The organism is Hafnia paralvei, from assembly GCF_020150375.1.
Taxonomy (GTDB): domain Bacteria; phylum Pseudomonadota; class Gammaproteobacteria; order Enterobacterales; family Enterobacteriaceae; genus Hafnia; species Hafnia paralvei.
The window spans coordinates 115,343-173,013 of the sequence record NZ_CP083738.1 but is presented as its reverse complement, the minus strand read 5'-3'; the positions used below and the strand labels follow the sequence as shown (position 1 = coordinate 173,013).

Genomic DNA, 57,671 nt, shown 5'->3' with positions numbered 1-57,671 from the left:
ATGGTTTATGAGCCATAAAATTACAGGAACGCCGATCAATACACTGAATACGAGACCTATGAGCCACAAGCTCTCATCTTCTTTATATCTTGTGTCTTGCACCATTTCTGTACGCCACCTTTGAATTATTCCGAATAATACGTATTATACGTAATTACTTTCATTGCACAACATCAGGACTAACATGAAAATTGCAACTCTTTGGATTGCTGAAAAGCCGAGTATGGCTGTAGCTTTCGCACAAGCGCTTGGAATTATTGACTTTAAGGACGCTTCAAAAGGAGCTTATATTTCCCCAGATGGGGGGACTTGTGTCACCTGGCTATTTGGACACATTCTGCGAGACTTGAACCCTGACGAATACAACCCTGATTTGAAAAAGTGGTCTCTAGATCCCCTTCCGTTTGTGCCGCCTAGCTGGAAAAAATGCCCTCGCGAAGCTGTAAAGACACATTTTTTCCGCGTAAAAGACCTCATCAAGAACACCGGACATATTGTTCTTGCAACTGATTTTGATCGAGAAGGTGAAGTCATCGGTCGAGAACTACTCGATGAATGTTCCTTTAAAGGAAAGGTCGAACGTGTAAACATCACGGCAACTGATACAAACTCTATAAAAAAATGTATTGCATCACGTTTTGATGGTGAGATTGGTCTCCCCTTGTATTATGCGGGTCTTGGACGTGCGCAAGCAGATTGGTTATTTGGTCTTAATTTAACAAGAGCACTGACTCTAATTGGTCAGAGTAAGGGGCTGGATGGTGTATTGACTGCTGGGCGTGTACAAAGCGCAGCGCTCAATATCATTGTTTGCCGTGAAGCTGAGATTGCATCGTTTACAAGCAAAAATTATTACGAAGTTCAGTTTACTATGAGCTCGCAGCAAGGTTGTTTTAAAGGCAACTGGCTGCCACCTTCTGATTTACTGGATGAAGATAACAAGCTTCTTGACCATGATGCTGCGTTAAATAAGCAAGCTGAACTCAATGGGCTAAGCTGCTCAGTAAATCGGTCTTCTGCAAATGATAGTAAGAAAGCCGCGCCATTACCATTTAGTCTTTCCGCTGCTCAGATCGAGTGTGCAAACAAGTACAGTTTTCCGGTGGAGAAAACATTAGAGATCCTTCAATCACTTTATGAAGCTCATTTAACATCATACCCGCGTACATCTTGTCGTTACTTGCCAACAGCTTTACTTGAAGAGTTAGATGATATCTTGGATTCAATTGTTGCTATGGACCCAAGCGTCGCACATATCGCGGAAAAACTCGATAAATCGCTAAGATCCGACGCTTGGGATGACGATAATGTTGAAGCTCACTATGGGCTTGTACCAACAACTCATCGTGCTGACCTTTCAAAATTAAATGCAGATCAAGTAAAGGTATATAAGCTAGTTAGGGATAATTTCATTTCACAATTTATGCCACCTGCAGTGTATAGAAACGTTAACCTAGAACTAATATGTGGTAACGATAAGATCGTATCTCATAGCTCTAAGCTCATTAATCCAGGTTGGCGTTCATACATTATGCCCGTTGATGATGATTGTGAATCTCAGGAAGAAGATAACAATTTCCACGTACCTGAACTTGAAGTCGGTACTGAAGTTAATATTCAATCGGCAGAAGTATTATCAAAGAACACAACTCCTCCAAAGTTTTTTACTGACGCAACTTTATTAGCAGTAATGAATAACTGTGCCTATTTAGTAAAAGACCCTGTGTTGAAAAAGATTCTTAAAAGTACTTGTGGTATTGGTACTGAAGCAACTAGAGCTAATATTATAAAGTCGTTATTCGATAGAAACTACATTCAAAAGAAAGGTAAACAAATAAGAGCAACTAAACTTGGTAATGCTGTTGTATCTATTTTGCCACATGAAATTAAAAGCGTCGAAAGAACAGCATATTGGGAGCAACAACTTGAAGCTATATCAAGTCGAAAGCTATCATTAGACACATTTATCAAAGAAGTTATTGATATGCTTAAACAAATATTTGCAAATGGTTTCGCTGAACTTAACTTAGAGGAGGTTATTGTACGTTGCCCTACATGTGAGAAACCATTAATTAGGAGGAAATCCAAAAATGGATTTTTCTGGGGTTGTTCGGGATATCCTAATTGCACTATTACGTTCAATGATAAACGAGGTAAGCCCGACTTCAATAAAACTAAAAGTAAAACCAAAGGAAAATGATGAAAAACAATATTACCATTTTTTTATTAAAAACTGATCTTTCAGAAATCAAAATCCCATTCATTTCAGCACCATGTGCATATGATGGCTCAAATGCCATTATCATGCCTATTGTTGAAGATACAGTTGAAAGTTATCAACAGCAGAATAATAAATCTATTGATGACACATTTGTCGTTTCACTACGTCGTCATTTTTCGGCTAGAGAGATCAGGCATTTCATATCTCTTTATTTTAGGCATCACAAGACGTTTTTATTATTTTCTTGCGACTCTATTCAACGCTCTGATCTTGTAATGAATACGATTAAAAGTATTTACGGTCAAGAGAATATAAGCAGAGTTGAAAATTGATGCCTACCTAAATGATTGATATGTAAGTAAAATAAAAAAATTTTGTGAGGGAGCACAAAAAAACTGTGTAGTTCGCCTTGTCGTGTGTGTAGTTCGTGTGTAGTATGTACCTCAACAGCTACACACGAACTACACAGACATGAGACATACCGCCAAGTACCACTCATGTCCAACCCACTGAAGGAGAATTCAATGAATCTTGCAAACATCTTAGCATTTTCTCGCACGAATAGAAGTCGTTCTTGGATTCCGGCTATGACCAATATGCAGCTGAGCGCAGTTTTTGGTGAAAAACCAAGCCGCAATGAGGTATTGGCCCGAATGAATAACCGCCAACGCACTGGCTCTTCGGCTTCAATTTAACCCTCTATTTCTTTTCGGCATTTGGCCTAATTTTTCGTATACGAAAATTCAGGCCAAAACAGCTTTAACTACAGGATATTGCTTTTCCACTGTAGTTCGCAAATTTCACGAAGGACATGACCATGATTTCAGCACAAGAGCAAGCTTTACGTAATTTCAAACTCGCCACCGGCTCAACATGGAGCAGCGCAGCTAAAGCCTTGGGCATTACTGAGCGAGCTATTATGAGTTATGTAGCTAGCCCGTCTTCAAAGGGATATCGGGAAATGCCGACAGAAGTTTGGCAAAAGCTTGAAAACCTCACTGGTCATGAGCTAATTCGGAATGGTGAAGGCTTATATTTTCCAAGAAAGAAAATAATTTCTATCAGTTCACAAAAGGGTGGCGTGGGTAAAACAACAATTGCTGCAATTATTGCATCTATCCTTGCCCACATGGGCTATAAGACACTTGTGATCGATATGGACCCGCAAGGAAACCTTACTGAACAGTATTATCTTGAGGATGATGAGTTCCCACACGAAATACTTGCAGATCCAGATGGTGATGACTTCAAACCAGGTCCGGCTCACGTATGGAACATGTTCAGAAATGATGCGGAAATCTGCCCCCTGCAACTTCAAGATAACCTTTATCTGATCGGTTCAAGTCTAGATCTAGCAGATATTCAGCTAGGCAGTTCTGATACTGTAATCAACAATTTCTATAATAATATTAAATCGTTAGAGTCGCAGTTCGATATCATTATTCTCGACACATTACCTAGTTTTGGGAATGCACTTGCGTCTGCGCATCGATCAGCCGATTGGCTTGTTATACCTTCTGAGTTAGCTAGATTTTCTAAAAAAGGTATCAGCTATCAGTTACGTACTGCTATGAATACTAAGCGGCTTTATGAAACTGACCTGACGTTGCTTGGGATAGTTATCAATAAAATTGTTTATACCAGTCGTAAAGAGGATTCCCTTGTCCGTATACAAGAGAACTATCGTGAATTACTGACTTCGCAATACGGTGATTCAATCCTTTTACCTGCGTTAAAAACTGCAACGCAAATCGTTGAGTCACAAGCAGTAGCTGTTCCTTTAATAGAGTATGCGCCTAAATCTGAAACTTCATTGCAGTTCACTGCATTAACGCAAGAGATACTCCGTCGAATTAAAGTTGAGGAAGAGGCTTCTCATGGCTAAAAAAGATTTCAGAAAAGCAATCGGTGGAGCAAAGTCTCAAGAAAATATCATAAGCTCTCTTATCCGCGGCACCGCCAAGAAAGAAGACTTAGAGCTAGTATGGCTCCCTCACGACAAAGTTTATAGCGTCGTTCAAGTACGTACTAAATTTAAGGAGCTCGAGGGCTTAGCCGCATCGATGAAAGGCAAAACTCAGCATGAAGCTATTCGGGTTTTTCCTGCCAATAAAGATGGAATGCATCGCATTCACATGGGAGAACGTCGTTGGCGCGCTGCGGTCATCAATGATGAACCAGTGTTGGCCATCATTGATCAACGGCTAAATCCTGAGACTTATAATGCTAAGAATATACTTGGGCAAATCGCTGAAAATGATCAACGAGAACCACTAACACCTATTGAACTTGCAAGGGCATTTGCTCTATTACGTGACAATTTTGGGCTAAAAACCGGAGAGATTGCAGAAGGATTGGGGCGTAAACCTGCATATGTATCAAAGCATTTAAAACTTTTAGACATGCCTGAGCCGGTTCAAGAACTGATGAGTGATGGCATAGTCACTTATCTCGAAACGCTGAATATTTTAACTAACATTTTTGCCGCCTCAGCAGAAGATGGGCTTAAATTTGTAGAAGAAATTAGGGCTAAAGGTGAGGTTTCTCGAGACGAAGCTCAAACAAAACTTAATATCCTTAAAGGTAAGGCTGTAGCTATATCTGCTGAGCAGGTTAATCCTGATAGCCATATAGAAACAATATCGGATTGTCAGGATGTGAAAGATCATGTTGAAAGCATTGATACAAATAATAGCCTTCCAGTACCTGATGAGCGGTCCTTACCTACTCAAGATACTTCCGAGACTTCCGAGGCCTCTGATGTGACTGAGAATGTTCAGTCCATAGCGCCACAGCCAACGACCGAACAGATTGAACATACACCAAACAGCGGTCGTGATAACAACACTGACAACGGGCTTACTAATAGCTTTTTACCAAGCGAACCCGATGAAGAGATCATTGGTCAGAACAACGCAGAATTAGCTAGAAGCGACGTTTTAAATCAAATCGCGGCTTCTCGAGCAACAGTATATGTGCTTATTGACGGTGTTGAGCATATTCTGCTTGATAAACCAAGCTATACAGAAAATGGCGAAGAATATGTCTCATGTCAGGTTCCTGGTTCACTTGTTATCGAAGTTCCTGTTTCTGAATGCGTATTGAGCCGAGTTACATTGACTAAATAATTGCATTACCTCATGATTATTCCGATTTATACGCATTAATCGGAATAATCAAAGAGGTTACTATGCCCAATAAAAATGAGGAAACTATCAATGATAATTGGAAACGAGGATCACATGACAACAGCGGCTCGTATCTTGAAAAAAGAAACGATAGCCCAGCTGATGAACGACAAAAACGTGAAGAGTCAGGGATACAAAATATTAGCTCGGTGGGCCCTGAACCAGCCGACCTCATTACTCAAGTTGGAACAGAAAGGATTTCTGGTTCTTTACACAACGTTAGTGAACCAGCAAGAAGAAGAGATGGAAGCATTGCTGACGAATCGGGACGCATCGATGAGCGAGCAGGAATTATTGGAACTTCAGGGGATCAACACAAGTCTTCTAATTTCCGACTAAACGCAGTTACTGATCTTGGTGCTGGCGGTGCTAAAACCAAGTTCAAAGATAACATCGCTTCCCTTGAGCTTCTCAAAGACCTTGAAAGTAATAAGCGGCAGGCATCGCCTGATGAACAAGCCATTTTGGCCCGTTATGTTGGATGGGGAGGCATACCTCAGGCGTTTGATGAAACCAATTCTGATTGGGAAAAGGAGTACACACGTCTCCGTGATCTCTTGTCTCCAGATGAGTACGATTCAGCGAGGGCCTCTACATTAAATGCCCACTATACGTCCTCAGATGTAATCACCGGCATCTATAGTGGTTTGCAGAAAATCGGGGTAGGTGATGGTGTTCGTATTCTGGAACCGGCATCTGGTATTGGGCATTTCGCTGGTATGCTCCCTTTTCAGGCCGACATGACCCTCAATGAACTGGATTCAATTTCCTCAAGAATTTCACGCCAGCTTTATCCTGAATTCACAACTATCCATCAGGGATTTGAAAAATTCCGCGCCCCCCGCGACTACTTTGATGTTGCAATTGGTAACCCGCCTTTTGGCGACTTCAGAGTGAATGATCCACAAAATCCTCAGATAAGTCGATTTTCAATTCATAACTTCTTTATTGCCAAAAGTCTGGACTCATTACGTGCCGGTGGTGTAACGGCGATGGTTGTGAGCCGTTTCTTCATGGACTCAAAGAATTCTGAGCATAGAGAATATATAGCCGAGCGGGCCCATTTCCTTGGCGCAATCCGTTTACCCAATAGCGCCTTTAAGCAAAATGCTCTAACGACCGTCACTACTGACATTGTTTTTTTTCAGAAGGCTCAACTAGGTGAAGAAACTGAACGTGGCTGGATAGATACCGATTTTGTCCGCTGTGCCACCACAAATGAACCTATCGCGGTCAACGCATGGTTTGTTAATCATCCGGAGCAGATGATCGGGCAAATGCAACTCGAGAGCAGAGCATTCGGTAACTCACCACAATGTGTTGCCGCTCAAGACTTAAATCTGAATACTGAAATAACCAGCCGCCTTTCACCCTTGCCTAAAAATTGTTTCATCACTAAGCAACGTAATGATGAACTAAATACCGTATCGTCAAAAGTTTCCGTTAACTTTACAGATACAGGGGTCAAAGTTGATAGCTTCTTCATCACACCTGACAACCGAATTGCGGTACGTAAACCCGATTTATTGGGGAATGGTGATTACGTATATTACGACACCCGTTCTGCTGTTGAAGATGAGCGTATCCGCAGTGCAATTCAAATCAGAGACACTCTGACGCATCTTATTGCGTTAGAAACTAATGATGATACCAGCCAGAGCATCATGGATGAGGTACGGCAGTCGCTTAATCTTCTCTATGATAAGCATGTTAAAAAGTACGATTTTCTGTCCAGTCGCTCGAATAAAAACGTTCTCAAGTATGACCCACTTTATCCACTTCTGCAGTCGCTGGAAGTAGAGTACGACAAGGGCGTTACTAAAACGATGGCTGAAAAAGAAGGGAGTACTCAGCGCAAACCGTCCGCCCGAAAGGCTGCGATATTTACAAGGCGTGTAAATCGCCCCAGCAGCATTGCCAGTAGTGCTGATTCAGCAAAAGATGGTTTAGTCATTTCGCTTAATGAAACCGGCCGTGTTGATATAGACCGTATCTCTACTCTAACGGGAATACCTCCAGAAGCTGTCACACGAGAACTTCATGGTCTGATCTACAGAAATCCTGAAAGTCTTGAGTATGTTACCGCTGACTCTTTCTTGTCCGGTAACGTTAAGAAAAAATTGGACAAAGCACGTAGGTTACATGGCGCTATTCCTTCAGTAACGGCAGACGAATTAGACAAATTTACCCACCAATATTTCACTCCTGAAGCAGCTGCCAGATTCAAATCCATTAATACAGAAATATTACTCGAAGAGCTACAGAGCAGCATCAAAGCCCTAGAGGAAAGCCAACCTCAAGATATAGATGCAATTGATATATCAGTACAACTGATCAGCACTTGGTTGCCTCAACAAGATATTCAGGCCTTCATTCGCGAGCACCTTGGCATTGCAGACCAGGAGTGCAAAGCCATATATGTACAGCCGGTTGGTAAATGGATAACAAAATTTAGAGGGGGCAATAAGGATTTGCTCGAGAATACGTGGGGGACTGCACGTATGAATGCTCTCGAAATCCTCGATCGTCTTTACAACAATACTTCTGTTCAGGTGCGCGATGTAACAGGTTTTAAAGACGATGGGTCTCCAATCTATACAGTAAACCAAGAGGAGACTCTAGCAGCTCAAGGAAAGGCCGAGCAGATAGCAAACGAATTTACTGACTGGATTTGGCGTGATGCAGAACGACGGGAGCGTCTGGCCAAACGCTACAACGACCGTTTTAATACACACGTTCCGGCGTCTTATGATGGTTCACACTTAGTTTTGCCTCAAGCTAGCGGTGATATCAAGCTACGTGGTACGCAAAAGAATGCGATCTGGAGAGGAATTCAGGAGGGTGGAGGCTTAGGTGATCATGTTGTAGGGGCCGGTAAAACACTGACCGCGATTGCAACAATTATGGAACAGCGGCGCATGGGGCTAGTCAATAAGCCCATGGTTGTGGTCCCCAACCATCTACTCGGACAATGGAAGGATGAATTCTATAAATTATATCCAGGTGCGAATGTTCTCGTTGCTGAGCAGGCTGATTTTGAGAAAGACAACCGCAAACGCTTATTCGCTTCTGTCGCTACAGGGGATTTTGATGCTGTAATCATTGGGCACTCTTCATTCAAATTCCTTTCTTTGGCACCGGAAGATGAGATGTCCTTTCTAGCTGAGCAGGTAAGCGACATCAGTGCTTCTCTGGACGAATACAAGCAGTCTCTTGGTAGACGCGACCCATCAGTAAAAGAAATGGAGAAGCAGAAAAAGAGGCTTGAAGAAAGAATTGCGAAAATTTCTGACTCTGGACAAAAGGATGATTTGCTTACTTTTGATCAGTTGGGTATCGACGCTCTATTCATTGATGAAGCAGATGAATTCAAAAATCTGGCCATAGTGACTTCACAGAGCCGCATTGCAGGACTGGGTAATTTACAAGGCTCAGAAAAAGCGATGGACCTGTTTCTTAAATGCCGCTGGTTGCAGAAGAAACGCAATGGCAAAGGCGTTTACTTTTACACAGGTACTCCGATCAGTAACTCTCTTGCTGAACTCTATACTTTGCAGCGCTACATGCAATATGACGAGCTTAAAGAAAAAGGAATAGCTGCATTCGACAGTTGGTCTTCAACTTTTGGTCAAGTAGTAAACGGTTGGGAACTCGACGCTACAGGCGTGAATTATCGACTCAATGCACGCTTTGCAAAGTTTACAAATGTTCCAGAGCTGATGCGTATGTACCGGTCATTTGCTGATGTTGTGACACAAAAAGATTTGGCGATACAGGCGCGTGCAGATGGCACAGGACGGCTAGTACCAAAACTTAAAGGTGGCAAACCAACCACAGTAGTTGTTCCGCGCTCAAAATTACAAGCGGCGTTTATGGGTGAGATGGAAACTGTCATTGATCCCTTAACGAATAGACCTGCTATCGATAACGTTGGTCGAGAAGTTAAAGAGTGGACACCTGGTTCTATCATCTATCGTATGGAGAACATGCCGAAGGACCCTCGAATTGATAATGCGCTTAAAGTCACACACGATGCGCGAATTGCGGCTCTCGATTTTCGGCTTGTTGAACCACATGCTCCGGATGACGAAGGTAGCAAAGTTAACGAAGCTGTACGACGCATACATTTCATCTGGCATGCTAATACATACCGCAAAGGCACTCAGCTTGTATTTTGTGATCTCTCTACCCCTAAAGGCAAATTCACAGCGAATACACCCGTTGTCGACGAATCAGCAAACGGTGACAGTTTCTCAATGGCGGAAATCCTTGGAGAAAGCATTGATCCTGATAAGTTTTCTGTTTATGCCGATATTAAGCAAAAGCTAATTGATAAAGGTGTACCGGCCAACGAAATTAAATTCATACACGATGCGACTAACGACCAGAAACGTCAGGAGCTCTTCAGAGCGGTAAACAGCGGTGATGTTCGTATATTGATCGGTTCTACATCAAAAATGGGTGCCGGTACAAACGTACAGCGTCGTCTTGTTGCCTTGCACGATTTGGACTGCCCGTGGCGACCGCGTGATCTTGAACAAAGACATGGTCGCGGTATACGACAGGGCAACATGTTCTTTGAGCAAGATAAAGAAAATTTCGAACTGGAGATCTGCTGCTACGCTACAGAACGTACCTACGATGCCCGAATGTGGCAAACAATAGAGGTCAAAGCACGTGGAATTGAGCAGTTCCGGAATGGTTCGCTGACTGATCGAGTTATTGAAGATATTGCAGGTGATGCAGCAAATGCCGCAGAAATGAAAGCAAGCGCTACAGGCAATCAGCTAATTTTCCAGCAAGTCAAGATTGATTCAGAAAAGCGCAAACAAGAAACACTGTACCGGAATTGGCAACGAAGTCGGCATTCGCTTGAAACACGATTAGCACAGATACCCCGGGATATTCTTCAACTGACAGAATTAGTGCCTCACATCCGCGATGATTTAGCGTACATAGCCCAAAATGCAGATAGCGTAGGACTACAGACCCATGCAACAACTTTCATCTGGAAGAAAACAGAAAGCGTTAAAGCAGATATCGAAAAGCTAGAAATTTATCTCAAGGACAAAATGAGAAAAGCAGTCGACAACATGACAATTGACGACCGAGAGCCAGTTCTTGTTGGTAACTACAGAGGCATGACTGTCAGCGTAAAAGCAGGAAACAACGCAAGAGGGCTATTTACCAATTTCATGTTAAGTCGCGCAGATGGCCAACTGACTCATATGGACAATATGAACATATTTTACAGCAGCGGTGACTCATTTAGTCCAACCGGCTTATTTGTTCGTATAGACAACATATTGAGTACAGCAGCAAATGAAGTGACACAGTGCGAAAAAAATATTGAGCGACTACAGAGAGACCTAGAAATTGCGAAACAATCTCTTGAGGGTGACTATCCACAGAAAGAATACCTTGACGCATTGCGGCAGGATGCCATCGATGTAATGGTCGAGTTGAAGAAAATGCAGGACGATGACGACTATGTATCAACATGGAAGTCCATGAGCGAAGAAATTGCTCCGGGCACCCAGATTAAAATCAGCAATAGCGAAAATGCCCCCCTTGAAGAATTGACCGTTGAAAAGGAGAGCAATACAGAAGCCCCTGTCAGCACCGCAGCATCGACGCCTGACCTAAGTAGTCAGAATGTCCAGAAATCCATCTCAACTGCTCCTGAAAAGGTCCTGCCGCGGGAAGATAGTTCACCAGAACATACTTCGCTACTGAGAAATAACACTGATACACCTGATACACCTGATACTAATCTTACTGGCCAGCGCCAAAACTCAACCAACCTAGTGGTGCCTTTCAAATTCGGTGAAGTAATTTACAACACTGAAATAGAAAGACTGCAGATCAAGTTTTCTGACAAACCGGAGAAAGGCAGTGAAGCGCACCGGCTAATGCGTATGCTTTCAGAACGTGGCCGCTTCTCCTACGCGCCGACACAGAACAAATGCTGGGTTAGGAGGTTAAACGATAAATCCGTAATTGCAGCGGCGAACATCCTGCAGGTCGAGTTGCCTCTGATATCACGTCTGGAAACCGAGCCAACATCACATGAGATAGAAATGCCGGCAGCGGTCGAGTCAGTAAGACTTACCAGTGAAGAGTTAGCTTCAATGGAACTCACAGCTAACGAACTCTTTTCCCGATACAACGAAGGGGACTGTAGCGCCGTCAGAATATTCACCACGACCCGCGAGCTGGCGGAAGCTGGCAGTGCAGAAGGTATGTATCTTCTGTCATTTTGCTACTTTGACGGCATAGGAACTGAAGCCGACACATCTAAAGCGGTTGAACTTCTGCATCAGGCCGCAGGTACCGGCCATCAAGAATCATGCCATCGCGTAGCTGAGTTATACGAAACTGGTGATTATGAGCATGTAATAGATCTAAAACAGGCTCTATATTTTTATGGGAAGTCGGAACCTGATTTAAGTAATCACGCTATTGAGAGAGTGACTCGTAAAATATCTCAAAAATCTCTATCACAAAGCAATGGATTCCAACTGTTGCTCGATAAGCATAGAGATCATCCCGAGTCACCAGAAAAATTCTACAGCAGAATGGGACTTCTTTATGACCGAATTATTGAGACTCAATCACAGCGTGATACACTTCAGGCTGAAATTACTTTCATAGATAAACTAAACGATACAAAACAATTCAAAACACGAACAAATTCCATAGCGCTAGATACAGCTACTCAAGATGAACTTGCAGGACTTAATACGCACATAATGGGCATTATTAGATGTGCTGTAGAAGAAAGAAAGGAAAAAGGCATACCCGTTGAAATTGACGTGGGTAATTATGCAGGTTTGAGAATAAAAGTCCGTTCAGTGGCAGATGAGCTACGATTTTGTATCGTAGGTAAAAATTGTTGGGCCCCAAACGATCTCATATACAAGAAGGGTCAGCGCGAAAAATTCAAGCTGTCAGAATTCTTGGATGTCATTGAATCATTTCCTGATGAATTGCAGGATAAACTTTGTCAAAGTGAATTGCACCTCTTAGAACTAGAGGAACAACAGCAGGCCGAGGAATCAAAATTCAATGAATCAAAAGAACTTTCTATGAGAAAAGAGGATGTTTCGAAACACATGGTAGGAAATATAGATACGACATCGCAAGAAAGTATCTCGTTAACACTAAAACATAAATAAAGAGAAAAGCCCTGTATTTATCAGGGCTTTTTTTAGCTAGCGACTACAGAAGAAAACGCTAATAAATCATATAATGGCTAATCGCCCCAATAACTAACTTTCCCATCTACAACGCTCTACTCGTAGTTTTATCCGACAATGTTGAGCTAAAGACGGTTTTTATGCAATAAACAATCTCATAGTTATCCCCAAATTAAATTAGACGCATTAATTTCATGGTGAACCAGTTCACCACCCAACAAAACAAACAAATAAGAAAAGGTTTTTTCTTTATCAGTTAGCCATTTTTTATAAGTTGAAAGGACAAGCTGCCAGTCTGCTGTACAATAGTGAGATTCGATAACTCCAGACTGAAAACGATGACCATCATCATATTTTTCACCAGAAAACACCATTCCTTCTCCTGAAATATCGAGGTAGTGAACGCTGTCATGCTCGGGAGATGGGGGGGTATCAACCTCCATTGTTTTATAATCGACAACCGTTGTTCCTATAACGATAGTTGTCATATAGCTGATGTTTAATCTTATTTTAATTTCTGTTCGAAGATCATACAGACAATCACACCAACAGGTTTGTGACAATTCATCATGTGCAACACCCTCTGACTCTTCCAAAAAACTAAGCGCAAGCTCTTTAGTCAATTTGTCATGAGTTGAAAGGGCTATAAGTCGCAATTCGTTTTTTCTTAAAACATTTATATCGTAAGCCTCTGATTCTTCCAAAAACCTAAGCGTAAGCTCTTTAGTGAATTTGTCATGAGTTGAAAGGGCTATACGTCACAGTTGGTCTTCTCTTAAATTACTCATAATGAATTACCCTCTTTCTGGAAAACTAATTTGCACATCGCTAATATCGTTATCTTCCCATGTTTCTACAAAATCATGCGTTTGCTCGTGGAAACCATTTTTTTGATAAAACTCTTCGGCTTGCTGTTTTTCTAACAATGCCTCATTATCCATAAATCGCTTAAATCGTAGATCACCCGCATCGACAAGACCCATTACGTACTGTTTTCCATCTCTTTCAAAAGATGGCTTCCAGTCATGCGATTCTTTGAATAATTGAGCCAGAAAAATTAAATTAGTTTTGCTGGTATAGAACATGCCCGATAGTGAACCATAACCATCAACATGCAAATCAACATAGCAATCATAGGTAAAATCAATATTACTGAAATCCATTGCCTACCTCAATCAATGAAAATGCTTATCCATTTCTAAAATTGCCGGAACAGTACCGTCAGGTTCATAGTCTTTGAAAATAGCATCAGGATAAAAATATGGGTTCTCACCTTTACCTCTGCTGTTTTCATCAAAACCGAATTTAACAACGACTTCTTCCCAGTTCCAGAATAAATCAAGCCCGTAAATGTATTCATTAGAAAGTACCGTTATAGTTTCATCAGAAATCCAATTTTTATCCCTATCAGTAACAATATCGAGATTCAATAGTTGACCAAGTAAAAAAGCGACCTGTTGACCTGATAAATCTTCTGTTTTATAGCTACCTTCACTGTGTATAAACTGTAAACGAGCAATCACTCTATAAATGTAGTTGTAATCCAGTGTAGAAGGAACCCTTACATACCCATCATAAGACTTATCGTGAGAAACATGTGTTAAATGAAGAATCCATGTAGCATCATTTTCAAAACCATCATTCTCATGCACTGGAGTATTCTTATCCACATAGTTCATAATCAATCCTCTAGTTAAATTACGCATGGGGCAAATGCTGCATCAACAACTGCGGAAAGCTGATGTGTTGGCATGTAATCTTTGTAATTAATCCACACACGTTTGATTCCTCCATCAACCTGTTGTATTGCTCGCTCACGCCGTTCTATACAATCTCTGTCCAGCCATATCCCGTTAAACAAAGGGGAACTATTGTTAGAAAAATAAACCTTTTTATCTTCAGCAGACATACAGTTAAGCATGTAAGCAAGATAACGACATACAAGCGCGAAACCTCTTACCGGATGGTTCTTATCGTCAGGTTCAACGTTTTTATTATCGAACTCTATAATGCCGCCTTTGCGGATTCTGAATTCCCCAAAGGTCATAACATGCGCACGTTCTGGTTTTGTCGGGAATGTCCATGTAGCGTAAAACGAGTACACCCCGCGATCTTTTTCTATCCACGCCTCCGCAACAAAGCAAGCCTCGCGACTATCCAAACAGGCTGAGTCGCGCGGAGGTACACAAAATGACTCACTGTTATGAGAAACAGGTTGCGTGTATTTTCCTAGAATGAAAGTGTCACCAACTTTCATATCCCTGATAGAGCGCTGAAACCAGAGCGGCATACGGCAGTAATGCATAAAATTATAAACCGTCTTTATTGAACTCAATTTCATTATTAGCTCCTATAAAATTCTTATCGTCGATTTTGCTTACGCACATCTATATGAGCGGTTTCTGAGATAGCTAACAAATATTGTTGCTGCGAATCAATCAAGCCGATTACCAACGGATGTTTGGAAAGCAACCGAGTGCATTGATTTTCAATCATATGAATTCCCCCCCCCTTAATCACCAACAACTAAAATATGCTACCTAGGTTCTCAATCAGGAAATTAGCTTTATCTTTGTCAATGATTTTGTCACTCAACTATCCCATTAATTTCCATCAGTGCCTTGAAGCTTTTATATGCATCTCTCCTTTTCGTATTCAGGTGTTCGATATTGATTAAACACTTTTCAATATTTTTAGTTCTAGTCACACATTCGTCAACATCTATACTAAATTTTGAGCTTAGCGTTACATTAACTGCTTGATCGCGAACATGTGAAAACTCTTCATCCATGCAACTTGCAAACCTCTTGTATTTTGTATCCTTATTATAATTTTCGTCCTTTATACTATCCTGGCATTTGTTTATGATTAACTTAATGACCGATTGTCGCGGGATTTTAGATAGGGTTTCAAACCCAGTTTCATATCCCTCGAAGAAGGCAATACATGATAATGTAGCGACCAATGTAGCGACCATAACCGAAGTAAACACAAGATTTGAAAAATAAATTTTTTTTGGACATCTACGTTTTAAATCTGCATATACCTTATAATCAACCTTTAAATCTGAATAAAATTTCATTAGGAATTTAATCATTATTCTTCTCTATATCATTTTGGTTTCTCTACTTTTAAAGTAATTATATTCCAGTAAGTTCCAGATAACGAGAATAGACCTTCTTAGCATACTTTAAGCGAAAAGAAGCATTCGCATTCTTAAATCCTGCATTGTAAGCGCCAACTGACTCCCAATTAACTCCATTTGCTGAAATATTTTTTGCAAGAATCCACGCTCCAACATGAATGTTTTGACAGGGATTATCTAGTAAATCCTTTCTTGTAATGCCCATACGTGAAAGGGTTATATACCAAGATGAATTAATTTGCATCAATCCAACATCCTCGCTGAGTATTTTGCCATTTCTTTTATTTAACCCAATAGCTCTCGGATTCATGCTGCTTTCAACTTCTGCTATTGCCAGCAACAGACGGTGGTCAATAGAAAATCTCTCACCGGCTTGCTTAAAGCATTCTTTGAAATTTTTATTTGCTGTACTCTGTGCTGCGTGGTTTGAAAAAGAAATAACAAAAAGAGAAATCATAATATATTTAATAAAGAACATAACTTATAACCCATGAAGGAAAAGTAAATGACGGTTATCATAGGTACTTTTTTACACCTTACGGAAATACTAATGGTAACCATAAGTACAATTAGCATCAGACAAGCTGCGTGTTCAGGTTCAACCCATACAGCTATAGTTGGGATAATATAGAAGTCGCCTGAAGCGATCCAAACCTCTCTCTTACGCACATAGCCTATAAGATTTATAAAAATCGCGGGGGCTGTAAAAAAAACAATAGATATGAGTGAACATGTTATATATTCAGGCTCAATAGTAATCCCTGATAAAGCTACCATTGAAAATATCAGCGCATCAGGCACCCATTTTGCAGCATAGTCTGTATATGCAACAATAGATAGAAGCAGACAGTATAGTATTAATAGTTCATTTTCATAGTAAGTGTAGATACATATATTAAGAACACATATCAAGGACACCATCGCAACAGAACTATTTATAGTGACCTTTTCATTTTTAAGATCCTCCAAGTGCTTGATGGCTAATTTCTTTTCTCTTTTATATACTTTTGAAGTATATTTCAGTGTAAAAAATGATAAAAGAACACTTACAAAAATGAATATAACCATTTTACCTCACATAGACTAAATACTCTGCCGGTATGAATGTTGGCTTTTTAAGCTTCGCACTATTAGTATTAATAAAGCTACTATCAGTGAAGCCCACTAACGCACTCCCCTCAGTTTGGCTTGTTACTTTAGACAACATACCTTGTTGAGATGGCATATATACATATCCTAATCCAGATTCGATGTGCATTTTAATTGTGTTATCAACAGGCAACCATGACGGGAGAGATACTTTCGATGTTACTTCGCCATTTGCGGATGGATTAGCTAAATAGAATGAGTCGAACGTTGATGCATAGATCATAAACATTGATGCACGATTACTAACAACTGTGTCATTATATTCATCACTTTCATTTCCTAAGTTTAGATATCCAAATATTACTGCTAAGCAGAATGCTATAATCATTATGGATTTCATATTTTACTCTCACATGAGTGGATTTATCAGTAGAAGTTCATCATTAGATTTAATGATATCTCCAGGCATAGGAACTTTACTACCCGACTGAGCAGCAATTGCTAGACGCTTTAACAATGCTAAAGAAGCATTTGAGACAGCCTGATCCTTATTTTCTCCGAAAATTTCAAACTCTTCAAAATCCAAGAATTGTATATGGTATCCCGATTGCTCAATTCGTCCTGTTGCTGGATATGGTACAAAGTATGATGCGATTTTATTAACTGTTTTTTTCTTTGAATCTATTTTCTTTACCAACTGATATGCTCTCAAATGAGTATATCTCTTAAGCATATTCAAAGATTTGTGGCCTGAAATTGCAGCTACCTCCATCATATTCAATGTACCTAATTCAAAAAGACGGCTTATGGCTTCATGACGCAGGTCGTGGAAGTGAAGGTCCTCGATTTTTAGGTGTTTTATCGATTTTCGCCATTTTGATTTAAAACCGTTAGACGTATACTTGAACACGTTTCCACAGACCTGCGGGCTCATGTTTTGTAGTAATTCCCTTGCTTTTTTAGATAACGGAACATCCCTCCAAGTCCCATTTTTTGTTTCGGGTAAGTGTGCTACGCCAATTTGAAGATTGATATTCTCCCATGCTAGGCCAAGGATTTCGCCTTGTCTCATCGCAGTCTCTATAGCCAAGTAAAAAATTGTATAAACTTCATGGCTCTCTTCTTTTAGAAACTTCGCTATTTTCCTCTCTTCATAACTTTTGAGTCGTCTGTCACGACCTTTACTTACTTTCGGCTTCCGCACTACAGTAACGGGATTTAACTTGCATACGCCCCACTCAACTTCAGCCACTTTAAAAAGTGCCGATAACATCGCTAGTTCTAATCTGACCGTATTTCCAGATATTAGTTTATTTGTTTTTATATTTACAGTATTTAATCTTTCATCTCTATATTCAGCAATATCTACCGACGATATTTCGTGCATAAATTTATTAGATATTTCATATTTTTTTATTACGCTGGACCTATATAATTCTTGCATCCATCCTTTTTTTTCTATGGAGACAACCTCAACATATTTGTCTAAAGCCTTTCCAAGTGTGATTGTCTTATTTCTAGCCATTTTTCCCTCAATAGAAAAAGGCTAGAACTTTATATCTGTTTGTAATTTTGTCAATCCTGTCAATCCGGCGTGTGGCGAACTATTGCGCCAACACAAGTTGTAACGTTCTTTAAAGGCACTTGGCCTAACAATTTGAACATGGGAAAACAAACATTTTGCTCTATCACTAAAATCAAAGGTTCACTCGGGGCTGGCTGGGACTCAATGGAATGTTCATTGAGTAAAGACGCTCAGGGAAATTGGTTTTTAGCTCAAAATTCAGCAAATAGTTTCGTATATTGTGATGCAGTTTGCTTTAAATAACTCTCCTATCACCCCCCCCTGTCAATCCGGTGTGTGGAAGGGAGGGGACGTCGGAAAACTAATCACAACCCAAACAATCGCCAACGGACAAAGCATTTCAATCGGAAAAGCGAAATTTTGCGCATTATCATATGTTTACTTGGATGACTTGGCTAAGCACCAAAGTAGTTGTCAGTTAACAGTAGATGCTGCACATAACTGGAAGCTAATCTCATTTTTAGATGGTGGCTACAACCGCTGCGCTGCTACATGTCTTCAATAATTTGGCTAGATGGAAGCCACATTAGCGTATGCATATCGCTTGGCATGTTGTTTGAGATGTTCGATCGGAACCTAATGCTGTTAGTGTCCATCGATTTCCTGAATTATTGATTCTGCACCCTCCAGTAGTTGTATCTGCTCCGTATCTGCTACCTACATTTGAATATGAAACAGAGCAATAGCTTGCAGTCACTGTAGTTGTTGAAGGACTACCTTGCGAGGGAATTTTCGTAACTTCTGTATAGAAAGTTTGGCCTATACTGCCAGACTTAGACCACACGCCGGATTGACAGGAAAGTGTCCCTCCCGTTGCGTCGCGGCCTATCAGACCATTTGATGGGCAAGATGCACCAGCAACAGCGATCCCGTTAACCTGAATATATTCTCCAGCAGTCATACGGCCATTTGATTGAACTGTGCCTGCTTGTAACTGACCACCGGTATAAATTGACTTATTATTGTAGGCTCGTATCCATGTATTATCGGTCATATTGAAGCCGCCACCCCATTTCTCATTGTACCAACCTGTATCTCCCGTAGTCCTAAACCATCCTCCCGTATAAGTTTCACCTGCTGTACGAGTCGTCTGAGAATTAACGTTAGTTGCTGTGACAGTCGTTGCATTTGTATTTGTGGAATTGAGGGTCGTGGTAGTCGTCGTAGCTGCGTTTGTAATATTATTTCCACCTAAGTTCAGTGCTGTACTCATCGTATTCAGTTCTGGATGTCCAGGAACTGCTTTACGGTATAAATAATCGCTGACTTTTATACCATTATTATAAAAACCAGCAATTACAACACTACCCTCACCAGGATTGTACCCGCCAAATGCAGAAAGATTAGTTGTCCAACTTCCCAACGCTCCCTTAGCAGTATTCCCTTCGATAATCCCGCCATCTGACCCAACACCTATAGCTATTTTTCTTGCAAGGCTTTTTGAAAGTTTGACACCTCCATTTAGGAACGTCATAGAATTTAACTTGTCCACTGTGGGTTCAAAAACTCGAGTCTGATATGTAGCCGAAAATCCGTTTTGTGTGGAAAAACCTGTTGGCAGGTATCCTGCAGAGATTAGTTCTGGGACACCGAAAATGAAAGGTGTTGTAGCTGTAGCTTTCGCTGCAATTGTATCGTGATTTTCTTTGATGTAGAGGTTAACAGCCTGCTGTACCCGTTTTGCTTGAGTCGCGGCAACAGTAGCTCTAGTTTGATCAATCATATAACTACTGACTGGGATTATAATTATTGCAAAAAAAATCAGGAAAATACCTATAGCAATAACTGCATCAGTTATTTGGGCAACACCTTTTTTCATAATCATTCCTCAAAAATTATATACAATTGCATTAAACTCATCAGAAAGAGATTTATAGTTTCCATGAGCTATTTTTGCTTTGATAGCTGAGCTCTGTGTGCAATTGACAAGATTATAGCCTGTCAGATCAACAGTTCTTCCGGTAACAATATTTTGTCTAATTACTGGCGTCATTCTTTGATGCGCAATTACATAAAGAGTGTTAGATATATTTTGTTTAGCATTTGGGTTAATTTCTTCACAAAACATTACGTAGCGTTCTATAGCTTCATATACTGACGATGCATGTATAGTTGAAACTACGAACATCGAGAGCGAGGCTAAAAGAACTTCATGAGCAGTCTGACTGTCCCTAATTTCACCCAAGAGTAAACATGATGCTCCCGTCCTCCATGCTTTTTTGGTCGCTGTTGAATATGTTTCATTTTGGCTAACTTCAAGTTGCATGCATCTCCCATTACCGTGTCGTCCATTTAGAAAAGTTTCAATTGGGTCCTCAATCGATACGCCCAAGCAACCTGTTGATTCTATCCTATGCTGAAGTACGGATGCTGCCGTCGTTGTTTTCCCGCACCCCATCTCTCCTGACACCAAAAATAGTCCTGTTGCTCCTTTATGCTCCACAGATTGTCTCAATGGAGTTGTTAAAGGGATATCTGAAAAAGCTAATGTTTTCTTAGGTGTCTGCCTAATTACATAGCTAACACCATCAAATATATTGCAAATGACTGTGACACGGAAAAGTCTAGTATCGTATATGATCGAAAATTCAGTTTTTTTACTTGAATTATAGATTTCCTCGCATGCTTTCTTGAGATTTTGTGCATCCTCTGCATATTCTGATGATAAATCGCTTAGAAAAGTAGTTGCACCATTCAACCCCTTAATTTCTGAGAAATCATTTCCCAAGTATAAATCAATAAAGCTAATATCTTTCAAGGCAAGCATTTAATATTATTCCGATAAACGCCCCAGTAAGGGGCGTTGATTTCTTATTACGACTTCGTAGTAAATGCCACAGTATTGCTATCAGTTGTACACGCCGACGTTGCCATTACTGCGGTGACTTCACCAGTGAAGGATTGAGAGTTTATCTTCGTTGAAGCCATCTCTGTTGTCCCCATTTTTTGCGCGAGGTTGATACAGTCTTTATTTGAAAGTTTTGTATCTGTGATAGTGAAACCAATACCTGCCCCCTTTACTGTAATTACACCACCAGACCGGTTATTAATTGTACTTCCAGAGTAGGAGACATTGCTTGGTAGTGCTCCAGAACTAATCAATGCTTGGTTATAGTCAGAAGTGCCATATCCACTACTTGCTCGCATGTTTTTTGTTTCATTTATTAAGTTGCTGATTAATGTAACTTCGTTGGCCGCGTAGAATTTAGTGTATCCAACATATGACAGTGCCATCACAACGGCGATGATAACCAGAGTAAGACCGATAGAAACCACTGAGTCAGTAATGTTTGCAATACCACGTTTTAACGATTTCATATAAAATCCTATTTATTGAATGTATTTAAAAAATTTCTATAGTGTTTTGTGAGATTTATTTAAAAAAAGCTTGCTGTATTAAATCAGACATAATCAGAATTAATAACATTATTGAACCTGCGCAGGCGAAATAGCCTATTGTTTTTAATACCTCCCCAGATGTCTCTACTGCTGCGATTGTCTTATCTAACCATTTACCTGCAAATCTCTTAAGTGAACCTTCCTTATTTGAAGATTCGAAGAGACTTTTCATTTTAATTATTGCCGCATCACCAGGAAACTCATAACCAGTCACATCTAATGCTGTACCTAGATTTTCCTCACCATCTTCAATTGCATTCAACGTCGCTTCTAATCGCTCTAATAACCATGGTGATTCACACGATGAAACCATATTTTTTATAGCTGTTTCCATCGGTATACCTGCTGAGAGCATTGCATTGACATTCATAATGAATGTAGCCCCACTTAGTCGACGATAAATTGAGTAAGGAGGTATTCGGTCAAACATGAACCTGATATTTCCTGTCCAATTTGCAAATGATTTATAAACTACATAAATTGATACAGCAGAAACCGAAATTATTAAATACCAATACTCAGTCACAAACACGTAGAAATACCAAATTGAAAGCTGAACCATATTCCATTTTTCAAGTGGTACACTTTGACGTAAAACCGGTACAAGCAAGATACAGAACATAACGACAATGCCGAATGAAAGAGCAAACATGTAAGAAACTATGAGTGATGTTGATCTTACAGAGCGTAATATCTTATCAGTGCCTTCTGCAATGAACATTGCATTCAAAAAGCCATCTGCAACACGCCCTGCTGAGTCACAAGACTCTATAATGCTTAATTCTTGATCGGGTATCCACTCACGTAACGACTCTGCGAGAGAAAATCCAGCTTTTAAATTTTGTAAGCATTCATTCAATATCTTGCCAATAGGATTATTAGGATTTGAACCACGCCTAGTATAGTTGTCAATTAACTTAGTGAAAGTTACTTCTGCAGTTAGACCATCTAACAAATACTGTCTAAATTCATCATAAAGCTCAATTCTATCTTGCGCGCCAAATGTTTTCTGATAAATCCATCGTTCAAAATTATTCATTGAATTTTTCATCCCGATCTAAGTTGCATATCTTCTTATGTGCTAATACAGGATCTACAACCCCCTCATTAATCAATCGCGTGATATTTTCGCATAATGTTTCGCCTCCGTTTGCTCGCCAATACCTCCATGCAGCAAATTTTCCTTTTGTGGCATATAGATTCATGAATCGATAGTCTGTCTCAATAACCTCAAAGACCCCAGTTCGCCCCTTTATCCCCTGATGAGCACATTCATCACAGCCTTCTTTATTAATAAGGAATGCTTGTTTGTAATTTGTGTACTTCTCAATTGTTTCTTGCAATTCCGGCTCTATATTATGCTTGTTTGCTTCATAGGATAATTTGCAATCAGGGCATAGAAGCGCGGTTAACCGAAGTCCGATTAGGCACGTTATTAGTGTTGCATCTGTCAGTAGGTCCTGATCTACACCAAATCGCCGCAATCTCTGAATAATGTCTATGGCGTAGCTAGTGTGAATAGTTGTGATGACGCCATGCCCTGTTTGTGCGGCTTCTATCACGCCGGTTGCTGAAGTATTATCTCTAACCTCCCCAATATAGATGACATCAGGATCAAGACGCATAAGATTCGAAATAGCCTTGCCCCATGCTTTACCCATCAACTCCCTGTCACTGCGATCAGCTATAATTAGGGGGGTTTGAACCGCCCCACGTATAGGAGATTCAATGGGGTCTTCTACAGTTAACAAGTTAACCCCTACATCATCTCTCGTTATGCATTCTGCCATGCACTGTGACAATGTTGATTTCCCATGGCCAGTGGGGCCACTCGAGAAGATCGTGCCTGATGGCTTTGATATTGACCGGCGTATAGCAGATGCTTGTTTTTTGGTTAGTCCAAGCTTCTCTAGTTCTAAATATTGTTTACGTCTTGAAATTAGACGAACAACTGCAAGCAACGTTTCAGAACTACCCGGGCGACTTGCGAAACGCCCAGTACTTAAACCAAACTCGGACACGAATTCCTCTTTGATCCTTGCATCAGCAGACTCAGTCCAGCTTAAAGTACTGGTACTTTGCTCAGTACACATTGAGTTGAATAATGTATTAACTAATTTTTTCCCATTCTCTGCTGAATCACCGAACTCTTTCATGTTTCGTTTTGTTCCATCAATACGAAACGATACTTGGAAATATGAAGAATCAATTCTGAAATGAATATCTGAAGCTCGAAGTTCAACTGCTCGCTTGAATATGCTAATAACTATAGTTTGAGCATCACTTTGAACACTTTCATGCGAAGCTGGAGCAGCATCGAAAGAGTTACTTACTTCTGCTAGCTGCTCTCTACTAACCCATATAACTTTTGGACGTATATCTTTACTGCGTAATCTTTTTGCTAATTCGAAATATTGTGTATCTCCTTCAAGTTTGTCGAGCGTGAACAAAAAAAAGTCGTTATCTTTTCTTCCTTTAAGAAGAATTACGTTATCTAGAATTTCTCTCGATGGTTTAAAACCTTCTAAAACGCTATTGAAATTAACAAGACTATGCGTAATCTCTGTATACGTCATAAATTATTCTCATGATTAATTTATTGTTTGAATGCGTTGGTCTGAAATATTTCTCACTTTCACACCATTTAGGCCTATGCTAATCACTTGCCACCGTCCTCCTGGCAATAATTGACCTTGAGACAATGTTGCAGTATTTCCATCTTGTGTACTTACTACAGCATTATGCCCACTGATTTTTACTAACTTAGGCAGAATATCTAGACTAGTAGTTGTGCCCACTTGCCCAGTTCTATTCAAAGCACTGTCCGAGATTGTTCCTGAGCTGCCACTACTTTCGGCTTCTGCCTTTGCTTTGTTAACCGCTGCTTTTGCCTCATAAAGTACCCGTTGCTTCTGCAAGTTGTCTAAATCCCAACCAGACCCGCTTTCTGCACTTACCATAAATGCGCTTATCATTAATACAGCGAATATTTTAGCGTTTACCATAAACTACTCCTGTTATTTTATAACTCACTGAGCCTTGCTCTTGCCCGAACTCATAAATGATATTGTTAATGCGCATTCCCGTATATTCCCCCTTCTTGAAAATAAGCTCCGGAGGTATACGGGTTTCTACATTAAATGTGTACTCTCGCCAATCCTGAAGCGGTAATTTTTCGCCTTCTTCGTTTTTTTCAACATCCTTTATAGATACCTCTGTAAGTGCTAGAGGAATATTTACAGATTGAAATAATGAGATGATAGTCAATAGCTGTTCACCAATATTTTTCATTGGATCATCGCCGTTAGCCAAGAGATTATTTTCAATTCTAAATTCTGATATTGATGTCTGCGTGATATTGAAGCTAGGCTCTGTATCAAATAGCTTCCTTACTGCTGCAACGAATTTATCATACGTCACGGCGGAATTATCAGGACGATTATAGTTAGCACTTATTTCATCCTGACTGCATTTTATCGTTGCAAGTTGCCAGCCCTCAATTGAGATATTGAATTTTTTCAAACTAGCATTACATCCTTTTAATAAAACCGGAATTGAGGATGAATTAATCCATGGGTGTTTTAGTTTATCTAACGCTATTTGGTACCTCGCATTTTTATTAACTTCCTCTTGTTTTCTTATCACCTCCTGCATGGCTATATTTTTTATTCTTTCTTGCTCTTCAAAATATTCAAGAACAAAATAGGCAGCTACACACATCACCACTAACCCAATGGCACACCCCGCTAGCTGCGGTTTTGTCATTCCCCACCGAAGCGGTTTAAGCTTAAAATCTTTGCTTATATTTTCTGGCTTTAACAATGTATCGAGATCTAGCAGCTCAGTAACCCATGAAAACTTATCAGGCTCGCCAAAAACCGGAATTTCAGTACTTTGATTACCACGCAAATCCTGTTTAAGATCTACAACAACTTGGTATAGTTGAGATTCTACATAAATCGCGTCTGAAGCGGGGTGAATTGCGCCCTTTTCTGTTCGTCCAACAAGCGTATACTCCTGCTCGTTTTTATCATTCATCCCCAATGGAATTATGGCTATACAGCTACCTTCAAGTAATGAGGCTAGCGAGACAATTAGAGAATATCCACCTCGCAATTTCTGACGTGATCGCGGTGCAAACCCCGCTTGAGTTGCTTCCCCTTCTCGTATTGCAACAACATCAAGATTTCGCGCCCTGCCAATTTTGCGAACCTCTTTCATCTTATTTCGTTGAGCTTTAATGGTCTCCCATTCAAGCCCGATAACGAATCGATGACCACTTATAGTCAGAATGCGTATCGCTGATTCAGTGATAGGTGTAGCTGTCTTCGTTTTTCTGCGGCTTATTTTAGAGTTAACGGACATATGGAGTCACCGTAATAACAAAAGTTTGTTTTGTCTTGGCTCCAGAAAGTGCACCACCGAACAATATGTTATTTGGCGACCCAACCCCTTGACGACTGGAGTTATCAATATTTTGTTCAAAACCGGACATGATCAACGTCTGACCTGGTTTTAACCAAACCCTTTGCTGTAAGGAACGAGTATCAATATCTGGAGCTTCAATTTTTTGAGTATCGGAGGTGATAATACGAAGTTGTTTTAGACTTGAGATATCCATAAACATATTCAGCATCAGACGATCTGAATCTTTCAAGATTTTTGGCAGGATGGTTATGTTCGTACCCGTTGTAACACTACCCGGAGTTAACGTTTGTGATGGCACTGTAGCATCACCCGTAGCGTATGCCGTTGTCGTAACATCTTTGAGATATGTGGTCTGTTGCCCAACAAGTACAGGGGCCGCTGCCATGTTAGTTGTGATTATAGTGTTAGTCTTTACATCTGAAACTGTAGCTTGTTTAGAAAGCGCATCGAGCAAGAACGATGAACCCGCAAATTGAGCCGCAGACCCCGTCGCAGTGTCCAATACGTTGAAACCACCTGAGATAGCATCACCCGAAATACCGCTATTAGTATTTGCGAGACTCATCCCATACTTACCGCTTAGTGATTTCCAAACGATATTCCAATCAATCCCAACCAAATCAGTAACGTCAGTATTTATCGTGTAAGTCACGACCTTCAGTATTACTTGACGACTGAGAGTACTGTTTTCATCATCTAAATACTTACCAACCCGACTGATAACATCTGGAACATCAGTCACCATCAGAGTCCCAGTGGTGACATTCAGGCTGAGTCTTCCCACTCCTGGAGTTAACATACTTTGTACTGTTTCTTTAAGGTCCTTATAAAGCGCATTGCCCATTTGTACCGTAGACGACATTGTTGAACCGCCTGAGCCAGAAACCCCAGAAGTAGATGCCCCCCCCCCTCCACTTCCACTGTCTGTGCCTGTGGCATTGGAGAGCCCACTCGTAACCTGTCCGTTTAGATCGTATTTGGCATCGGCAGGTTCAATGTCAAAACGCTTGGTTTCAAGATAATATATGACTGCATCATCGCCTTCATTTTTCCATGAGACCCCTAATCGTCCAGTGACTAAATCCATTACACCGCCGAACTTCCCTGAGTAGCTAACATCAGTGATATTGCGTGAGACTGGAGCTGACTGCGCTGTACTATTGTTTGCATCAGCACCAAACATCGCAAGAGGCTTCATATCATTACTATCAACGACCGGCGACGGTACTGACGCTAAACGTTGTGTTTTGGAACCACTAGTACCGCCCGAGCTTAAATAGGCAGCGGCATCTGGTGTGACACGTACTCGAATACGACACTGTTCTGTCATATCTTGCGCAAATTGAAATACATCCTGCGGTGCTGCCGTTTTATAAGTAACTTGGCAATTTACCATCTTGCTGGGAGCATCATATTTAGGCTTTGGTAAAGGAACTGAGTTTATGTATTGGCTATTTTGAAACTGAACAACTGGATAGTTATCTCCCATTTGTTGAACTAATGACGATGCCTTTTCAGATGTGCTTTCAGCATTCTTTTTAACTTCGTTCATTCGCTGAATAGTGCAGCCTGAAAGACTTGAAAAAAGGAATACAGAAACTGCTCCTACTCTAATAAGTTGATTCGACATATGATACCTGTATTTTCAAAAGCGGGATTATTTGATTAATAAAAAATTAATTTGATATTCATTAAACCTACAACCAAGGTATTTCATGGGAAAATTGCACAATTATAATTTCCAGAAATAGAATTTATTTAAATTACCTATTTTTTGTCGCTAATAACAATAAGGCACTGATTACGATAGCCATTTACATATAATGGTGACTGAGCTTTTTGATATAGAGTAAAAAGCTGTGTCGTGGCCTCTTCAAAATTGTGTGCACTAAAACTTAATGGATAGTCAATAGAGTACTCTATATCAGTGTCCCACCGGACAGACCATTTATTATTTATATTACATTTTTCTGAAAGAGCCCAAGAATCGAAGGCCTTTTTGAGGGTGTCTCCTTTTTCTATTTTCCAAACCTTTAGCGTTGGCAATATATTGCTCATTGCCATCTGAGCGTTTGATTTAATTTTTGGTGTCAGGGCAGGTTGTCCAGAGTCTAAGTATGAAATAGTGATCTGCTTCGTTGATTCGGTCATGTCGGCTTTGAGCCCATTATCCCCAAGCATTTTACTGAGGATTTTGGTCCACTGATCGTTACCGTCCCATGATACTGAACCTTTGAAGCGGCTTGCTACATCATGAGAAAGCCTAACTTGCCACACTGCAGGGACAATTCGCTGTACAGCATTAAGAAGGGGTACATTTTCTCCCTTAGATTGAACAATCGATGAATACAACAACGACTGCTGGTTCGGTGATACTTTTGTACTTTTAAGAATAGCTACACTTTGTGGTTGTATTGTATTTTTTGTTGGCATAGGGAATGGTTTAACCGGAGTTGGCATGGGCTGTTCTTCTGTGAATCGTATCCAGCCAGCCTTCATCTCCTGAGCTGCTTGTGCAGAAGTAAAAGCAGAAAGAAAATTTGCTATAGCAACGCTCGTAAAAAGTATTTTCTTCGACATATCAATGACATCCCAATAGATAGTTCACTCGAAACATTAGTGTTTGCGCAGGCTACCGCACAACCTTGCACAATAATGCAGGCTAGAAATTTAGACATGTGTAAGGACGACGATCAGTCCTGAACCAAAACACCCTATAAAGTGAATAAAACGGTTAAAATCATTATCACACACGAACATAAATATTTTCAACCAATACGTATTATACGTAAATTACTAGCAAAAAAAACCTCTTATAGCTAACTATCAGCCTTAAACCATCATCAGCCATTTCGATTATGATATCTCGAATAATTAGACTTATCAGAGCCTAGATTAGCAAGCCCCTCATATGTTAGCTGTAGTTCTACATCACTGAATCTGACGAATAAATTATGCTCTATGGCTACTTTAATTACGTTTTCTTTGAACTCATCGCCACCTATCAAAACTAAAGGCTGTTGACCATTTTTTTCAAGAGCAATTTTCAAAGCTAGAATGATTGCCTGAGGATCATCTTTATGGAGAACAGAAACCCACTCTTTAGTGTCCTCTACAACAGATTTACTATCGATATAGTATGTGACTGTTCCATTCAGTTTCACTTTGAAAGTAACGTCATTGAGAAGAGTCGTTATTGAGCTATCTGTAGTCTGAATATAGCTGTTATCTTGACTACTTTTTTTAATTCTCAATGTTTGTCGTCTTAATTCAGATAAGGCATTTTTATCCCCTTGCGCAACTTTACTTGCAAGAAACTCCTTATAACGCATACTTGTACGCATCTTGATGCGATACTCATTTTTTTCATGACGAAGCTTCTCTTCTAAAGCCTCCTTTGCGGATATCTTTTTGAGCTTAAGCTCAGCCAGCATCTCTATACGTTTATGAGGTGTGAGAGCCATTTTCCAAACTCGTCGCGCTTCTTCTCTGAACTCTCTGCGAAAAACCGCTCTAGATTCATTTTGTGAACACCTAAGAATTTGCCACATGGTCTTGTAGCTGTTTTCAGGGATTTGAGACCATTGTTTAAACTCCGCCCAATAATCCAATGAGGGAATTACAGACTGTGATAAATCACCATTTAATCTCTGACGTTCATATTCATCTATAATATATTTAGACGCTTCTGACCAATTCATATGAAGTTCTTTAGTAAGAAAATCATTAATACTATATGTTCTTTTCCCACTCTTAATTCTGTCGTAACCATTTTTACTTTTAGCTATAGTGTATTTTTCTTGTAAAACACCATGTGTGAACGCCAGTGAGCGCAAAAGTAAGAGTGCATCTATACGCTGATGCACAAGCTTCCATTTTTCGGTATTCATTTCAGCTAATGATAATTTAGCGTCATCTAGTTTTGAAAGTATGGATTCAACACAATTATCCTTTACACTAACTGGTCTTACATCAATCTTTGAACATGAACTTACTGTACTTAATATCGTATAGTCTGTTAGATCTTGCCCTCCTCTTCGAGGTCTGTCATCAACTCTATCAATTGGGTATCGCACAGTATCGGGAAACTCGAGTCGTATCCTGTCCAAGCTGGAGTATGTGTCTGTTTGCAGAAACACAGAGGCTTGTTTGTAGAAAGTTGAATCCACATCGCTGAACTGCAATTTCCACAGGGGATCTCTAAAAAGGTCGGATCTTTGTCTAGTATTTTTTTGAATACTCCGCTTTCCATCATTTCCACAAATGCTGGATTCTTTATCATTTCTTTCTCTTCTGACATTGTATTTTCCTTTTAACTTTGATGCGATCTCATTGCTAACGCTTGATAATCGCTTATCGTTACGTAATGAATTTATTTCAATTAACGAGTTATTTATCAACTTTGATAGATAGTTCTTTTTCATTACTTTTTCTAGTGATTTATATTCTTTGAATTCTTTAGAACCAGGATGCATATATTTTATTTCATATGACCGATAATCAAGCCACTCACTGACTAGTAATGAATCCATATTGTCATCAATTCGTTTTTGCTCATCTGTCCGAATGCTATATTTAGAAAAAAAATAATCAAGTTTATCAGCTCTGCTCATATCTAAAAACTGCTCACTAAAAATATATTCTTTCAGATTTATTCCTTTTGCTGCATCAAACGGCTTTAAGTTATAATAATCGAAGCTGCGTCCGTTTCTACGGGTGACTTTTCCCATAGATTTAATCACCTCAACAAAGTCTTTATGGGAGAACTCCTGTTCAGAATATATTTTTTCAAGAAGAGTTTCTTTTATTTTTTTTGAATCTGTTTTAAAAACATCCCCTTTATACCGTGATATAAAATCACTAACATCAGTTAAATCTACCCTGCGATTATCTCTCGGACTTTCTAGTGAAAAAATGCTATTAATTTGCTCTTGGATTGCTTCAATATAACGTTCGTTATGCTGATAATAACCCACAGGATTAAGATAGGACCCATCAATGAGATTAACTTTAGGGATAATAATATGAATATGAGGCTTTCTTTCAGTTGGTTGACCTGTGGATTCATTTTGGATAGATTTAATCTTTGGCAAATGAGCCTCTGCATATACGGCGTACTCTTCCTCATGATATGCATTCATGAGCTTTTTAATAAAGGTATCAAAAATCTCTTTAAGCATTTCATCTGAAAAGTGGTCTTCTTTGAACCCTAAAGTGAAATGCAGATAACGATCATCACCTGTATCCGGCATGGCATTTATGATATCATTTGTTATGTCCAAATCACCATACAATGAAACTCTCTTATCAAGTTCATCGCGATGTAATTTATTACCTGCTTTCATACCTGTTCTTAGATATTCAGCAAATCCAGAATTATATCCTCTGACTCGTATAAGCATCACTTACGCTCCTGAATATCTCTTGATTCATCTAGCAAGGCAGAAACTTTATTTAACATATGTTCAATCATAGAAGGACCAAGAATCCCAGATAACATAGCTGAATTGAGTACATGCGCAATCTGATTGCAGTTATTCGCAATATTCTTGAGCAGTCTTAATGACTCACGCATGTCATATGTCATGGTTTCAGGAATGATGATCTCAGTACGATCAGTCATAACGCAATCTCGAAAGAATTCAGATTTTGATAATTTACTCTTAGCCAAGCGAGCTTCATAAGTAGCTTTAGTCGCCGCAGTTACTCTAAATGCGACACGCTCTGTCAGTCTGTCGCTTTCTGGTTTTGTTGGCCTGGCCATAATTGCCACCTATATAAACCTTTATAACGTTAGTTATGTGGGCTGGGTTTGAGGAGCGTCAGCTCCGGGTTTCAAAGGGTCCCCTTTGGCGCGGGTCATGTTGATAAAAACGTAGTTTTTGTCGAACATGACGAACGTGCCTGTCTTGAAGAGCCAAGAGCCAAAAAAATAGGAAAGTAGGCCTCGAAGCTTCAACGATCTTTCCTGCTGCCGCATATCTGCGCATTCTCAATGCATTTCTAACTCTCAATCACGCCTCTTTAGGCTTTTTTGCGCATTGTTCCGCATCCATGTGCATCTACCTGCATCTCTACGCATCTATGGCGCATCGAAAAATATACATTCCATATTGAAATTTACATGATTATCGCATAGCATGCGTTGTAATTTCAATTAATACGTATAGATCGTAATGAAAAGAGCTGAAAAAACTGGTGCGAAAAATACACATAAATGTAAGCTCTCAGAAGATGAGTTAGAGGAGATAATTACAAACTTCAAAAGTAACCACAGACCACTCGCATCAAGGAAATCTATTCTCGATCCTTATAGAAATTTAATTCTACAATTATACTCTGACTTATATTCATATGGCCAAATTTCGGAATTTTTGTCCTTAATTGGTATAGATGCTCACAGCACTACTGTTGGAAGATTTATATCAAAAAAGATATTGAGTACTGATAGTCCGCCTATAAATAAAATTATCGTTTCGAAAGAAAAAGATGTAGTCACATCCAAAATAAATCAAAACAGATTGTCTAGTTTGCAAAGAAAACAATCCAACAGTGTTAAATATGAACCATTCAAAAACTCAGATAGCGAGGAATAAATCATGTCTAAAGTACAAACCATAAAAAAGCAAGTTCACATAATGATTCAAGGGAAAGGTGGATGTGGGAAATCATTTTGTTTTCTTTCTCTATCTATGTATTTTAAATTTTTTAAAAAAATGAAAACGCAGATATTCGATATTGATCAAGTTAATACGACACTTACACAATATAAAGGCTTACAGGCTGAGCACATAAAAATTACAGATAAAAACAATATTAATGAGATTGATCAAAGGCTGCTAGATGGGTTAGTTCAAAGAATTATTGAAAGTGACTCTGATGTGGTTATTATCGATACAGGTTCTAACACGTTTTTAAATTTGCTAGATTACCTAATTCAAAATCAGATTTTTGATCTCTTTTACAGCATGAATATTACTCCAATAGTACATACTGTGATTGTCGGCTCAGGTGATTACAACGATACACTTCACGGCGCTAAGACTATTATTGAGAACCTCAGTGTGCCAGTCATAGTCTGGGTTAATGAGTATTATGGAGAAGTCATAGAAAAACTGAAGAATTCAGAGTTGAATGAAGAGAGTTATATCCATTCCAAGACCATTTCCTCATTTGTTCTTTTGAACAAACTCAATTCTAAGTTACAAGCAAAAGATATGGAAATATTCAATACTCAGAGAATTACAGTCGCGGATATCGATAAATGTGATGAGCTTAGTTTGGTAGCTAAGCTTAGAGTCAAGCGTGTCTTCAATGAAATATTTGAACAATTAGAATGTGTATCCATCATTAACCAATCGGAAGAATAAAGTATGTCTATCCTTTTCGAAAATTACGATGAGTTTTGTGATGAAGTATATAAACTATTTAAAATTGACGTCAAAGGTGGCGAGGGAGAATATCGCATAATTGGCTATATGATTTTCGTCGCAGTCCAAAAAGCATATGCTACTGAAACAGAAAAGCTTGAGTCTATTTCTACAGTCATTGATCAACAAGTCACTCAGTTTGATGAAATAAGCACTGGCACTCGTCAGGGAATGATGACTTCTGTAAAAATGCTATCTGAAATTCTTGATAAAAAACATCTCGAGCTGACTGAATTAGACAAGTTCGTTTATAAAAGTCTTCATGAACGCATTGAAACTGAAATGTCATCTATTGCAGCAAGGATTTTAAAAGATGCATTGAGCAAGAATGGATTATCTCTCAATGAACAGTTGAATTCAACAATTAAAGAATTGAGTTCAGTTTCAGAAAATGCAGTTCGCAACACAAATACCATGGCTAACGGAGTCAAAAAAGTTTTATCCTCAACTACTCTTCGACTTTTGGGATTTCCATTTTTAGGTGCCTTTGCAAGCATCTTACTTGTCCTTTTATTACAAAGTATAGGTCTGATTTCACTACCTATTCAAGTCAATATAGATGCAGCAGCCTTTGCCCATCAAATCATGTTGAATTCGAGATAACGGAGGTTACATGGCTAACTCGATTTTATTGATTGTACTCATGTCTCTCAGCTTGAACGTGCATGCATATTGCTTCAAAGAAGCTGGCTTTAAGATGAAAATTGACCCTCTTCTTCTTTTAGCTATTTCAATCAGAGAGAGCAGTTTGAAATATACTGCGATTGGATTAAACAAAAATAAAAATAACCTAGTCGTTAGTTCTGATTATGGACTAATGCAAATTAATAGTAATAATGTCGATTCAATATTTTCCAAGTATGGCATCACTAAAGAAATTTTACTTGAAAAACCATGTATAAATGTCTACGCAGGAGCATATATTTTAAGAGAAAATTTTGATAGATGGGGTGAAAACTGGTGGTCAGTTGGCGCTTACAATGCTGGACCTAAAAAGAGTCCTGAACAACAAATTAAGAGAGAGATATATGCAAATGAAATCAAATCTATTTATCTCAACCTAATAAAAATGGATAAATTAGGTAAAGTAAACATATAGATATTTCATTACGTAAACCGCTTAACTGCGGTTTTCTACTTTGTTTTTGATATATACTAAAGAAAATAAAATTGTTCAAATCAATACTTTTTTTGATCTTTCAACTCTTCATTTACAAGAAACTGAAATTTTGAAACTGAATCTCGCCCGTGATCTCTGAGAGCGTCAATAAGTTCAATATCACCTGCTTTATTTTGAAAAATGAATTTTGACACTGCATGTTGCAGTTCAAAGGCTGCTATACGTATAGATTCGCTCGATGTGATGGTTATTTCATTGTGTATTCGCAAGTACCTGAGGTAGTCATCACTGCTTCCTTCACATTCTTTAAATAGATAAGTCTGCATCAAAGACTGCGACATTGATAGGAATTGAATATATCGTTCTATTTTCTTATTTGTATTTCTTACTTGCTGTACCGCAGCTTCTTTCCTTATTTCGTTTTGATGTGTTAACTTCAGCGTCATCCACCCCCCCAAAATAGTTAGTAACGAGCCCAGCCCAATTTTCACAGCATTATCTGCTACGTCCATCCATTCAACAGCCATCCGACGCCCCGCGCATATCTTTGAAGTTATGATGTTCAGCATAAACCTTAGACTGATTTAAACGAAACCACTTTTTGTCACGCTATGATTTTCAGCAGTGTCTTAGATGTATAAACCGACTAATCCCAGAACGGATCAGCTTCCCAGCCCTGCGGAAAACCTGTATCAGCCATGTAAAGTTGTGCCGCGTGGCTATCATTGAAAAGCCGCAGTAACTCGCTCTTCAAATCTATACCATGCAAATCAAGTGACCTAATCATCTTATGCATTACACAGATGGAAAGGTAAGGCCGATACTTATGTGTTTCTTGAGTACTTAACTCGCGTGCAATTTGGCTCGGTGCAGCAAGTTTTGCGTTCCAGACACGACTATGATGTGCACAGCGGTTTCTAACATCACGCAGACGTTGTACCCAGTTTGTCAAAACATTAAAATCTTTCGCGCCAAACTCTTTTGCTAAATTAGTTAGTGTATCGTTAACTGGTGCCGCTAACTTTTTAAAATGTGAAAAATCAATGGATTCCAATATTTTCAATAAGCATCCAATAGTTATAACTTCACTTGCTATCCAGAATGGTGGAAGATCCGCGAATTGCGCGTGAATATTATTATGGTATTTATTGTGGTAGTTTCTGGCGTAAAGCTCTCTTTCATTACTGAAGTCAGCTTGTATTTTAGCTCGCCAACTATCTATTTTTCCTGTCCCGTATTTAGTGAAGAAATAATTGTCATCTAAATACCAGAATGGATTATTTGAATATGCTGAGAGTGAGTGATCAAGTCTGCTCCTTAGTTTAACTTCAAGTCGTGCTATTACGCCAAACAGCAGCACTCTTAGTTTTTCGTCGAATCGATACAGCTCAAGTCCATACTCAAAGTATTCATCTTTCCTATAATTTTTTCCATTTGGACTTGCCGGATCTAATAAAGGATGAAGATAAATTTTGAAATGATAATAACTTATCTGACTCAGCGTATTTTCAGCTTCAGTCTCATCTAGAAATTCAAGCTTCTTGTGTTTCAGGTCACTAACAAGATCAGCTGGTGTACGATAGGGCTTGCTATAAAGGGTTGTTGGCATCTTGGCATCATCCCTGAAAAGACAAAAAAAAAGCCCACTAACGTCCCCTAAGGGTTGTTGCAGGCATCATTGAAATAAATACTATACTAATTCTAAGCGTTCGTCAAACGTTTGGTTTCATTTCAATCTTACAGCAAGTGCTGTCTCTGGATGCTCTCATCATTTGTTAAGTTTGTTTGGTAACATCAGGAGATCAATGTAAAGTTCAGTGTCGCATCGTTGTGACAATTCGCCCTCAGTAGCCGCTATAATTGCCCATAATGGCTGGCCGGTTCTAAATATATCCGATTTGATACTCGAAAATCTTTTGCTCCATTCGTAGACAATTTCAACTAAATCATCATCATATATCCCATATTTTTCTTGTCGCTTGTACCATGCCACTAAATCACTAGGCGTAGTAAACGCAAGATCAATTTGCGACTGTGCAACCTGAGTCTGGTAGCGTCGACGCTTTTGTTGTTTTTGCTTTGCTTCAATCTTATCGTGACGGGTGAAGCGTTGTTCCCATTGTCGATTTTGACGCTCAGAGAGGCGATAGTGCTCATCAGGAAAGTACCGATCAACCGTATTGCCTGACAGTGGTAACGAACAATCTTTGCCACGTGTTTCAATTAGTCTGTCCAGCGCAGCAATATAGTCATTTTTTGTTGCTCCGCCCCGTTCTCTCGGCGAATAATCTCCCGCGGCGAAACGAATATCCTTGGCAGTGATTCGAATCGCTCCCCCCCGTAGATGTCGAAACAATGCATATGCATAAGGGTACTGTCGTAACGATGTGCCAAGTTGCTTTTTGTACTCAACATCGATGATTGCCTGAGCGGCAGCGTACTGATATACATTCTGTGGAATTAATGCCAGATGATTCGGGATCATGCCGCCACTTCCTTAGCAAAGAGGTCAATTTCACGAGTCAGGATGATATTTATTTCTTCAGGTTCAAAATGGCTCTGACAATACAGATCTGTTACTTGACCGGCTGCTTCTAATCTTGAAATTGTCCAATTTTCATATTCCTGGCCAGCGCTCGACAAATACCACTCTACGGAAGGCTCTTCTTCGTTTTTAGCAAACCTCAGCGTTACTGGATACAGACCACCATATTCACTCGCGCATTCTATCTCAACCACGCAATCGTCCGGCACAGTAAGATTGCGAAGTACTGCGCACGATAAACTATATCGATAATCAGTGCCCTGTTCTGCAAATTGCTCAAGATCATCAGCGCTCATCATTTTTAACTCAGCGCAGCTTACAATTATTGTTTTCGTTTTCATGTCTACCCGCTGCCCTTTCGGACAGCGTCTCCAAGTTATGATTAAGCAGCGCTAGCGATGTTGTGTGAAGTTTCTTCCATGTCTAATTCTTGGCTTTGTGTTTCAGGACTGCGCAGCCAGTTTGGCACCCACTGATTATTGTTCATGCTTAATTCAGCAACTCCGGCAGCTTCACTTTTTTTCATTTTCTCAATATTTCGCGCCGCAGCTGTTTCCCCTGCATCGTTCAATGCGTCTATGATTTGTGTTTTTTTCATATGCCCAAAGAAATTGTCTCGCGTTGGCTGCCACCAATCTCTCATATTGAAACCTAGTGCAATTTCAAGCGCATCAAGTGGGCTACGCGATGTATGGCCCATGTCACGGGTTTGAACTCCATCGATGCTACATGACACACAAAACCCTAATAAGGCCATGAGATCACTCTTGCTCAGTGCAAAGAAGCTGTTGAAGTCATGAGCCCAACCATGCGGCAGTAATGCTTTTAATCGTGACTTTTCTTGCATTAAAGCCGTGTAAGCTACCCCCTCAGCACCGGAAGGAGCATCATCGGTAAGAGAATAATGTCTGCAATCTATGCTGATTTTTGCGGCTTTGTTGTAGGCACCAGACGAAAATACTGTGATACACAAAGTCCAAGCTAATAGCGCCACTGCTTTATCGTTCTGCTGCATTAGAGCGGCCTGAACTGCAAGTGTGCGCTCTGACGTCATTTTCGTTAAAAGCGGCAAGCTAATGGCTTCGATGGGCTCACGAACCAGCTCCTCATTCTTGATAATGCTGTCATTCACCTGTCCAGCTGCTTGTGTGGCGTTTTCATCTTCACTGCGAAGCATCACACCGCGCTGTATATATAGAATCCCATCCTTAATTGATGCGACCACACCCCCACGCGAACGATCACTATCAGTCCATGCTCGGATATCCGCTCCATCTTCAATAAGCTCTATTTTCTCGTTGAGTTCCATGATGCGGTCGAAATCATCTGTATCATCAAGTGCATCGCGCTCGGCTTCCCACACTGAAATCTTGGCTTTTTCTTCTTCAGTTAATTCAGCGTCAGGTTGGACAGCTATACGATACAGCTGACGATCCTCGTTCACGTAGTTACTCACTGCACTTAAACGACCTTCTGACCACTTCCAACCTTCTGCATTTGCGATAGCCTTCGCCGTCGCATGCAATTTCTCACGTGCTAAACGTTCAAGAAGCGTGGGTTCAGTAATAAATCCTTCATTAGCGAATAAGTCATAACGAAACGTACCGCCTGACTGTTCATAACACTCACGACCGACCAATCTTAGCTGTGGATTATTTTCAGCAGAGATCTCACCACTTAGAACCGCTCGACGTAGGTATTCAGGTTGTTTTTCATATGAATAGGCTGATTGTGAATTTTGCCATACGTCTAATTGGCGTTGATGATCTTCACTTGCTGACAATGCTTGAAGTTGATCAAGAGTGATATCATCTTTCGCTAACGACTCAAGTAGGGCTGGTGCCATATCCGCAAGGCGTAAGCATTTCTGAACATGGCGAGCACCATATCCCATTAAATCGCCAATTTGTGCTGCGGTGTCCCCGCCCAGTGACATTTTTTTGAATCCAATTATCTGTTCATAGGGATGCATATCGGAACGGTGTCCGTTTTCAGACATAGAGGCAGCTAGAGCGAGCTTTTCATCAATAACCTTCACTGGGATCAGCTCGTTTCCAATATATTCACCACTCCCTACCAATTGATTCATAGCGGTCAATCGACGGCCTCCGGCTGCAACGCCGAGTGTCCCATCAGACAGAGAATGAACAACAAGGTTTTGCAATAAACCCACCGACAAAATTGACTTGGCAAGTTCTGAGATACTTTTTTGAGAGTATGTGCATGAACGAACATTTAGCGGAGAAATAACAAGTGTTGATAATGATACGTAACTGACTTGAGTTGTTTTTAGAATATTATTGAGTACTTCTGCATCCAAATTTTTTACTGTATTAGTAACCGTCATATTAAGCTCCTTACGTCATTATTTGATTAAAACCCATCACCCGTTGAGTTTCCTCGCTGCGGTTTTGATGTTTTGCGAATATCGGCTTTTTTATCCAAGGGTTGAACCATCACCCGTTTGAGAACCTTCGCCGCAGGACGTAACCAGCACGGCTTGTTGCAGATGTCCTATGTGAGCATGAAATATTTTTGGACTAGTGAAGCCTGCGTAATGGCCAAAAATATTTATTGCGAAAGGCTCTGCCGTCATTGGATATCAAAAAAAAGTTGTGCTTGTATCAGTCCAGGCGAAAGGAGCTCGAGCGGAGATATCGACATTCCAGATAAAATGAGCAGAGGTTCGCTGCAATGACGAAAAACGCAGCGCGTGAAACGGCATTGCGCAAAAGCGCCCAGCTATAAGCTGGGTAGTGAAGTGGCGTGGCTGAAAGCCACTGCAAACGCGTCGTTAGAATTATTTGAAGTTTTTAATTATTAAAAAAATAAGCGCGGTTAATTTAAAATAGTTGCTCTCTGCTATTGATAGCAGAGAGCCTTGGTTCTAATTACTTCATTCTTTGCGTACTATTATTGCTCGGTACAATATTTTGTATATTATCACCAACATACTGGCACATATCGATTATCTCTTTAGTCATTTTTTCCTTTAATTCCTCAGTTAATTCATAGGTCTCATATTTCTCCGCGTTCAACTCATGCCAACTCACGAAAGAAGACTGATCTAGTACTTTTAAATGAGGGCGTTCTTTGAGAATTTCGGATAAAACGCGGCCCGAACTCTCGGAAACATACGATTTCTTCAAGTAGTTGTAGGTCAGGTTATCTTCAGCAAACGGACAACCCTTATTCCATAGTACTAGGTTTCGATTTCCTGAATTATCCGTTGGTTTTTCATTCTCAGCATTAAGAGCTATATCCATGCCTTTCAAGCAGTTAGTGAAGTGAGCTGAAGGCTTATCGTCAGAAATTTCTAACAGTTTAGTTGGACGAATACTTTTCTTTTGGGATAAATTGTAGTCTGCCACGCTCTTCAGGTCTTTTGCATCGTCGATAACCATATTGAGCGGAAAGAGCTGACCTCCACTTTTATATTCAAAATTGAGTGTCCAAAAACACTCTCCAGGGTCCACGCTTTCAATCTTGTCTGACACATCGATCGCCAGATCATACATAAACTTACTATCAATACCGCCTCGGTCGTAAATGTCTTTTAGCTCAATAACTGAATTGCTTAGTCTCTCAACTAACTCATCGTTATCGATACCATCATTTTTAGTTAGAGCTATCAGTGCATCTAGATCCCTGTCAATGTTAGCGAGTTCAACTGCATTATCTGAATTCATAACTACCTCCGATTAATACGCATTGAACGTAAATTATACTATATACTCTAAAATTATTCCTCAATTGGTTTTAAAATGTTGTATTTATTGTTAAATATAAGAAAATGGGATCTTCAAACGCAAAATAGCATTATTTATTTGCATATTCGACACAATACGAGATACTATTTTATGATCAGTGACGACGAATACTACTGATTAGCGGGGGGGACGTTATGATGGGCGTCTTTCGTTCCTCCCGCAAAACTCGCTCTTATGGTTCTATAAAAACTCACTTTACATACTGCGAATTCAATCAGTTACCTATATTAACTCTGGCGTAGATATCGGCTAGAAGCAGCTCAACTTGCTCCGGATTAAAATCCCCTGAACTTATCACTTTACTATCATAGTTATATTTTAAGAACCATGGTTCAAATAGCTCATCAACTTCATAGGTTAAATTAGCAATGGGAAGAAGATCACTCCCATCGCGTACTATTTTTAATGAATAGTATATTGAATTGCCAATTTTGTATGGTTCAAATTTCAATTCAATTGGAGTTTTATTATTCTTATAGATAATAGAAAATGACTTAACTGTATACTCACAGCCCTCATTAATTAAAGCATCAGAAACTAATGGTATTTCTGTTTCAGCATCCATTGAAATAGAGAATCCGATTCGTGAATATTTTGAAGTAACTTGTTTCATCATTGATATAAGTTGTATGTGTTTTTGCTTAACGACATAGTATTTATTATTATTAAACTTTTCCTTTTCTATTACATGTTCCAACATTTCGTGCATAGTTTTTAATGCAAAGTTGTCTGATTGATTATTGTTATTCATACTTTCTCCATGTTTATTTTTAATTTATTAAAATAAATTTTAAATTTTTTACATCATAATTATGATACTGCAATATCTTATCATTGCACGAATTAACTTCATGATATTTAGCTCAATTTAAATAGGCTTTAGAAATAGTATGGATGTCTTGAATATCCAGACTTATGTTTTTCTGTCGCAACCCTAAAGGAGAACGCCCTCATTTTTTAAATCTAGTTAACCAATGGGTACTTTTTCAAACGAAAATACCAATCAAAAATTATACATACATAAGTTACAACCTATTAATATCTATCATCTCAAAGCTACATGTCACCACAAAAAGACATACCAAACCAATAAAACCTCAAATCATTCGAAAACGACCACCAAGAAAGACACAAAAACCCACTATTACGGCAAAAAAGAGAAAAATTGAAAATTTAATCAAATTTTATAAAGTCATGACAAAACCCCGCCTGTTGATTTACACAGCATTGCAAAGCGTATTCACATCATGTTAGAAGTATAAATGACGTAGGCAATCGGGCATTACGTCTTAGCCATCCCGAACCAAGGATAAAATGATGGGAAAGGTCGTAAAATTTGTAAAACCGGCGAAAAGTCAGACAACGGATCCGTGGTGTTCCCAAATCACTCTTGATGACGGAACTAAAGTCTCGGGTGGCGCAGCACGTGAAATGCGTATTAAAGCCGTGGGCGGCATTGATAAATTGTTACGCGATACGCTTGAAATTGCGACAAATATTGCCAGTAAAAAAGCAGTTTAACTAATTAAAAGGATATAAAACAATGGGATGGTTCGGTACTTCAAACTGCGAAGGTAATATTAATCGCATGCAAGAAATGAAAGCCGGTGGCGCTGGCCACATCAAAATCAGCAATACCTTCAAAAAAGAAGGCATTAATATTGAACCTCATCAGGTCAAAGCCATCATTGAATGCGCTGATTCGCTTCGCTCAAAGGCCCTACCCAAAAAGGTGGCCAAAAAAGCGATCGCATCTATGCACAGCGTTCAAATGATAGCGACCAAAAATGCTGCGAATGGAAAACAGCCAAATGGAAGTAAAACGTGATGTTTTCGGGACGAAGCGTCAGCTTCGTCCTGTTTCCCTTCAATATACTCACAAGCATTTCTGCGGAATAACTGTTATAGATCCGCATTACCGATCCTCACCTCTCCCACCGCTAAAACACAATATATAGTGCTCATATCAGCTGCTATTACCACTACATATAGTTTTCCGGGCAGCATCTCCGCACACAAAAAGGATCTTATTCATGCGTATAAGCTCGGTATTTTTCGATAAGTTACGCAAATTGGATCTCCCATTAGGTATTTTTTTCCCGTGCGAAGAGGCCCTTCATGATGCACAATACTGTACAGAGTCACAGTTATTGTGGCATTGGAAGTCACGAAAATTTTCGTATACGAAAAAAAATGAAGTGACGCTGTGTAAAATCTGAGGAAATGGCAACCTTATGACTCACCAGATTTCACGTATTGCACCACCCTATTTAACAGGTGACTCTGTGGTGATCGGGGACCAGAATGATACTGGTGCTTATCAACAAATTAACTGGCAGCGTGCCGTTACATTGCGAAGGATGGCAGTCGCCCGAACGGGTGCGCCAATGTATCTCTTGGCACCTGAGATCTCCGCCCTGCTTTGGTATCTTGATGATCTCAGACAACTGGCCTATTACAGTACGCTCTGGAATACCGGCGCACGACCTAATGAAGCGCTTGCGCTTCATCGCGACGATTTTGACCTCAACGCAATTCAACCCTTCGTGACGTTGAAAACGCTGAAGCAAAGAAGCCGTGGTAAAGGTCGGCCACGGAAAGATGAGAGCGTGTACCGAACGGTTCCACTCTATGATGCCAATTATGTAAAACTCATGCGCCAGCTGTTTACTACATTCCCCAGCGCCAAGAATGCACCGATCTGGTCAGAGTCTCACGATACAGTGTCACGTTGGTTAAACCGTGCCTTAGATCGCGCAGCTCAAGATGGTGTTTCATTTTCGCTGGGAACGATAACGCCTAAAACCTTTAGGCATAGCTTTGCTATGCATCTCTTGTATAACCACCTCAGCGAGCGTGAGCTGCAGGCATTCATGGGCCACCGGCGCGCGGAAAGCACACAAGTCTATACCCGCATTTTTACGCTAGATATCGCCACAAAACAGAGCATTTCATTTAGCTTTAGCGGTGAGAGCGCCGTTCAAGCACTACGAATTGAGAAAGGCGCGGATAGGTAGCAGTCTTAAAATTTTTCGTATACGAAAAATTTCGTGCTTATGCGGTCGCCAACACTGCCAATCAAAATCTACGATACGCACCATTAATATAGTGGATGCGATTTTTCGTATACGAAAAAATCAGGATATGCTGGATACTCCACGGAGAGAGGTAAAGATCTTTCGACCAACTGTATATTCTTTAATGACGATGGGTCTTCTACAATGAGGGAAATACATAAGACATTACAACATAAAGGATTTTGAATAAGATGAGAAAGCCATTTCAGGAATATCCATTTAAACTCGACCCACGTGCCGATTACAAAGAAGAGTATTTATATAACAAAGCTAAGCAAAATTGTGAATCGACAACAACTTGGCTGTATTTGGGTGCTGATACGGCAATCCCTACATATGCCAAAATAGGTATAACTATGGGAGACCTTACGTCACGGTCCTATAGTACTGCTAGGCCAACTTATTACGTATTCTGTGGGTTTAAATGTCGAGCAGATTTAAATGCTCTGGAACTCGCTGAGATAGAAAGCTGTGCTTTACGTTACCTTGATGATCAATTTAAAAATCATGACGGTACAACAAAGCGAGTAAACCACGCAGAATCGGGTCGCCTTTCAGAATGTTTTTATGACGTTGATTTTGATTCATTTTTTGTAACTCTTCATGATTACCTATACGGCAGGTATCGAAGAGATTTTCAAGTTGCAGGTTTTTATAATTATTTAGATGTTTGTGAGGGGAATTTTTTACTGTGTGAATTCAATACGAAACTTGTAACGCTTAATGAACAAAATAAATACATTAGAAAAGTACTCCGCTAGGATTTTTTCGTATACGAAAAATTTATCATTTTCATTTTGAGGATTCTTGAACGTTACAAGTGCCAAAAATTTAGTGGGTCATTGACTCATTAACGAAATTTTCGTATACGAAAATTCCTGCCGATCCAGACCTAACGATACAGTGTCACGTTTGCCAATCGATTTTGGATAATCGTATCCTTTCTTGTTATAAACCATAGTACCTAAAGTTAGGTCTAGTCTGGCAATTCCCCGCCTAATTTATCCTCTCTGCGAACGTGAACTTCTGACCTCAAGGAACCGCATGCATGCATATCTTGATGTATAGCCGAGGATAAATTTTCGTACACGAAAAAACTGCTGATTAACATCATTTGAAAAATGGCTTTAATGCCAGCACCTCAGCATAGAAGATAGACACGCAATTTTACAAACACTGATAACAGGGCTGCCATGCTGATGCGAAACTTTTCGTATACGAAAAAATCTTTTGATCAGGGCTGTAAGAAACTTGTCGAGCAGGTCACTCATTTGTCAATTAGACGATTTTCAGGAGAGTACAACGCCTTACGTATTCGAGTGATCGGAATCCGTTAGTAGCAAAGAAATTTTCGTATACGAAAAATTTCTCTAAGACTTTTATCATAGGTAAACTCTTCGGAGCATACAAATGGATAGATGATATTCTGGGTTCGTAGACGATAAATTTCGTCTACGAAATTAAGATTTGTTGTCTACATAGGTGCTTTGGGTGCGCAACCCGAGTCATCCTTAACTGATTGATGCTGGTTACTATTCTTGAGATTATCGATATCAATAATTGTGGAGTGACGACGTAAGTCTTCCAGTAGATCATTGCTTATCTTTTCATATTCGTTATTCCAATACTTTAGATTATCATCAGAAGTTGAATCCCAAGTCTCATTACTTAGGCTGTATTCTAGCAATTCATTGCATCTCATGGACGCTTCATCCCATTTTACTAACTGCGCCATATTCTTGTGACACCATTGTTTATAGGACATACCATCAACAAGGCCAGGTGGATACGAGGCCTTAATTTGCTGTTTTTTTTCAGCAGTAAAATAGTCAGCAAGGGCTTTATCTAGATTAGATGTCTTATCAATGTATTGAGTACATAATGGAGAAACATCTACAAGAACATGATCGCGATCATCTATCTTGGAGAGCTGTTCCTTAAGCGTTGATATAAAGCTATCTTGCCGAATATTAAGAAGTTTCTTAATTACAGGAAAATTATCTAAGTACTTATGCGTTTTTGAAACTGGCGACTTTCTCCAAATATAATCTACTTTTGACATCTACATATCCTTCTCTTGAATGATCAACTATTTCATTTTATACGTATTATTCGAATACTCAATAATAAGGACGTTGTTTCTTTCGGATAAAAGGGGGATTAATGGACTTTGACAGTCTTACACTGTAAGAGTATAATTAATGCATAACCAATGAAGGTAGACGAACATGAACCTGTTGCACTTTATTGAAACTAGTGTGTTTCAACGGAAAATTGATAGCTTGCTAAGCAAGGATGAATATCAGCAATTTCAAGAGTATCTCAGACTTGACCCTGAAGCAGGAGCAACAATATCAGCGACAGGAGGATGCCGCAAAATTCGTTGGGCTATTCAAGGTAAAGGCAAAAGTGGCGGCATACGTGTTATCTATTATTATCTCAATGCAAAAGGTGAGATCTATCTTTTGTTAGCCTATGCAAAGAATGAACGTGAGAACATTAGCGATGAACAAAAGTCTCAACTGAAAAAGTTCATCTCTATGATTGGGGGAGAAAAGTAATGAACAATGAATTGTTTAATGAACTGATGGAAAGTGTCCAAGAGGCTGTGGATATAAGTCGCGGAAAAAGAAAGCCAGCGCGCGTCACAACCTACGAAATTCCTGATGTGAAGACTATTCGTGATCATACAGGACTGACACAAAAGCAATTTGCACTTGCGGTCGGGGTATCACCATCTTTAGTCGAAGCTTGGGAGCAACACAGTCGAGTTCCTAAGGGCAGTAGTTTAAAAGTGCTGCGATTGTTAGAACGTGATCCTAACATGTTCAGTGTCATCCAAGCCCTATAGTGTTGGCATAATTTTTCGTATACGAAAAAATTCATCATCAGGCCAACCGTAAAAATCCTCATCTGAAACAACTTTTAGATGGGGATTAATCTGGCTCTGCAATAACCACAACAGGTAAATAACGGACGATAGGCTATATCATTCACTTGATTAGCTAGAGATATGAGACCTGTACAAACCTTCCAAAGGATATTATCTCAAAGTAAAAAATTATTGATGACGTTCTCCAGAAAATAATATGAAAAAACCACGCTGTAACATTCCCCGTAGTACATATTCTTAGTAATAGGCACCTTCCATAATAAATCCGATGTTATCGAAAACGGTGAACCAATCAAAATCTTGCATTTAGATTGGCGAAGTGTTGACCGAAGGTAATCTTTAAAAAAGACAACTCTCCTTAAAACGTGCACAAATCCCAAACATTGACATACAAGCCCACCATAACCTCATAAATCAACTGCTCTCGGGCTCAATGGGAACGCGATCTTGATCAGACTCTCCATAATCCGGCCTCAACGTAGGAGATAGCGTTTGAGATACTAAACAAACTTCAGGGGCAGATATCTGATGTACACCATACTTAACATTTAAAACATCACCTGCAGGAGTCTCATTAATGCGGGAAACCTCTGTAGGCTGCGCTAATTTTGATTCAATCACCGATTGATACTTGGCTACCGTTTGACGGCTAATAGAGGATATGGCAGCAATCGCAACCTGAGTGACGGTACGGCCTGTACGAATCAATTCAGTTACCGCTGCACGGATCTTACTAGCGGTGTCCTGCTGGCGTTTTTGATGTGTTCGCTGCGCGGAAAGGCATTGACGCTGTGATAATGGAAGTGAGGCATCGAGCTGCATCGCTCCTCTGTGACACCGAGAGTTTCCCGTATAGAAATCCCATGTCCATCGTGAAACACTTTTGACCGTAGCTTTAACTTGCGAAAGTGAAAGGTTAGCGCTGAAACCACGTACACGAAAATTATTGTGGTTATGCGCATATGCTTCAACATCTCGAAGGAAACGCTGGTATGTGGATGTCTCGCGCATTTTTGAAACAATCGAGTACGCGTAATACCGGAGCTCTTCGAATAATGTGCAATGTCGCGAATGTGACACCGCATCAAGGTTAGGCCCTTTACTCCAACGATGTGTTGGTAGTTCTACGTAGTCGGCAAGCTCACCCAACTCATACTCACGGTCATGTATTTCGGTGGTGTTCCACCATGGATGAAATGGTGTCTTTGCGACAGGGCCGGAGTAAGCAGTATCAGCATCGAGTTTGATGGCCATCGCTTGATAGATAGCTTTCATGTAATGAAGCGGCTTGCTACGGGCATTTTCAGAAGTGCATACAGGAACGATCGCATAGTAGAGATGCGCATGACCGTTTTTTCGATTACGAACGATGAGATTCGGGGCAGGGAGTCCGCAATCGTCCCAAATATTTGCATTGGAGTGGTCAAGATCAAAGACCATCCAAGAAACCATACCGCTTCGGTTCACTTGCATGTACGGATAACGAATAGCGTAAAGGACTGGCCGGACGATTGCGGCAGTTTTGTTGTCACTGCAACGAGGCAGATAGGGCGCTTCATTCAGTAAGCGCTGAGCAGATGTCGACACTGACCAGGCAGCAAGCTGCGTCTGTGCACTCATGAATTTTCATCCAAAAGGTACACATCGAAAACCTGCATGTATAGATGTACGTTACAGCTGTAAAATGCTGAAAAAATCATCATCATCCCTTTTTTACGGGTGCAAAAAGCTTGCGAGCCGCTTAAAGAGACAGTAAGATGACCTTAGTTAAATGCGCTCAAGCATACTCAGCAGTATCTTTGTAGGACGTTACCAGCGTTCACAAAAACTTCGCTAAAGTTCTAAGTCTAGGTCTATTCTTACTCTTACTGTTTCTTTATCGTCGACTCTTATCTTTGGGTCTTGTGTTACCAGCACAAGACCCTTTGTCTTTTTAGAATTTCAATTTTTGATTTTTACTTTTACGTTCTTCAATTCTCCGGTGTAACTGGATAACGTTTCCAGTGCCTGAACTGTATCTTTGAAGTAGCGCGGAGTTTTTTTGGCAGCTGTCGTTAAGCGAACCGTTTTACCAAAAACAGTTTTAAGATCGACAACAGTGCGTTTGCGTTCGTCAGTAGGATCTGTAGAAATGATAACTCCAGAAATCACCCCTGACTTAGCAAGTTCAGCGAAAACCGATAAGTGCATGATTTTCCCTCTCCACTTCGTTTACTAATGATACATTATCAGTATACAATCGCATTGTAGCAAGCCATTTATGATCTTTTTTAGGATCTTTTTTTTACTCTCTAAGCGAATAAAAAATGAGTATTTATAACCAAAATCCTACTACAACGTCGATCCGGAATAACAGAATTATTCGTCGAGCAATTATACCGGCGAACTATCATCACGCAGCAAAACTGATGGCTAAAGCCTTCAATGTTCCTGTTGGTGAAATCTATGATGATGCAGTATTGTCCTTTCTCAAGGATGCCCCTAAAGAGGCTGCCGAGTACAAACACGTCGGTCGCAAAAATAACCCACCAAAAATAAGTTTTTGGCTCGATACGTCGGTAAGCCAGAAAGCTCATGATCTTGCTATTCAGCTTGGTATCACTGAACATGAGGTTTTACTGACCGCAATCTATGCGTTTGCGAAAAAGCACAAATTCGACCGCCTCAAGATCTAGTACATAGTACCTTTCGATGTAGTTTACGTCTAGTACGCACAGTTCGTAATGCATGCTCTTGCTTGTTATTTTCATTTTTTCACTCCGACCGCACTCGCTGAATTCAATCATCTGCTCTCCACTTCGGCGAACATGATTGATCAATTTATTTACAGGTTCTCTTACAGCTAATCACAAAGTACAATAAATTCAATGCGTTAATCATTCATGATAGCTGTCGTTTTTTCGTATACGAAAAAGTTATTGATATAGAAATGCCATTATTTTATGTAAATAGTTAACGCTGGCAGGTTCACTTTCTCGACAAATTACATATAATACGTATCATCCGTAATTTATAGAGTAACTGAAATGAGCAATTCTACAGAAGGCGAAAAACAAAACTCTACAACTGAAGATAGCAACTACACAATAGTTCAAACTAAAGTTGAAGTTACAGCATTAGAAAGATTGCTTGCAGAAGCTAAAGCAGCAATAAAGCTCGCCAATAGATTATCACGTACGGTGCTTTTATTATCAGTAGCCAACATTTCATTAAGTTTGATTCTTGTAATATCTGTATTAGTAGCAATTAATACAGATATTAAATATTTTGCGACCTCGCCTGATGGCTCACTAACACCAATTATTCCTCTTGACCAACCTGTCATTACGGATAACGGCATTAAAATATTTACACGAGATACACTCTACGATGTGTTAAATCTTGATTTCGATACATATCGTGAAGATTTAGAGAAAGGGCGTGATGGATTTACTGATAAGGGATTAGCGGACATGATTAATGCTGTAAAAAATGCAGGCATTATAGACATCATGACAAAAGAAAGAGTGAACACTCGCACCGAGTTTTCGACAGCGATCATTAGTAAAAAGGGTATAAAAAACAAAGTCGCATACTGGGAAGTTCAGATCCCAATTACGATTAGTTTTGTAGGTCAAAATACAACTTCAAAACCTATGAAATTTATTCTAATTGCAACATTAAACTCCGTTGAAAAGAATAAAAATGCTAAGGGCGTGGCTATATCACAGGTAGTGACAATCCCACAGAAATAATGGATCTCATCATGAATGATAAACTCAAATATATAGTTGTGGCTGTCAGTATCGTATTTAGCAATGCTAATGCTGAAACAACCAAGCTATCAACGGATGCGGGTCCGAATGTCAAAATTGTTGATTCGGTCTCACCCAGCATACCTGCTAATGCTAGCATGCCTTTCCCTGAATCCACTCCCAAGGTCTCTGAAACGACCGATACTAGCAACATGCGTGAGAAATTGGTTGCGGACGCGATCGGTAAAACAGAGGGTGCACGTTTTCCCGATCAAACCTCGTATGGCCAAACACAACGAGGAACGACAGCTAGGGCTTCGGGAACTCAACAGGAAATGATGACGACCAAGCAAGCTCTGATGGAAAAGCTGTCTCCAATAGCTCCTGAAGACATGAAAGAAGCATTGGCAAATAGAGATAGATTTAGCGCGAGTTTAAATCAGCCCATCATCAATTCAGTACCAAGAACAAGCTCTCAAACTATTAGCCTTGCGGCTGGATCAGCATATCCCGTTGTCCGTGTTGCACCAGGTCGCCCGACCTACATTGTGTTTGAAGATATAACCGGCGCGCCTTGGCCCTTATCAGAACAAGTGATGAATAGCGGTGGTAGCGACCGCTTTTTTGTACGTAGTTACACTAATACCCCAATTGTATTAGTTCAACCTCTTGTTTCATATGGAAATGGGGATATCGGCGTTCTTCTTAAAGATCTCCCTGTCCCCATATCAATTGTTCTTGCCAACGTTGAACCTGACGCGGTCGACAAAACGTATAAATACGATAGCCGAATCAATATAAGAATTCCGCGTCGCGGCCCGCTCGCGCCTAAATACTCAATCACCAGTATTGCGAAGATTGGCCTTAGCAGCCCCGAGCTACAATCGCTGCTAGATGGTATTCCACCATCAGACGCAATACGCCTCAAAACTGATAATTCTTTGGTTAGTGCGTGGCGCAGAGCCGACAAGATGTATTTACGCACATCGATGGAGTCTAAAACACAATTCTCTAAAACCTTGTCCTCGGCAGATGGCACACACGTATACGAAATGGAGCTCTCGCCATTTGTAGCGATGATGCAGTCGGGTAGTACTGTTACGATTAAAGTGGAGCTATAAACATGGCCAAGAATAAATCACTTAACGGCGGTGATAAAAGCCGAAATTTTTACTTGATTGGCGGTTTCTTTGGTCTTCTCATTGTGGCAATCGTCATCACGTGGGTCGTCTCCTTTGCCAGTAAGTCATCTAATGAACCAACTGCGACACGTATCAATAAAACGCCCAATCGAGAAAAAGTGACGACAGAGCAAAATCAGGCATATGTAAAACAGCTTGATGGCTACAACATGAATAAAGGCTCAACTGCGATTGTAAAAGGTGCCAGTTGGATCTCAATTCCAGCTTATTACAGTGAAGAAGTTAAAAAACCTGTAGTTGCGGCTACGTCTAACGAATTAACGTTTGATGTTGCTCCTCAGTACATTCAGGCATCAGTTGGCTCAAAACCTGCGGCGATTGCAAGAAAGGAAGCGGAGGACCTTATCAAAGCCATTGAGTCATCGTGGAACTACTCGGCACCAACCGATGCAGAATCAAAAGATGTTGCAAAGTATGCTTCTACATTCATGCCTGATGTTGCTGCGAATCCAGTACTCACTGCTGCTGCAACAAACTTAACACCGGCTATATCACCATTTAAAATTTACGATGCTTTGAAACTGTGTCCCGCAAAGCTTTTAACGCAATTAGATACGAATACGAATTCCATAGTTCGTGCAAAGCTTATGTGTAAAGAGCTTGCTAATGCGACAATTCTTGCACCTGGCTACAAGTTAGTTGGCGAAGATATCGATATGTCATTCTCGTTAATGTCATATCGCGATAAAAATGAGAGTATTGCAAAAACATATAAAATTCAGGCTAAACCGGTTGATCTCGATACCGGTCGTTCAATGCTGACGGGGAGCGTAGATAATCATTATATCAGGCGCATTCTCATTCCTGCGCTATCAATGGGTGTAGCTAAAGTTGGCAAGCTATATGAAGAAAATACGAAAGAAACTAGCTACGTTAGTAACGGAACCGTCGTGACTAATAACGACGGAAAAGTAAGTTCGGAACAAGTTAAAGGGACTTTCTTTGGTGGACTGGCACAACAAACAGCTGATGTTTTAAAAGCAGACAATGCACGTATTCCACCTATTCAAGTCACACGCGAAGATCAACCGACATTTGGCGTCATTTTCTTAATGCCTGTGATGAGCACGGATATCGTAGAGAAGAGTCTGAATACCACTCCCCCTAATACATATACTCAGCCCGCGGCGCAATCTCAGGTTGAGATGCAAACCAGAAGTGACATGGGGATCAATGCTTCAGGACCGATATTTAACTCCGCTTCAGCAGAGTAAATTTTTTTGGCTCAAATATTTCGATAAATAGGTATAATTCGTAATGACTGATACTAATGATGAAAACGATGCGTTTGACGCTATTTTCAAGTCGGATAACGACGTTGCTGAAGTGACGACACCTGAGTTTGTCGCTGAAAAAGTCAAACCCAAAATGCATAAAACCAATCAGATTTTCAAATACGGTAAGTATGCTTTAGCACTACTCGTTTTGATGCTTGTTATTCTTTTTATTATTGCACTAGCTCTTCCCTCTGATAATCCAAGCCAGACCACACAAGCACCAGATATCAGGATCGCATCTCAGGATGTATCACGTTCAACTGATAAAGCACCGGACATAGAAGTGCTCGAAGAGAAGAGCCCGAATAAAGATATTGGTGGAGTTGCACTCGAAAATGCTGAACTTCAAGAGGCGTTACAGCTAGCTAAAAAGAATACGGAATTTAGAGATCTTAAATATCAAGAATTGCTAAAGAAGTATCAGTGGCTTTTAGGTGAAAACGACCGTCTAAAAAATGGCATATCAAAAAAATCACCGCCCATTTCCCAGAGTCGTGGATTGAAAACAATTACAGGTGTTTCAGTCTACAGCGTATATAGCGGATATGCATTTATCAAGAAAGGACAAACTGTATATACCGTTACCCTCGGGGAAAATTTTGCAGGCGGAAAAGTAATAGCTATAGATGCAATAAATCGTGAGGTTATCACAACAAAAGGAGTGATACGTTAATGGAAGAGCTATCCGTGGCCTTTATCAATCTAATTGATAATGTTTCTGCTCCTTTCTGGGCATTAATCTGGGTAATTTCACTGCTCGTTGCTTTTTTATGGCTTTATTCATTAGCGCTAAAAATGATGCGTAGTACGACTCCTGGAGCAACACCTATTTCATTGGGGGAAGTCGCGGGAGTTTTATTCTTATCTACGTTAGTCGCGCAGTATGCAGGAACATTGGGTGCAATAAGTAACTCGATGGGATTAGGCGATGTTTCCTTTGCTCCAATTTCGTATGTTCAACAAGGTGGAAACCTTGGACAGTTTGCTGATGTTATTAATGCTGCATTGACATTTGTGGCGATGATGGGCGGTCTTTTTGGTTTGAAAGGCATATTTACGTTAAGACAAAAGGTAATAGGAGAAAATAAAGGTGGTGACTTAGCAGCGCAAGCCGCTATTCAGATCATCGGCGGCGGACTACTCGTACAAATATCGCAATTACTATCATCTTTCGCAGAAAGTATTTAAAGGATTAGTTATGAAATCTAAATTCAGCTTCAAAAAAATTGATTATTGTAAATTTTTCGTTTCTATCACGGCTGTTTTTTTTATGTTCTCTTCACCAGCCAATGCCATGACCATTGGCGAGATTTTTCAAAAAATTGCTGATCAAGCCCAAACCGTAAAAACGGCGGCTGCTGTAATTGCTGGAGTAATTGCATTCCTCTGCATGATTTTTGCCGGTGCCATTATCAAACGCAAAGCTAATGGAGATCACGAAGCAAAACTTAGCAGTGTAGGTTGGTTGGTGTTAGCAGCATTGGTATTTGGTGGCGCGACATTCTGGTTATCTACAGTCGCTGAATCGACGGGTGTGGAAATGACTTCTTATTAATATGTTTATGTTCCATCAGGGAGCTGTTTCCTGATGGAACATATCTTGGAGGATGGTATGAATGCTCGTTTAACCGCAGATGAATTATTTAGAGAGTTTGCACTAACAGACTCTCCATTTGATAAATGGCATTTATTCAGTCATATAACTGATGAGGCTACGTTCATTTTCCTTCCAAATCAAAATCAAGGTCATCTTTGTAATTTTCAGTTTGGAATATTCGAGTTGCTAAAAAGCGACAACGAAAATGATATTAAACATGCTCATATACTAATGAAATGGTTAGCATCAAAGCAAAAGTACGTAAATGACCACTTTAGAACAGCTTCACCTGTTGCTTTTTACCATTCTTTAAAAAGCATGACTCCCTTAGAAGTTGAAAACACTAAAAATGTTAACAGGAATCTATTCCTATTTTTTAATCTCAAAAAATTGTCATTTCAGAAAAGAAAAAAAACCTTTGCTGAAAATTTTTTGTTTTGGAGACAATAAATGATAACTGAGTTTTTAGATGGCCTTTCACGGCTTTTTGCTGCTATCTCTGCAGGGACAATTAATAAGCCCATGCCAGAATACTCAGCTTGGGATACGGTGGTTCCTTTAAGTAAGCGAGATATGGATAACGATACTTCGCTCGAATCACCTTATATTATTACAACCGAACTAGGTGAATTAATCACGGTTTTTGATCTACAAGGCGTGTTCCAGATTGTAGGTCAAAATCATTACTCCGAGATGCTTAATTATCTATCTTCATTGCTAAGGCCGCTTTGCCAAAAGTATGGCCACGAATTTTGGTTGTCATACGAAGAAGACCCCGATCGAGCATATGATGAGTTAGCCCGAATTGTTGCGCCTCAAATCCAAGCCAGCGAACGCATGGGCCTTAACGTTAAAGACGTTATTTTGGATCGAATATCTAAAAATGCCAGCCGTTGTCATTTTGAGCAAAATTTATTGGTTTTCAAAACGGGTTTGCTTGCTTTGGCCAAAGAAACGCTTAAAGACGAACAAAGCGAGAAAGCTAAGAAGACGAAAGGACTTCAAAACCCTGTCTACGGCCAGAATTTAAATACAATTTACGAGTCACTTAGAACTCTACATATCACCGGCGTACAACGACTTATTGATAACTTTCGTTTGTGCGATGCCAAGGGCACGTCAGGCATCTTACTCAGAAGATTAGAAGTACCAGAAGCCACACGTCGCATACGTATCATGATAGAGAGAGAGCGAACAGCTCAAAATTGGAAGCCGCTATTACTTACTGATGGATTTAGTCCGCGTGGAAGCCTCAAACATGTAGATGATTTTCTTCCGCTTAAATTAAAGTGGCAAATTTGCACATCGAATAATTCCGTAAGTGAAGGTACTCAGTACATCAATACTGGTAATTTCTATCATGCCACGTTGTACATGGATCTAGCACCTCATGATATCCAACAATTTTCTGAGCTTCTCTCAAAAATGGATCGGTCAATGCCGTTTCGTTGTACTTTTCAGCTCTCACCGAAGGGGTTAGACAGTTGTAAACTACGTAGTATGACAGCGGGTCTGCTTGGCTTTTTTGGTGAAATCAAGAAAGTGAAAGAAGCGCTAGATGTGCTTAAGGACTTTGATGAGAGTGACCCGGTTATGTGTATGCAGTTTTGTGCAACTACCTGGGCAAAAGATCAAGACACCTTAAAACGTCGTATTACAACGCTGGATGCCGCAATCCAAGCGTGGGGAGTACCGTCCGTTAGCAGCTCAACTGGCGATAGCACAGCCTACTGGCTGGCGACCGTACCTGGTTTTGCTCGGGCAAATCCCGCAACAGTCATGACACCTCCCCTTCGTCATGCTCTAGAAATGATGCCTTTCACACAAGCAGCTTCTCCTTTTAGTGATGGATGGCTAACTGTATGTACGCCTGACGGAAAAATCATTCCACTTCATTCGTATTCACCGCTGCAAGATACCTGGATTCGTCTGTTTTCTGGCACACCTGGGTCCGGTAAATCATTAACGATGAACGTAATGAATTTTGCGTTCGCTGTCGCGCCAGGCTACACCAAAATTCCGCTGGGTTTAATCATGGATGTCGGCAAAAGTTCATTCGGATTAATAAACCTTTTACGTGATGAACTTCCACCGGAACGGCGTCATGAAGTTGGCTGTATCGAGCTTGAGAACTCACGAGAGTTCGGCACAAATATTTTCGATACTCAACTTGGCCTTCGTATGCCATTACCACATGAAAAAACATTTCAACTCAACTTTATGAAACTGCTTTGCTCGACGAAAGAACAAATTGTAGGAGAGAAGGGCACTATCACTGTGACCAAAACGCCGGAAGGTTTAGAAGGATTTCTTTCAAAACTGATGGAGCAAGCTTACAAATTTACGTCCGCGGCAGAAACCCAACTCCCATACGAAGCGACAGTACTGCCTGAGGTTGACAAGGTTGTAGCGATTTTAAAAGAACAAGGTACTCATAATAAATCTTGGTGGGAAAGTGCCAAGTGGTGGGAGGTAGTCGATTTACTCTTTGAGAACGGCTACAAGAATGAAGCGGCCCTAGCGCAGCGAATGGCTGTACCTGACATGACGCTACTCAATAGCGTCGCCGCATCATCTATCATGGCTAATCTCTATCCGAACGTGAACGTTAGTTCGACCGGCGAGACTATCCAGCAGTACGTCCAACGCTATCTTCGTGACGTTTCCAACATTTACCCGATGTTTGCTGGCAGAACAAGATTTGAGATTTCATCCGAAACTCGCTTTATGGCGATAGATCTTGGCAAAGTTTTGGCCGCAAACTCAAACAAA

Annotated in this window: 56 protein-coding genes (2 of these 56 running past the window's edge); 25 read left to right on the top strand and 31 right to left on the bottom strand. The window is 40.1% G+C overall.

The features are described from left to right. Nucleotides 1-105, bottom strand: the start of a protein-coding gene (locus K9N75_RS22500) for a secretion/conjugation apparatus DotM-related subunit (protein WP_046360956.1). 1,026 nt of this gene lie to the left of the window's left edge; 105 of the gene's 1,131 nt are visible here — the first part of the coding sequence; the start codon lies at nucleotides 103-105; the stop codon falls past the left edge of the window. Between the two features lie 79 nt (nucleotides 106-184). Here K9N75_RS22500 and K9N75_RS22495 point away from each other — a divergent pair, with 79 nt between their 5' ends. The 6 genes from K9N75_RS22495 to K9N75_RS22470 all read left to right on the top strand — a co-directional run bounded on the left by K9N75_RS22495 (nucleotide 185) and on the right by K9N75_RS22470 (nucleotide 12,587). Beyond that, nucleotides 185-2,200 carry a DNA topoisomerase 3 gene (locus K9N75_RS22495; RefSeq protein WP_052739812.1) on the top strand — a complete coding sequence of 672 codons (2,016 nt, stop codon included), beginning with the start codon at nucleotides 185-187 and terminating at the stop codon, nucleotides 2,198-2,200. After that, nucleotides 2,197-2,553, top strand: a complete 357-nt coding sequence (locus tag K9N75_RS22490; protein ID WP_127908271.1) for a hypothetical protein — start codon at nucleotides 2,197-2,199, stop codon at nucleotides 2,551-2,553. Before K9N75_RS22495 ends, K9N75_RS22490 begins: the two co-directional genes overlap by 4 nt. Before the next feature lie 192 nt (nucleotides 2,554-2,745). Beyond that, nucleotides 2,746-2,916 carry a hypothetical protein gene (locus K9N75_RS22485; RefSeq protein ID WP_155397574.1) on the top strand — a complete coding sequence of 57 codons (171 nt, stop codon included), beginning with the start codon at nucleotides 2,746-2,748 and terminating at the stop codon, nucleotides 2,914-2,916. A gap of 122 nt (nucleotides 2,917-3,038) precedes the next feature. Further along, nucleotides 3,039-4,106, top strand: coding sequence for a ParA family protein (locus K9N75_RS22480; protein ID WP_046360958.1), 1,068 nt, complete (start codon nucleotides 3,039-3,041; stop codon nucleotides 4,104-4,106). Next, complete coding sequence (locus K9N75_RS22475; RefSeq protein WP_046360959.1) at nucleotides 4,099-5,349, top strand: ParB/RepB/Spo0J family partition protein; 1,251 nt, start codon at nucleotides 4,099-4,101, stop codon at nucleotides 5,347-5,349. Before K9N75_RS22480 ends, K9N75_RS22475 begins: the two co-directional genes overlap by 8 nt. Before the next feature lie 62 nt (nucleotides 5,350-5,411). Further along, nucleotides 5,412-12,587 carry a helicase-like domain-containing protein gene (locus K9N75_RS22470; RefSeq protein ID WP_052739813.1) on the top strand — a complete coding sequence of 2,392 codons (7,176 nt, stop codon included), beginning with the start codon at nucleotides 5,412-5,414 and terminating at the stop codon, nucleotides 12,585-12,587. A 182-nt stretch (nucleotides 12,588-12,769) separates the two neighbouring features. On the opposite strand, the gene K9N75_RS22465 is transcribed toward K9N75_RS22470, so the two are convergent. The 20 genes from K9N75_RS22465 to K9N75_RS22370 form a co-directional block, all read right to left on the bottom strand. After that, a complete protein-coding gene (locus K9N75_RS22465) occupies nucleotides 12,770-13,312 on the bottom strand; it encodes a hypothetical protein (RefSeq protein ID WP_224452638.1) in 543 nt (180 codons plus the stop codon). A 90-nt stretch (nucleotides 13,313-13,402) separates the two neighbouring features. After that, the gene (locus tag K9N75_RS22460; RefSeq protein WP_046360960.1) at nucleotides 13,403-13,771 is read right to left on the bottom strand and encodes a hypothetical protein; all 369 of its coding nucleotides are present in this window, start codon (nucleotides 13,769-13,771) and stop codon (nucleotides 13,403-13,405) included. 12 nt (nucleotides 13,772-13,783) lie between these two features. Then, nucleotides 13,784-14,287 (bottom strand): hypothetical protein, encoded by a 504-nt coding sequence (locus tag K9N75_RS22455; RefSeq protein WP_046360961.1) that lies wholly within the window; start codon nucleotides 14,285-14,287, stop codon nucleotides 13,784-13,786. A gap of 14 nt (nucleotides 14,288-14,301) precedes the next feature. Next, nucleotides 14,302-14,949: a hypothetical protein gene (locus K9N75_RS22450; protein ID WP_046360962.1), complete on the bottom strand. Its 648-nt coding sequence runs from the start codon at nucleotides 14,947-14,949 to the stop codon at nucleotides 14,302-14,304. Between the two features lie 246 nt (nucleotides 14,950-15,195). After that, complete coding sequence (locus K9N75_RS22445) at nucleotides 15,196-15,705, bottom strand: hypothetical protein (protein WP_046360963.1); 510 nt, start codon at nucleotides 15,703-15,705, stop codon at nucleotides 15,196-15,198. Nucleotides 15,706-15,748: 43 nt separating this feature from the next. Beyond that, the gene (locus K9N75_RS22440; RefSeq protein ID WP_046360964.1) at nucleotides 15,749-16,231 is read right to left on the bottom strand and encodes a lytic transglycosylase domain-containing protein; all 483 of its coding nucleotides are present in this window, start codon (nucleotides 16,229-16,231) and stop codon (nucleotides 15,749-15,751) included. Further along, nucleotides 16,207-16,821, bottom strand: a complete 615-nt coding sequence (locus tag K9N75_RS22435; RefSeq protein ID WP_046360965.1) for a prepilin peptidase — start codon at nucleotides 16,819-16,821, stop codon at nucleotides 16,207-16,209. Before K9N75_RS22435 ends, K9N75_RS22440 begins: the two co-directional genes overlap by 25 nt. A 1-nt stretch (nucleotide 16,822) precedes the next feature. Further along, complete coding sequence (gene pilM / locus K9N75_RS22430; RefSeq protein ID WP_096081280.1) at nucleotides 16,823-17,242, bottom strand: type IV pilus biogenesis protein PilM; 420 nt, start codon at nucleotides 17,240-17,242, stop codon at nucleotides 16,823-16,825. Between the two features lie 9 nt (nucleotides 17,243-17,251). Next, the gene (locus K9N75_RS22425; RefSeq protein WP_046360967.1) at nucleotides 17,252-18,367 is read right to left on the bottom strand and encodes a site-specific integrase; all 1,116 of its coding nucleotides are present in this window, start codon (nucleotides 18,365-18,367) and stop codon (nucleotides 17,252-17,254) included. A 586-nt stretch (nucleotides 18,368-18,953) separates the two neighbouring features. Beyond that, a complete protein-coding gene (gene pilV / locus K9N75_RS22420; RefSeq protein ID WP_224452637.1) occupies nucleotides 18,954-20,246 on the bottom strand; it encodes a shufflon system plasmid conjugative transfer pilus tip adhesin PilV in 1,293 nt (430 codons plus the stop codon). 9 nt (nucleotides 20,247-20,255) lie between these two features. After that, nucleotides 20,256-21,194 carry an ATPase, T2SS/T4P/T4SS family gene (locus tag K9N75_RS22415; RefSeq protein ID WP_046360278.1) on the bottom strand — a complete coding sequence of 313 codons (939 nt, stop codon included), beginning with the start codon at nucleotides 21,192-21,194 and terminating at the stop codon, nucleotides 20,256-20,258. Nucleotides 21,195-21,241: 47 nt separating this feature from the next. Beyond that, nucleotides 21,242-21,745: a type 4 pilus major pilin gene (locus K9N75_RS22410; protein WP_046360279.1), complete on the bottom strand. Its 504-nt coding sequence runs from the start codon at nucleotides 21,743-21,745 to the stop codon at nucleotides 21,242-21,244. Between the two features lie 55 nt (nucleotides 21,746-21,800). Continuing rightward, the gene (locus K9N75_RS22405) at nucleotides 21,801-22,865 is read right to left on the bottom strand and encodes a type II secretion system F family protein (protein WP_046360280.1); all 1,065 of its coding nucleotides are present in this window, start codon (nucleotides 22,863-22,865) and stop codon (nucleotides 21,801-21,803) included. Beyond that, on the bottom strand, nucleotides 22,858-24,402 hold the full coding sequence (locus tag K9N75_RS22400) for a GspE/PulE family protein (RefSeq protein ID WP_046360281.1): 1,545 nt from the start codon (nucleotides 24,400-24,402) through the stop codon (nucleotides 22,858-22,860). Before K9N75_RS22400 ends, K9N75_RS22405 begins: the two co-directional genes overlap by 8 nt. 15 nt (nucleotides 24,403-24,417) lie before the next feature. Further along, nucleotides 24,418-24,831, bottom strand: coding sequence for a type IV pilus biogenesis protein PilP (gene pilP, locus K9N75_RS22395; RefSeq protein ID WP_046360282.1), 414 nt, complete (start codon nucleotides 24,829-24,831; stop codon nucleotides 24,418-24,420). Then, the gene (gene pilO2, locus K9N75_RS22390) at nucleotides 24,818-26,047 is read right to left on the bottom strand and encodes a type 4b pilus protein PilO2 (protein ID WP_263481252.1); all 1,230 of its coding nucleotides are present in this window, start codon (nucleotides 26,045-26,047) and stop codon (nucleotides 24,818-24,820) included. The genes pilP and pilO2 overlap by 14 nt, the downstream gene beginning before the upstream one ends. A 133-nt stretch (nucleotides 26,048-26,180) precedes the next feature. Beyond that, a complete protein-coding gene (pilN, locus tag K9N75_RS22385) occupies nucleotides 26,181-27,884 on the bottom strand; it encodes a PilN family type IVB pilus formation outer membrane protein (protein WP_046360284.1) in 1,704 nt (567 codons plus the stop codon). A 137-nt stretch (nucleotides 27,885-28,021) separates the two neighbouring features. Further along, on the bottom strand, nucleotides 28,022-28,834 hold the full coding sequence (locus K9N75_RS22380; protein WP_052739776.1) for a TcpQ domain-containing protein: 813 nt from the start codon (nucleotides 28,832-28,834) through the stop codon (nucleotides 28,022-28,024). 263 nt (nucleotides 28,835-29,097) lie between these two features. After that, a complete protein-coding gene (locus tag K9N75_RS22375; RefSeq protein WP_096081279.1) occupies nucleotides 29,098-31,656 on the bottom strand; it encodes an LPD7 domain-containing protein in 2,559 nt (852 codons plus the stop codon). Further along, entirely contained in the window at nucleotides 31,656-32,018 is a 363-nt protein-coding gene (locus K9N75_RS22370) for a plasmid mobilization protein (RefSeq protein WP_052739777.1), read from the bottom strand. The genes K9N75_RS22375 and K9N75_RS22370 overlap by 1 nt, the downstream gene beginning before the upstream one ends. 412 nt (nucleotides 32,019-32,430) lie before the next feature. Between K9N75_RS22370 and K9N75_RS22365 the strand changes: the two genes are divergently transcribed. The 4 genes from K9N75_RS22365 to K9N75_RS22350 are packed head-to-tail and all read left to right on the top strand — an operon-like array spanning nucleotide 32,431 to nucleotide 34,783. After that, nucleotides 32,431-32,850 carry a hypothetical protein gene (locus K9N75_RS22365; RefSeq protein ID WP_046360287.1) on the top strand — a complete coding sequence of 140 codons (420 nt, stop codon included), beginning with the start codon at nucleotides 32,431-32,433 and terminating at the stop codon, nucleotides 32,848-32,850. Nucleotides 32,851-32,853: 3 nt separating this feature from the next. After that, a complete protein-coding gene (locus K9N75_RS22360) occupies nucleotides 32,854-33,624 on the top strand; it encodes a P-loop NTPase family protein (protein WP_046360288.1) in 771 nt (256 codons plus the stop codon). Between the two features lie 3 nt (nucleotides 33,625-33,627). Next, nucleotides 33,628-34,287 (top strand): hypothetical protein, encoded by a 660-nt coding sequence (locus K9N75_RS22355; protein ID WP_046360289.1) that lies wholly within the window; start codon nucleotides 33,628-33,630, stop codon nucleotides 34,285-34,287. Between the two features lie 10 nt (nucleotides 34,288-34,297). Then, nucleotides 34,298-34,783: a lytic transglycosylase domain-containing protein gene (locus K9N75_RS22350; RefSeq protein WP_046360290.1), complete on the top strand. Its 486-nt coding sequence runs from the start codon at nucleotides 34,298-34,300 to the stop codon at nucleotides 34,781-34,783. A gap of 80 nt (nucleotides 34,784-34,863) precedes the next feature. Here K9N75_RS22350 and K9N75_RS22345 read toward each other — a convergent pair whose 3' ends face one another. The 7 genes from K9N75_RS22345 to K9N75_RS22315 form a co-directional block, all read right to left on the bottom strand. Next, entirely contained in the window at nucleotides 34,864-35,331 is a 468-nt protein-coding gene (locus K9N75_RS22345; protein WP_046360291.1) for a hypothetical protein, read from the bottom strand. Between the two features lie 119 nt (nucleotides 35,332-35,450). After that, entirely contained in the window at nucleotides 35,451-36,413 is a 963-nt protein-coding gene (locus K9N75_RS22340) for an Abi family protein (RefSeq protein ID WP_046360292.1), read from the bottom strand. 159 nt (nucleotides 36,414-36,572) lie between these two features. Beyond that, on the bottom strand, nucleotides 36,573-37,289 hold the full coding sequence (locus K9N75_RS22335; RefSeq protein ID WP_052739778.1) for a plasmid SOS inhibition protein A: 717 nt from the start codon (nucleotides 37,287-37,289) through the stop codon (nucleotides 36,573-36,575). Next, the gene (locus K9N75_RS22330) at nucleotides 37,286-37,690 is read right to left on the bottom strand and encodes a conjugation system SOS inhibitor PsiB family protein (protein ID WP_052739779.1); all 405 of its coding nucleotides are present in this window, start codon (nucleotides 37,688-37,690) and stop codon (nucleotides 37,286-37,288) included. Before K9N75_RS22330 ends, K9N75_RS22335 begins: the two co-directional genes overlap by 4 nt. Before the next feature lie 41 nt (nucleotides 37,691-37,731). Then, complete coding sequence (locus K9N75_RS22325; RefSeq protein WP_046360293.1) at nucleotides 37,732-39,696, bottom strand: ParB/RepB/Spo0J family partition protein; 1,965 nt, start codon at nucleotides 39,694-39,696, stop codon at nucleotides 37,732-37,734. Nucleotides 39,697-40,240: 544 nt separating this feature from the next. Continuing rightward, nucleotides 40,241-41,038, bottom strand: coding sequence for a hypothetical protein (locus K9N75_RS22320; protein ID WP_046360294.1), 798 nt, complete (start codon nucleotides 41,036-41,038; stop codon nucleotides 40,241-40,243). Nucleotides 41,039-41,333: 295 nt separating this feature from the next. Further along, nucleotides 41,334-41,870, bottom strand: coding sequence for a hypothetical protein (locus tag K9N75_RS22315; protein ID WP_046360295.1), 537 nt, complete (start codon nucleotides 41,868-41,870; stop codon nucleotides 41,334-41,336). Between the two features lie 563 nt (nucleotides 41,871-42,433). On the opposite strand from K9N75_RS22315, the gene K9N75_RS22310 reads away from it, so the two are divergent. The 4 genes from K9N75_RS22310 to K9N75_RS22295 all read left to right on the top strand — a co-directional run bounded on the left by K9N75_RS22310 (nucleotide 42,434) and on the right by K9N75_RS22295 (nucleotide 44,957). Beyond that, a complete protein-coding gene (locus K9N75_RS22310) occupies nucleotides 42,434-42,640 on the top strand; it encodes a hypothetical protein (protein ID WP_130975184.1) in 207 nt (68 codons plus the stop codon). A gap of 22 nt (nucleotides 42,641-42,662) precedes the next feature. Further along, nucleotides 42,663-42,947 (top strand): hypothetical protein, encoded by a 285-nt coding sequence (locus tag K9N75_RS22305; RefSeq protein WP_046360298.1) that lies wholly within the window; start codon nucleotides 42,663-42,665, stop codon nucleotides 42,945-42,947. 406 nt (nucleotides 42,948-43,353) lie between these two features. Then, nucleotides 43,354-44,136, top strand: coding sequence for a tyrosine-type recombinase/integrase (locus K9N75_RS22300; RefSeq protein WP_080939138.1), 783 nt, complete (start codon nucleotides 43,354-43,356; stop codon nucleotides 44,134-44,136). A 251-nt stretch (nucleotides 44,137-44,387) separates the two neighbouring features. After that, nucleotides 44,388-44,957 carry a hypothetical protein gene (locus K9N75_RS22295; protein ID WP_046360299.1) on the top strand — a complete coding sequence of 190 codons (570 nt, stop codon included), beginning with the start codon at nucleotides 44,388-44,390 and terminating at the stop codon, nucleotides 44,955-44,957. 713 nt (nucleotides 44,958-45,670) lie between these two features. Here the strand turns inward: K9N75_RS22295 and K9N75_RS22290 are convergent. Further along, nucleotides 45,671-46,258: a hypothetical protein gene (locus K9N75_RS22290; protein ID WP_096081277.1), complete on the bottom strand. Its 588-nt coding sequence runs from the start codon at nucleotides 46,256-46,258 to the stop codon at nucleotides 45,671-45,673. Nucleotides 46,259-46,424: 166 nt separating this feature from the next. Here K9N75_RS22290 and K9N75_RS22285 point away from each other — a divergent pair, with 166 nt between their 5' ends. Both K9N75_RS22285 and nadS read left to right on the top strand, forming a co-directional pair. Beyond that, nucleotides 46,425-46,757: a type II toxin-antitoxin system RelE/ParE family toxin gene (locus tag K9N75_RS22285; RefSeq protein ID WP_046360301.1), complete on the top strand. Its 333-nt coding sequence runs from the start codon at nucleotides 46,425-46,427 to the stop codon at nucleotides 46,755-46,757. Continuing rightward, a complete protein-coding gene (gene nadS, locus K9N75_RS22280; RefSeq protein ID WP_046360302.1) occupies nucleotides 46,757-47,047 on the top strand; it encodes a NadS family protein in 291 nt (96 codons plus the stop codon). Before K9N75_RS22285 ends, nadS begins: the two co-directional genes overlap by 1 nt. Nucleotides 47,048-47,503: 456 nt before the next feature. On the opposite strand, the gene K9N75_RS22275 is transcribed toward nadS, so the two are convergent. Then, complete coding sequence (locus K9N75_RS22275; RefSeq protein WP_072053602.1) at nucleotides 47,504-48,709, bottom strand: replication initiation protein; 1,206 nt, start codon at nucleotides 48,707-48,709, stop codon at nucleotides 47,504-47,506. A 321-nt stretch (nucleotides 48,710-49,030) separates the two neighbouring features. Further along, on the bottom strand, nucleotides 49,031-49,279 hold the full coding sequence (locus K9N75_RS22270) for a hypothetical protein (protein WP_046360303.1): 249 nt from the start codon (nucleotides 49,277-49,279) through the stop codon (nucleotides 49,031-49,033). 116 nt (nucleotides 49,280-49,395) lie between these two features. Here K9N75_RS22270 and K9N75_RS22265 point away from each other — a divergent pair, with 116 nt between their 5' ends. The 9 genes from K9N75_RS22265 to K9N75_RS22225 all read left to right on the top strand — a co-directional run. Further along, nucleotides 49,396-49,764, top strand: coding sequence for a hypothetical protein (locus tag K9N75_RS22265; RefSeq protein WP_046360304.1), 369 nt, complete (start codon nucleotides 49,396-49,398; stop codon nucleotides 49,762-49,764). A gap of 351 nt (nucleotides 49,765-50,115) precedes the next feature. Beyond that, complete coding sequence (locus K9N75_RS22260) at nucleotides 50,116-50,823, top strand: DotI/IcmL/TraM family protein (RefSeq protein ID WP_096081276.1); 708 nt, start codon at nucleotides 50,116-50,118, stop codon at nucleotides 50,821-50,823. Nucleotides 50,824-50,834: 11 nt separating this feature from the next. Next, entirely contained in the window at nucleotides 50,835-51,944 is a 1,110-nt protein-coding gene (locus K9N75_RS22255; RefSeq protein ID WP_193764618.1) for a DotH/IcmK family type IV secretion protein, read from the top strand. A gap of 2 nt (nucleotides 51,945-51,946) precedes the next feature. Further along, complete coding sequence (locus K9N75_RS22250; protein ID WP_046360307.1) at nucleotides 51,947-53,239, top strand: DotG/IcmE/VirB10 family protein; 1,293 nt, start codon at nucleotides 51,947-51,949, stop codon at nucleotides 53,237-53,239. 43 nt (nucleotides 53,240-53,282) lie between these two features. Next, a complete protein-coding gene (locus K9N75_RS22245; protein WP_046360308.1) occupies nucleotides 53,283-53,975 on the top strand; it encodes a hypothetical protein in 693 nt (230 codons plus the stop codon). Beyond that, nucleotides 53,975-54,490 carry a conjugal transfer protein TraQ gene (gene traQ / locus K9N75_RS22240; protein ID WP_046360309.1) on the top strand — a complete coding sequence of 172 codons (516 nt, stop codon included), beginning with the start codon at nucleotides 53,975-53,977 and terminating at the stop codon, nucleotides 54,488-54,490. Before K9N75_RS22245 ends, traQ begins: the two co-directional genes overlap by 1 nt. Nucleotides 54,491-54,500: 10 nt before the next feature. Next, on the top strand, nucleotides 54,501-54,857 hold the full coding sequence (locus tag K9N75_RS22235; protein WP_046360310.1) for a hypothetical protein: 357 nt from the start codon (nucleotides 54,501-54,503) through the stop codon (nucleotides 54,855-54,857). A 33-nt stretch (nucleotides 54,858-54,890) separates the two neighbouring features. Further along, complete coding sequence (locus K9N75_RS22230) at nucleotides 54,891-55,349, top strand: hypothetical protein (protein ID WP_046360311.1); 459 nt, start codon at nucleotides 54,891-54,893, stop codon at nucleotides 55,347-55,349. Then, on the top strand, nucleotides 55,350-57,671 hold the 5' portion of the coding sequence (locus K9N75_RS22225) for a putative type IV secretion/conjugal transfer ATPase (RefSeq protein WP_046360312.1). Its footprint extends 741 nt past the window's final position; 2,322 of the gene's 3,063 nt are visible here — the first part of the coding sequence; the start codon lies at nucleotides 55,350-55,352; the stop codon falls past the right edge of the window.

Bases quoted from the DNA above. Each gene is read 5' to 3' on its own strand.
- K9N75_RS22495 (WP_052739812.1), top strand. From the start codon at position 185: ATGAAAATTGCAACTCTTTGGATTGCTGAAAAGCCGAGTATGGCTGTA.
- K9N75_RS22490 (WP_127908271.1), top strand. From the start codon at position 2,197: ATGATGAAAAACAATATTACCATTTTTTTATTAAAAACTGATCTTTCA.
- K9N75_RS22485 (WP_155397574.1), top strand. From the start codon at position 2,746: ATGAATCTTGCAAACATCTTAGCATTTTCTCGCACGAATAGAAGTCGT.
- K9N75_RS22480 (WP_046360958.1), top strand. From the start codon at position 3,039: ATGATTTCAGCACAAGAGCAAGCTTTACGTAATTTCAAACTCGCCACC.
- K9N75_RS22475 (WP_046360959.1), top strand. From the start codon at position 4,099: ATGGCTAAAAAAGATTTCAGAAAAGCAATCGGTGGAGCAAAGTCTCAA.
- K9N75_RS22470 (WP_052739813.1), top strand. From the start codon at position 5,412: ATGCCCAATAAAAATGAGGAAACTATCAATGATAATTGGAAACGAGGA.
- K9N75_RS22460 (WP_046360960.1), bottom strand. From the start codon at position 13,771: ATGGATTTCAGTAATATTGATTTTACCTATGATTGCTATGTTGATTTG.
- K9N75_RS22455 (WP_046360961.1), bottom strand. From the start codon at position 14,287: ATGAACTATGTGGATAAGAATACTCCAGTGCATGAGAATGATGGTTTT.
- K9N75_RS22450 (WP_046360962.1), bottom strand. From the start codon at position 14,949: ATGAAATTGAGTTCAATAAAGACGGTTTATAATTTTATGCATTACTGC.
- K9N75_RS22445 (WP_046360963.1), bottom strand. From the start codon at position 15,705: ATGATTAAATTCCTAATGAAATTTTATTCAGATTTAAAGGTTGATTAT.
- K9N75_RS22440 (WP_046360964.1), bottom strand. From the start codon at position 16,231: ATGTTCTTTATTAAATATATTATGATTTCTCTTTTTGTTATTTCTTTT.
- K9N75_RS22435 (WP_046360965.1), bottom strand. From the start codon at position 16,821: ATGGTTATATTCATTTTTGTAAGTGTTCTTTTATCATTTTTTACACTG.
- pilM (WP_096081280.1), bottom strand. From the start codon at position 17,242: ATGAAATCCATAATGATTATAGCATTCTGCTTAGCAGTAATATTTGGA.
- K9N75_RS22425 (WP_046360967.1), bottom strand. From the start codon at position 18,367: ATGGCTAGAAATAAGACAATCACACTTGGAAAGGCTTTAGACAAATAT.
- pilV (WP_224452637.1), bottom strand. From the start codon at position 20,246: ATGAAAAAAGGTGTTGCCCAAATAACTGATGCAGTTATTGCTATAGGT.
- K9N75_RS22415 (WP_046360278.1), bottom strand. From the start codon at position 21,194: ATGCTTGCCTTGAAAGATATTAGCTTTATTGATTTATACTTGGGAAAT.
- K9N75_RS22410 (WP_046360279.1), bottom strand. From the start codon at position 21,745: ATGAAATCGTTAAAACGTGGTATTGCAAACATTACTGACTCAGTGGTT.
- K9N75_RS22405 (WP_046360280.1), bottom strand. From the start codon at position 22,865: ATGAATAATTTTGAACGATGGATTTATCAGAAAACATTTGGCGCGCAA.
- K9N75_RS22400 (WP_046360281.1), bottom strand. From the start codon at position 24,402: ATGACGTATACAGAGATTACGCATAGTCTTGTTAATTTCAATAGCGTT.
- pilP (WP_046360282.1), bottom strand. From the start codon at position 24,831: ATGGTAAACGCTAAAATATTCGCTGTATTAATGATAAGCGCATTTATG.
- pilO2 (WP_263481252.1), bottom strand. From the start codon at position 26,047: ATGAAAGAGGTTCGCAAAATTGGCAGGGCGCGAAATCTTGATGTTGTT.
- pilN (WP_046360284.1), bottom strand. From the start codon at position 27,884: ATGTCGAATCAACTTATTAGAGTAGGAGCAGTTTCTGTATTCCTTTTT.
- K9N75_RS22380 (WP_052739776.1), bottom strand. From the start codon at position 28,834: ATGTCGAAGAAAATACTTTTTACGAGCGTTGCTATAGCAAATTTTCTT.
- K9N75_RS22375 (WP_096081279.1), bottom strand. From the start codon at position 31,656: ATGCTTATACGAGTCAGAGGATATAATTCTGGATTTGCTGAATATCTA.
- K9N75_RS22370 (WP_052739777.1), bottom strand. From the start codon at position 32,018: ATGGCCAGGCCAACAAAACCAGAAAGCGACAGACTGACAGAGCGTGTC.
- K9N75_RS22365 (WP_046360287.1), top strand. From the start codon at position 32,431: ATGAAAAGAGCTGAAAAAACTGGTGCGAAAAATACACATAAATGTAAG.
- K9N75_RS22360 (WP_046360288.1), top strand. From the start codon at position 32,854: ATGTCTAAAGTACAAACCATAAAAAAGCAAGTTCACATAATGATTCAA.
- K9N75_RS22355 (WP_046360289.1), top strand. From the start codon at position 33,628: ATGTCTATCCTTTTCGAAAATTACGATGAGTTTTGTGATGAAGTATAT.
- K9N75_RS22350 (WP_046360290.1), top strand. From the start codon at position 34,298: ATGGCTAACTCGATTTTATTGATTGTACTCATGTCTCTCAGCTTGAAC.
- K9N75_RS22345 (WP_046360291.1), bottom strand. From the start codon at position 35,331: ATGGCTGTTGAATGGATGGACGTAGCAGATAATGCTGTGAAAATTGGG.
- K9N75_RS22340 (WP_046360292.1), bottom strand. From the start codon at position 36,413: ATGCCAACAACCCTTTATAGCAAGCCCTATCGTACACCAGCTGATCTT.
- K9N75_RS22335 (WP_052739778.1), bottom strand. From the start codon at position 37,289: ATGATCCCGAATCATCTGGCATTAATTCCACAGAATGTATATCAGTAC.
- K9N75_RS22330 (WP_052739779.1), bottom strand. From the start codon at position 37,690: ATGAAAACGAAAACAATAATTGTAAGCTGCGCTGAGTTAAAAATGATG.
- K9N75_RS22325 (WP_046360293.1), bottom strand. From the start codon at position 39,696: ATGACGGTTACTAATACAGTAAAAAATTTGGATGCAGAAGTACTCAAT.
- K9N75_RS22320 (WP_046360294.1), bottom strand. From the start codon at position 41,038: ATGAATTCAGATAATGCAGTTGAACTCGCTAACATTGACAGGGATCTA.
- K9N75_RS22315 (WP_046360295.1), bottom strand. From the start codon at position 41,870: ATGAATAACAATAATCAATCAGACAACTTTGCATTAAAAACTATGCAC.
- K9N75_RS22310 (WP_130975184.1), top strand. From the start codon at position 42,434: ATGATGGGAAAGGTCGTAAAATTTGTAAAACCGGCGAAAAGTCAGACA.
- K9N75_RS22305 (WP_046360298.1), top strand. From the start codon at position 42,663: ATGGGATGGTTCGGTACTTCAAACTGCGAAGGTAATATTAATCGCATG.
- K9N75_RS22300 (WP_080939138.1), top strand. From the start codon at position 43,354: ATGACTCACCAGATTTCACGTATTGCACCACCCTATTTAACAGGTGAC.
- K9N75_RS22295 (WP_046360299.1), top strand. From the start codon at position 44,388: ATGAGAAAGCCATTTCAGGAATATCCATTTAAACTCGACCCACGTGCC.
- K9N75_RS22290 (WP_096081277.1), bottom strand. From the start codon at position 46,258: ATGTCAAAAGTAGATTATATTTGGAGAAAGTCGCCAGTTTCAAAAACG.
- K9N75_RS22285 (WP_046360301.1), top strand. From the start codon at position 46,425: ATGAACCTGTTGCACTTTATTGAAACTAGTGTGTTTCAACGGAAAATT.
- nadS (WP_046360302.1), top strand. From the start codon at position 46,757: ATGAACAATGAATTGTTTAATGAACTGATGGAAAGTGTCCAAGAGGCT.
- K9N75_RS22275 (WP_072053602.1), bottom strand. From the start codon at position 48,709: ATGAGTGCACAGACGCAGCTTGCTGCCTGGTCAGTGTCGACATCTGCT.
- K9N75_RS22270 (WP_046360303.1), bottom strand. From the start codon at position 49,279: ATGCACTTATCGGTTTTCGCTGAACTTGCTAAGTCAGGGGTGATTTCT.
- K9N75_RS22265 (WP_046360304.1), top strand. From the start codon at position 49,396: ATGAGTATTTATAACCAAAATCCTACTACAACGTCGATCCGGAATAAC.
- K9N75_RS22260 (WP_096081276.1), top strand. From the start codon at position 50,116: ATGAGCAATTCTACAGAAGGCGAAAAACAAAACTCTACAACTGAAGAT.
- K9N75_RS22255 (WP_193764618.1), top strand. From the start codon at position 50,835: ATGAATGATAAACTCAAATATATAGTTGTGGCTGTCAGTATCGTATTT.
- K9N75_RS22250 (WP_046360307.1), top strand. From the start codon at position 51,947: ATGGCCAAGAATAAATCACTTAACGGCGGTGATAAAAGCCGAAATTTT.
- K9N75_RS22245 (WP_046360308.1), top strand. From the start codon at position 53,283: ATGACTGATACTAATGATGAAAACGATGCGTTTGACGCTATTTTCAAG.
- traQ (WP_046360309.1), top strand. From the start codon at position 53,975: ATGGAAGAGCTATCCGTGGCCTTTATCAATCTAATTGATAATGTTTCT.
- K9N75_RS22235 (WP_046360310.1), top strand. From the start codon at position 54,501: ATGAAATCTAAATTCAGCTTCAAAAAAATTGATTATTGTAAATTTTTC.
- K9N75_RS22230 (WP_046360311.1), top strand. From the start codon at position 54,891: ATGGAACATATCTTGGAGGATGGTATGAATGCTCGTTTAACCGCAGAT.